This window comes from Microbacterium longlingense (assembly GCF_058349825.2).
This window is the reverse complement of sequence record NZ_JBYRJA020000010.1, coordinates 1-45,774: the sequence shown is the minus strand read 5'-3', so window position 1 is coordinate 45,774 and position 45,774 is coordinate 1. Positions and strand designations below refer to the sequence as shown.

41 protein-coding genes are annotated in these 45,774 nt (G+C 69.9%); 11 read left to right on the top strand and 30 right to left on the bottom strand.

Annotated elements, in window-relative coordinates:
* Positions 1 to 171: 171 nt before the first annotated feature.
* From AC3RXY_RS13685 to AC3RXY_RS13645, 9 genes are all read right to left on the bottom strand, one after another.
* Entirely contained in the window at positions 172 to 798 is a 627-nt protein-coding gene (locus AC3RXY_RS13685) for an alkylhydroperoxidase domain protein (protein ID WP_491511473.1), read from the bottom strand.
* Positions 795 to 1,382: a CMD domain protein gene (locus AC3RXY_RS13680; RefSeq protein ID WP_491511472.1), complete on the bottom strand. Its 588-nt coding sequence runs from the start codon at positions 1,380 to 1,382 to the stop codon at positions 795 to 797. Before AC3RXY_RS13680 ends, AC3RXY_RS13685 begins: the two co-directional genes overlap by 4 nt.
* A gap of 73 nt (positions 1,383 to 1,455) precedes the next feature.
* The gene (locus AC3RXY_RS13675; RefSeq protein ID WP_491511471.1) at positions 1,456 to 2,457 is read right to left on the bottom strand and encodes a putative FMN-dependent luciferase-like monooxygenase; all 1,002 of its coding nucleotides are present in this window, start codon (positions 2,455 to 2,457) and stop codon (positions 1,456 to 1,458) included.
* 35 nt (positions 2,458 to 2,492) lie between these two features.
* The gene (locus AC3RXY_RS13670) at positions 2,493 to 4,112 is read right to left on the bottom strand and encodes an ABC transporter ATP-binding protein (RefSeq protein WP_491511470.1); all 1,620 of its coding nucleotides are present in this window, start codon (positions 4,110 to 4,112) and stop codon (positions 2,493 to 2,495) included.
* Positions 4,109 to 5,017: an ABC transporter permease gene (locus AC3RXY_RS13665; protein ID WP_491511469.1), complete on the bottom strand. Its 909-nt coding sequence runs from the start codon at positions 5,015 to 5,017 to the stop codon at positions 4,109 to 4,111. The genes AC3RXY_RS13670 and AC3RXY_RS13665 overlap by 4 nt, the downstream gene beginning before the upstream one ends.
* Positions 5,014 to 6,090 (bottom strand): ABC transporter permease, encoded by a 1,077-nt coding sequence (locus AC3RXY_RS13660; RefSeq protein WP_491511468.1) that lies wholly within the window; start codon positions 6,088 to 6,090, stop codon positions 5,014 to 5,016. The genes AC3RXY_RS13665 and AC3RXY_RS13660 overlap by 4 nt, the downstream gene beginning before the upstream one ends.
* 89 nt (positions 6,091 to 6,179) lie before the next feature.
* Positions 6,180 to 7,835, bottom strand: a complete 1,656-nt coding sequence (locus tag AC3RXY_RS13655) for a TIGR04028 family ABC transporter substrate-binding protein (RefSeq protein ID WP_491511467.1) — start codon at positions 7,833 to 7,835, stop codon at positions 6,180 to 6,182.
* A gap of 250 nt (positions 7,836 to 8,085) precedes the next feature.
* A complete protein-coding gene (locus AC3RXY_RS13650; RefSeq protein WP_491511509.1) occupies positions 8,086 to 8,826 on the bottom strand; it encodes a sulfite exporter TauE/SafE family protein in 741 nt (246 codons plus the stop codon).
* 231 nt (positions 8,827 to 9,057) lie between these two features.
* Entirely contained in the window at positions 9,058 to 10,008 is a 951-nt protein-coding gene (locus tag AC3RXY_RS13645; RefSeq protein ID WP_491511466.1) for a 1-phosphofructokinase family hexose kinase, read from the bottom strand.
* 159 nt (positions 10,009 to 10,167) lie between these two features.
* Between AC3RXY_RS13645 and AC3RXY_RS13640 the strand changes: the two genes are divergently transcribed.
* On the top strand, positions 10,168 to 11,367 hold the full coding sequence (locus tag AC3RXY_RS13640) for a pyridoxal phosphate-dependent aminotransferase (RefSeq protein ID WP_491511465.1): 1,200 nt from the start codon (positions 10,168 to 10,170) through the stop codon (positions 11,365 to 11,367).
* 97 nt (positions 11,368 to 11,464) lie between these two features.
* Here the strand turns inward: AC3RXY_RS13640 and AC3RXY_RS13635 are convergent, their stop codons facing one another.
* The 7 genes from AC3RXY_RS13635 to AC3RXY_RS13605 all read right to left on the bottom strand — a co-directional run bounded on the left by AC3RXY_RS13635 (position 11,465) and on the right by AC3RXY_RS13605 (position 19,313).
* Complete coding sequence (locus AC3RXY_RS13635; RefSeq protein WP_491511464.1) at positions 11,465 to 12,601, bottom strand: UDP-N-acetylmuramate dehydrogenase; 1,137 nt, start codon at positions 12,599 to 12,601, stop codon at positions 11,465 to 11,467.
* A 2-nt stretch (positions 12,602 to 12,603) separates the two neighbouring features.
* Positions 12,604 to 13,029, bottom strand: a complete 426-nt coding sequence (locus tag AC3RXY_RS13630) for a MaoC/PaaZ C-terminal domain-containing protein (protein ID WP_491511463.1) — start codon at positions 13,027 to 13,029, stop codon at positions 12,604 to 12,606.
* Complete coding sequence (locus tag AC3RXY_RS13625) at positions 13,026 to 13,472, bottom strand: FAS1-like dehydratase domain-containing protein (protein WP_491511462.1); 447 nt, start codon at positions 13,470 to 13,472, stop codon at positions 13,026 to 13,028. The genes AC3RXY_RS13630 and AC3RXY_RS13625 overlap by 4 nt, the downstream gene beginning before the upstream one ends.
* A 117-nt stretch (positions 13,473 to 13,589) precedes the next feature.
* Positions 13,590 to 14,441 (bottom strand): sulfite exporter TauE/SafE family protein, encoded by an 852-nt coding sequence (locus AC3RXY_RS13620; protein WP_491511461.1) that lies wholly within the window; start codon positions 14,439 to 14,441, stop codon positions 13,590 to 13,592.
* A complete protein-coding gene (rraA, locus tag AC3RXY_RS13615) occupies positions 14,413 to 14,880 on the bottom strand; it encodes a ribonuclease E activity regulator RraA (protein ID WP_491511460.1) in 468 nt (155 codons plus the stop codon). Before rraA ends, AC3RXY_RS13620 begins: the two co-directional genes overlap by 29 nt.
* Before the next feature lie 136 nt (positions 14,881 to 15,016).
* On the bottom strand, positions 15,017 to 16,195 hold the full coding sequence (manA, locus tag AC3RXY_RS13610) for a mannose-6-phosphate isomerase, class I (RefSeq protein WP_491511459.1): 1,179 nt from the start codon (positions 16,193 to 16,195) through the stop codon (positions 15,017 to 15,019).
* 106 nt (positions 16,196 to 16,301) lie between these two features.
* On the bottom strand, positions 16,302 to 19,313 hold the full coding sequence (locus tag AC3RXY_RS13605) for an alpha-mannosidase (protein WP_491511458.1): 3,012 nt from the start codon (positions 19,311 to 19,313) through the stop codon (positions 16,302 to 16,304).
* Between the two features lie 140 nt (positions 19,314 to 19,453).
* On the opposite strand from AC3RXY_RS13605, the gene AC3RXY_RS13600 reads away from it, so the two are divergent.
* A complete protein-coding gene (locus AC3RXY_RS13600; protein ID WP_491511457.1) occupies positions 19,454 to 19,651 on the top strand; it encodes a hypothetical protein in 198 nt (65 codons plus the stop codon).
* Positions 19,652 to 19,733: 82 nt separating this feature from the next.
* On the opposite strand, the gene AC3RXY_RS13595 is transcribed toward AC3RXY_RS13600, so the two are convergent.
* The 8 genes from AC3RXY_RS13595 to AC3RXY_RS13560 all read right to left on the bottom strand — a co-directional run bounded on the left by AC3RXY_RS13595 (position 19,734) and on the right by AC3RXY_RS13560 (position 29,947).
* Positions 19,734 to 20,255, bottom strand: coding sequence for an OsmC family protein (locus AC3RXY_RS13595; protein ID WP_491511456.1), 522 nt, complete (start codon positions 20,253 to 20,255; stop codon positions 19,734 to 19,736).
* Between the two features lie 203 nt (positions 20,256 to 20,458).
* On the bottom strand, positions 20,459 to 22,279 hold the full coding sequence (locus AC3RXY_RS13590; RefSeq protein ID WP_491511455.1) for a sulfatase-like hydrolase/transferase: 1,821 nt from the start codon (positions 22,277 to 22,279) through the stop codon (positions 20,459 to 20,461).
* On the bottom strand, positions 22,276 to 24,081 hold the full coding sequence (locus AC3RXY_RS13585; RefSeq protein ID WP_491511454.1) for a sulfatase family protein: 1,806 nt from the start codon (positions 24,079 to 24,081) through the stop codon (positions 22,276 to 22,278). The genes AC3RXY_RS13590 and AC3RXY_RS13585 overlap by 4 nt, the downstream gene beginning before the upstream one ends.
* Positions 24,082 to 24,083: 2 nt before the next feature.
* Entirely contained in the window at positions 24,084 to 24,926 is an 843-nt protein-coding gene (locus AC3RXY_RS13580; RefSeq protein WP_491511453.1) for an ATP-binding cassette domain-containing protein, read from the bottom strand.
* A complete protein-coding gene (locus AC3RXY_RS13575; RefSeq protein ID WP_491511452.1) occupies positions 24,923 to 26,728 on the bottom strand; it encodes a dipeptide/oligopeptide/nickel ABC transporter permease/ATP-binding protein in 1,806 nt (601 codons plus the stop codon). The genes AC3RXY_RS13580 and AC3RXY_RS13575 overlap by 4 nt, the downstream gene beginning before the upstream one ends.
* A gap of 1 nt (position 26,729) precedes the next feature.
* On the bottom strand, positions 26,730 to 27,668 hold the full coding sequence (locus tag AC3RXY_RS13570) for an ABC transporter permease (RefSeq protein WP_491511451.1): 939 nt from the start codon (positions 27,666 to 27,668) through the stop codon (positions 26,730 to 26,732).
* A 63-nt stretch (positions 27,669 to 27,731) separates the two neighbouring features.
* On the bottom strand, positions 27,732 to 29,255 hold the full coding sequence (locus tag AC3RXY_RS13565) for an ABC transporter substrate-binding protein (RefSeq protein WP_491511450.1): 1,524 nt from the start codon (positions 29,253 to 29,255) through the stop codon (positions 27,732 to 27,734).
* 89 nt (positions 29,256 to 29,344) lie between these two features.
* Complete coding sequence (locus AC3RXY_RS13560) at positions 29,345 to 29,947, bottom strand: TetR/AcrR family transcriptional regulator (protein WP_491511449.1); 603 nt, start codon at positions 29,945 to 29,947, stop codon at positions 29,345 to 29,347.
* Between the two features lie 136 nt (positions 29,948 to 30,083).
* Between AC3RXY_RS13560 and AC3RXY_RS13555 the strand changes: the two genes are divergently transcribed.
* From AC3RXY_RS13555 to AC3RXY_RS13535, 5 genes are all read left to right on the top strand, one after another.
* Positions 30,084 to 31,076, top strand: coding sequence for a formylglycine-generating enzyme family protein (locus tag AC3RXY_RS13555; RefSeq protein ID WP_491511448.1), 993 nt, complete (start codon positions 30,084 to 30,086; stop codon positions 31,074 to 31,076).
* The gene (locus AC3RXY_RS13550) at positions 31,073 to 31,438 is read left to right on the top strand and encodes a YidH family protein (RefSeq protein WP_491511447.1); all 366 of its coding nucleotides are present in this window, start codon (positions 31,073 to 31,075) and stop codon (positions 31,436 to 31,438) included. Before AC3RXY_RS13555 ends, AC3RXY_RS13550 begins: the two co-directional genes overlap by 4 nt.
* Positions 31,435 to 31,791: a DUF202 domain-containing protein gene (locus AC3RXY_RS13545; RefSeq protein ID WP_491511446.1), complete on the top strand. Its 357-nt coding sequence runs from the start codon at positions 31,435 to 31,437 to the stop codon at positions 31,789 to 31,791. Before AC3RXY_RS13550 ends, AC3RXY_RS13545 begins: the two co-directional genes overlap by 4 nt.
* Positions 31,792 to 32,104: 313 nt before the next feature.
* Positions 32,105 to 32,758: a hypothetical protein gene (locus AC3RXY_RS13540; RefSeq protein WP_491511445.1), complete on the top strand. Its 654-nt coding sequence runs from the start codon at positions 32,105 to 32,107 to the stop codon at positions 32,756 to 32,758.
* Positions 32,759 to 33,145: 387 nt separating this feature from the next.
* Positions 33,146 to 33,988: an AraC family transcriptional regulator gene (locus AC3RXY_RS13535; RefSeq protein WP_491511444.1), complete on the top strand. Its 843-nt coding sequence runs from the start codon at positions 33,146 to 33,148 to the stop codon at positions 33,986 to 33,988.
* Positions 33,989 to 34,031: 43 nt separating this feature from the next.
* Here the strand turns inward: AC3RXY_RS13535 and AC3RXY_RS13530 are convergent, their stop codons facing one another.
* The 3 genes from AC3RXY_RS13530 to speB all read right to left on the bottom strand — a co-directional run bounded on the left by AC3RXY_RS13530 (position 34,032) and on the right by speB (position 38,179).
* Positions 34,032 to 35,516, bottom strand: coding sequence for a sodium:solute symporter family protein (locus AC3RXY_RS13530; RefSeq protein WP_491511508.1), 1,485 nt, complete (start codon positions 35,514 to 35,516; stop codon positions 34,032 to 34,034).
* Between the two features lie 86 nt (positions 35,517 to 35,602).
* Positions 35,603 to 37,219: a thiamine pyrophosphate-binding protein gene (locus AC3RXY_RS13525; RefSeq protein ID WP_491511443.1), complete on the bottom strand. Its 1,617-nt coding sequence runs from the start codon at positions 37,217 to 37,219 to the stop codon at positions 35,603 to 35,605.
* 3 nt (positions 37,220 to 37,222) lie between these two features.
* Positions 37,223 to 38,179: an agmatinase gene (gene speB, locus AC3RXY_RS13520; protein ID WP_491511442.1), complete on the bottom strand. Its 957-nt coding sequence runs from the start codon at positions 38,177 to 38,179 to the stop codon at positions 37,223 to 37,225.
* 217 nt (positions 38,180 to 38,396) lie between these two features.
* On the opposite strand from speB, the gene AC3RXY_RS13515 reads away from it, so the two are divergent.
* Positions 38,397 to 39,293 (top strand): Lrp/AsnC family transcriptional regulator, encoded by an 897-nt coding sequence (locus AC3RXY_RS13515; protein WP_491511441.1) that lies wholly within the window; start codon positions 38,397 to 38,399, stop codon positions 39,291 to 39,293.
* Positions 39,294 to 39,398: 105 nt separating this feature from the next.
* On the opposite strand, the gene AC3RXY_RS13510 is transcribed toward AC3RXY_RS13515, so the two are convergent.
* Positions 39,399 to 40,565 carry a DmpA family aminopeptidase gene (locus AC3RXY_RS13510; protein WP_491511440.1) on the bottom strand — a complete coding sequence of 389 codons (1,167 nt, stop codon included), beginning with the start codon at positions 40,563 to 40,565 and terminating at the stop codon, positions 39,399 to 39,401.
* A gap of 163 nt (positions 40,566 to 40,728) precedes the next feature.
* On the opposite strand from AC3RXY_RS13510, the gene AC3RXY_RS13505 reads away from it, so the two are divergent.
* The 3 genes from AC3RXY_RS13505 (at position 40,729) to AC3RXY_RS13495 (ending at position 43,949) form a co-directional block, all read left to right on the top strand.
* Positions 40,729 to 42,207: an APC family permease gene (locus tag AC3RXY_RS13505; protein ID WP_491511439.1), complete on the top strand. Its 1,479-nt coding sequence runs from the start codon at positions 40,729 to 40,731 to the stop codon at positions 42,205 to 42,207.
* Positions 42,208 to 42,228: 21 nt separating this feature from the next.
* Entirely contained in the window at positions 42,229 to 42,828 is a 600-nt protein-coding gene (locus AC3RXY_RS13500; RefSeq protein WP_491511438.1) for a TetR family transcriptional regulator, read from the top strand.
* 602 nt (positions 42,829 to 43,430) lie between these two features.
* Positions 43,431 to 43,949, top strand: a complete 519-nt coding sequence (locus tag AC3RXY_RS13495) for a hypothetical protein (RefSeq protein ID WP_491511437.1) — start codon at positions 43,431 to 43,433, stop codon at positions 43,947 to 43,949.
* 33 nt (positions 43,950 to 43,982) lie between these two features.
* Here AC3RXY_RS13495 and AC3RXY_RS13490 read toward each other — a convergent pair whose 3' ends face one another.
* On the bottom strand, positions 43,983 to 44,246 hold the full coding sequence (locus AC3RXY_RS13490; RefSeq protein WP_491511436.1) for a hypothetical protein: 264 nt from the start codon (positions 44,244 to 44,246) through the stop codon (positions 43,983 to 43,985).
* Between the two features lie 4 nt (positions 44,247 to 44,250).
* Positions 44,251 to 45,159 carry a hypothetical protein gene (locus AC3RXY_RS13485; RefSeq protein ID WP_491511435.1) on the bottom strand — a complete coding sequence of 303 codons (909 nt, stop codon included), beginning with the start codon at positions 45,157 to 45,159 and terminating at the stop codon, positions 44,251 to 44,253.
* Positions 45,160 to 45,774: the final 615 nt, after the last annotated feature.

Genomic DNA, 45,774 nt, shown 5'->3' with positions numbered 1-45,774 from the left:
CCTCTTCCCCCACCCCCTTTTCCCCCCCTGCCCCCCTCCTCACCCCGACACAACAGAATTCTCCGTGGGGGGGGTGTACACACTCGCGGGTGCCCCCACCCCCCACCGGAAAATCCTGGTGACTCGGCACGCGCGCAGCGCGCTCGGCGCGCTGGGGCCGATACGCAGCGGTCAGTCCAGCGGCACGCCGGGGGCTACGGCACGGCCGAGGGTCAGCATCAGGCGGTTCGCGTTGTTGAAGAACGCCGCGCCCTGAAGCACGTCGAGGATCGCGAGGTCGTCGAGGCCGGCATCCCGCAGCGCGAGCACATGATCAGCGGTCAGCGCGAGCGGCGTGCGTGTGAGCGCGGCCGCGGCATCCTTCACCGCGTTCCACCGCGCGCCGAGATCGGCGTCGAGCCCGTCCGCGAGCAGGCGCGCGACGTCGTCCTCCCGCCGCGACAGCTTCCCGGCGAAACGCGCGTGCACCGACGCGCAGAACACGCAGCCGTTGACCCGCGACGCCACCGCGGCCGCGAGCTCACGATCGGCGCGCGGCGCTCCGGCGTTCTCGTTGTAGAAGATGCCTTTGTCGGTCCTGGTCCGGTTGTGGAGCAGCTCAGGATCGCGCGCCAGGAGGCGGAAGTACGCGCTGTTCGCCCGTGCTTCGTCGATGAGGCCGTCGAGCTGGCGTTGCGTGAGATCCTCCTTCGCCGGGGGCTCGAGCCACGGCACCCAGCCGACGACCTCGGTGGTGAAGGCGTCGGGGTGGGGCAGGTCGTACCGATAGGTTCCCTGGGCAGAAGACGTGCGGGTCATGCGGCCACCTCTTTCAGGATCGTGAGCGCGGCGATGGTGCGCTGCTGGAAGGCGAGGAACGCCAGCTCCTGCGAGAGCGTGACGATCGCGTCGGCGCCCCACCCCGCTGCCAGGAGAAGGTCGTGCGATGCGCCGTCGGTCTCGCGCAGGCGCAGGGTGACGAGATGCGCGTGGGCGAGGGCCGCGGCCAGGCGCGGCTCGATGCCGGGCAGGTCTGCGGCGTCGAGCCGGGGGCCGTCGGTGCTCTCGGCCTGCAGGCCGGGTTCTGCGTACGCGCCGTAGGGGCCAGGAGCGGCGGTGTCCGCCGCCGCGGCGAGCACCGCGGCGGCGGCATCGGGGTCGGTCTCGCGCGCCGCATCGGCATAGAACGCCGCCGTGGCGTCGTCCGCGGTGAGGCGCGTCGCATAGGCGGCGACAAGCCATCGGTCGGCGACGGAGAACGCGCTGTCGTCGACCGGGGCGAAGATCGACGCGAAGTACTTCTGCGCGTACGCACGCACATCGGGCCGGCGCCGGCGCAGCGCGTCGAGCTCGGGGGTGACGGCGGCGATCCTGTCGATCACGTCGTCTGGCAGGGTGGGCATGTCGTTCCTCCGGTGGTCTGGTGTCCGGGCGGGTGCCGGACGGCGGGTGTGTTCCGGCGGGTGCCGGATCAGGTCAGGCGGGCTGCAGCGCCGGCCAGCCGAGGCGCGGCGCCACCTCGGTCGCGGCGAGTTCGAGGGAGCGCAGGATGTGCTCGTGCCCCGGATCGACCGAGTGCACCTGGATGGCGACCTCGTCGACGTGCGAGAGCGTCTCGTCTGCGCCGAGCAGCGCGGCGATGTCGTCCGGGTCGCCGACGAAGGTGTCAGCCGTCGCGGCGATCGACGCGGGCGACCGCAGGTCGAGCTCGCGGCCCTGCAGCTCGGCCTGGCCTCGCAGCCGTGCCAGCCCGGCCTCCGCGAGGCGCAGGGCATCGGCCGTCGAATCGGCGACGAACACCGCCCGCGACGCGGCGATCCGCGGCGCGGCACCGGCGGGGAGCGCCGCACGATACGCCTCGATGATCGGGATCTGAATGTCGGCGAGCGACGCCAGCCGCGTGCCAGCGTCGCGCGGCTGGGCCTTGGACAGCAGCAGCGCGTTGCCGTTCTCCCCCGCCGAGATCCCGCCAGATGCCGAGAAGGTCGCCTGCCAGATACGCCGTCGGATCTCGCCGCCGTGCGGGTAGAGCCGGTTGCCGGCCCCGATGTCCTCCCCCTCCAGCGCACGGTGGAGACGGGCGAGCTTGCCGCGGTAGTCGGCCGCCTTGTGCGCGGCATCCAACCCGAACGGCACGAACGATTCCGGCCGGGTGCCGCTGCCGACGCCCAGGTCGATGCGGCCGTCGCTGAGCAGGTCGGCGACCACCGCGTCCTCCGCCACGCGCACCGGGTCTTCCAGGGTGAGGGTGACGATGCCGGTGGCGAGGCGGATGCGCGGGATGCGCGCCGCCGCGTTGGCGAGGAACACGAAGGGCGCCGGCAGGCCGCCCTCGACGAATCGGAAGTGATGCTGTGCGACCCACGCACGCTCGTAGCCGAGCCGCTCGGCGTGCGCGATCTGGGCGAGGGCGAGACGGAGCCGCTCGGCAGGGCTGACGTCGTCGAGGAGCCGGGTGAAGAAGGACAGGGCGGTCATGGTGCTCTCAGATCTCGAATGGCGGATGTCAGGCGTCAGATGGCGTAGGTATCGAACGCGACCCGCGGGATGGCGTCCAGCAGCGCTCTGGTGTACTCGTGCTGAGGGGAGGCGAAGACGTCGCGCACCGCGCCCTGCTCGACCGCCCTGCCCTGCCGCAGCACGGTGACGGTGTCCGCCAGCCGCCGCACCACCGCGAGGTCGTGGGAGATGAACAGATAGGTCAGATCGCGTTCGCGCTGAAGATCTTCGACCAGGGCGAGGATCTGCGCCTGCACCGTGACGTCGAGGGCGGAGACCGGCTCGTCGAGCACGACCACCGCGGGCTCCGGCGCGAGGGCGCGGGCGATCGCCACCCGCTGGCGCTGGCCGCCGGACAGCTCGCGGGGACGGCGCGCGTGGAAGCGGGCGTCGAGGGCGACGCGGTCGAGCAGGGCAGCGGCGCGTGTCTTCGCCTCCCGCCGGCCGGCGAGACCGAAGCGGATGATGGGCTCCGCGACGATGTCGAGCACGCTCATCGCGGGATCGAGCGAGGCGTAGGGGCTCTGGTAGACGTACTGCACGTTGCGGCGGAACGCCCGCCGTTCGCGTTTCGCGAGCGCGGTGACCTCCTGCCCGGCGACGGTCGCGGTTCCCCGGGACGCCTGCTCGAAGCCGACCAGGATGCGGGCGATCGTCGACTTCCCCGAGCCGGACTCCCCCACGATCGCGTGGGTCGTGCCGCGCGCGACGCGGAAGGACACGTCGTCGACGGCGGTGACCGCTCCTGTCCCGCGCTGGGCGTCGAAGATCTTGCCGAGACCCGAGACGACGATTTCCGGTGTCTCGCCCTGGCCCGCGGCCGTGCCGAGCGGGGCCCGGAACGGCGGGGTGTTCAGCGCGGGGGCGTTGGCCACGAGCAGCCGGGTGTACTCCCCCGCCGACCCGCCCAGGATCGTCTCGATCGGGCCGGCGTCCTCCACCCGGCCGTTGCGGAGCACGATGATGCGGTCGGCCCGCTCCGCGGCGAGGCCCAGGTCGTGGGTGACCAGCAGCACCCCGCTGCCGTCGTCGTGACGGATCTCGTCGATGAGGTCGAGCACCCGGCGCTGCACGGTCACGTCGAGGGCGCTGGTCGACTCGTCGGCGACGATGAGCGCCGGCCGCAGCGCGATCGCCCCGGCGATCAGCGCGCGCTGGCGCTGACCGCCCGAGAGCTCGTGCGGGTAGGAGCGCGCGATGCGGTCGCCGTCCGCGAGTCCCACGCGGTCGAGCAGCTGACGCACCTCCCGATCGATCCGGTCGGCGGAGCGCTCGCCGTGGATCCGCAGCACTTCGCCGATCTGCCAGCCGATGGGTTTGAGCGGATCGAGGGACGCGGTGGGATCCTGGGGGATGAGGCCGATCTCCCTGCCGAGGATGCGCTCGAGCCGCGCGCCGCGCGCGTGGGTGATGTCGGCCCCGTTGACCGACACGGTGCCACCCAGCAGGCGGGCGCCCTGCGGCAGGAGCCCGATCGCGGCGAGGGCCGCTGTGGTCTTGCCCGATCCGGTCTCGCCGACGAGCGCGACGGTCTCGCCGGGGCGGATGTCGATGTCGACGCCGTCGACGGCGATGAGCCGTCCGCGCCGGGTCTCGTAGCCGACGACGAGACCGGTGGCCTTCAGCACGCTCATCTGCGCACCCCCCAGGACTGGCTGATGCGGTTGGTGGCGAGCACGACCAGGAGCAGCACGATGCCGGGGAAGGCGGTGACCCAGGGCGCGGCGCCGAGGAGGTTGCGGCCCTGCGCGATGATCATCCCCCATTCGGGATGCGGCGGCTGAACGCCGTAGCCGAGGAACCCGAGGGTGGACAGCGCCAGGATCGCGCCGCCGAACTGCAACGCGAACAGGGCGAGCACGGGCAGGAGCGAGTTGGGCAGGATGTGGCGGAACAGGGTCGTGACGAACCCGCATCCCGAGCCGTGAGCGGCTTCGACGTACTCGCTCGCCCGGACGGTGATCACCTCACTGCGCACCAGTCGGGCGAAGCTGGCGATCGAGCCGACGCCCACCGCGATCGCCGTGTTCACCGTGCCGGTGCCCAGGAGTGCGACCAGCGTGAGAGCCAGCAGCAGGCCGGGAACCGCGAGCAGAACGTCGACGACGCGCATGACGACGGTGTCGGCGATCCCGCCGGTGGATCCGGCGATCGCGCCGAGCACGACGCCGAACCCGAGTCCGATGGTCACCGCGATCGTGGCGCCCAGAAGCGACTCGCGGGCGCCGAACACCACCCGGGCGAGCTGATCGCGGCCCACCTGGTCCGTTCCGAAGGGGTGGGCCGCGCTCGGCGGGGCGAGCCCGGCGGCGGCCGGATCGTAGGGGCCGATCGGTGCGAACCACCCGGGGGCGAGCGCCCACGCGACGACGACCGCGATCACCGCCCAGGCGAGCACGAGCGTGATCGACGGCAGCGGGCGGCGGCGGCGTTCGATGCGATGCACGCTGCCGGACGCGCGGACGCCGGGGGCGGTCTCTGTCGCTTGCTCGGCCGCGGCCTCGGCCGCCGCCACGGTCGGCGGGGTGAGCGTGGTCATCCGACGACCTCCCTCTTCTGGTCTGGCCTCGTCTGGTCTGGCCTCGTCTGGTCCGGCCTCGTCTGGTCCGGCCTCGTCCGGTCGGCCACGGCGATGCCCTCTGGCGCGGACGCCGTCTGCGCCGCGTCCACGCGACCGCTGCTCCACTGGCGGCGCAGCCGCGGGTCGAGGATCGGATAGAGCAGGTCGATGAGCAGGTTCACCGTGACGAACAGCACCGCCGCGATGATCACCACCGCCTGGATCACCGGGAGATCCTGGGCGGCCACCGCGTCGGCCATCAGCCGCCCGATCCCCGGCCGCCCGAACACGGTCTCGACCACGACGGAGCCGGCCAGGATGTCGGCGAAGATGAGCCCGGCCATGGTGAGCGTCGGCAGGAGGGCGTTCTTCACCGTGTGGCGGGAGAAGATCCACCAGCGCGTGGCCCCCTTGGCCTGCACGACCTGCACGAACGGACGGTGCTGGGCCTGATCGAGGCTGCGCAGGAAGATCTGCGAGAGCGGCGCGGAGATCGGGATCGCGAGGGTGATGACCGGGAGCACGAGCTGCTCGACCGGACCGGGGTTGATCATCGACACCCATGCGAGCTGGAACGAGAACACCTGGATGAGGATCAGGCCGACCCAGAACGCGGGCAGCGAGACCAGCACAGACGGGATCGCCTGGATGAGCCGCCGCAGCCACGCCCCTCTGGCGAAGCCCGCCAGCAGCGCGAACACGGCGGCCAGCAGCACCGCGAGCACGAAGGCCGGCACCGCCACCGCGAGGGTCTGCGGGATCGCGGTGGCCAGGCGCTCCCGCACCGGCACGGCGTTCTGGATCGAGTAGCCGAGATCCCCTCTGGCCGTCCCGGCGATGGCGTGGATGTACTGCAGGAGCACCGGATCGTCCACGCGGTAGTACTCCCGGATCGCGCGGATCTCCTCGCTGGAGAGCCCCATCTCGGGGTTCTCGAACTTGATCATGATGCCGTCTCCCGGCAGCACGGACAGCAGCAGGAAGGTCGCCGTGTATGCGATCCACAGCACCAGCAGGGCCTGCAGCACGCGGCCGGTGAGGTACGTCGCCATCGTTGCTCTCCTCTCGTCTGTCGTGGGTCGTGCTGCCGGCCGCGTCGTGCGCGGGGTCCCCGCGGCAGCCGGCGGCGGGGACGGCGCTGTTAGCGGTCGAGCCAGACGTCGGTCAGATCGACCCGGCCGACGGCCTCCCAGCTGAGCCCCTGCACGTGCGCACGGGTGGCGTAGGTCTGGGGCAGCTCGTACAGCGGGATGACGTACGCCTTGTCGATGAGGTACTCCTGCGCCTCGGCCGACGCGGCATAGCGCTGCTCGGTGAGCGGCAGCCGGGTGATCTCGCCCAGGATCTCGTCGAGGACCGCGTCGCCTGCCTCCGGGGTGAGAGCGAGCGCATTGCGTCGCGAGTTCGACGCGAAGTTCGACCAGATCACGTCGGCGTCGGCGCGGCCGACGTGGGTGATGCTCACCGGCAGCTGCAGCGGATCGCGGTTTCCTGCGGTCTGCGTCGCCTGATCCGGGGTGACGATGTTCAGCTGCACCCCGGCGAGCTTCCACTGCTCGGCGATGAGCTCGCCCAGCTGCTGGTTGAGCGGGAACACCGCCGATGGCCAGGTGGTGAGCTCGAGCCTGGTGCCGTCCTTCTCCCGGATGCCGTCTGCTCCCGGCGTCCAACCGGCGGCCTCGAGCAGCTCGATCGCCGCGTCGAGATCGTAGCCGAGCCGATCGGAGAGGTCCACATAGCCGGCCGCCTCCTGGCTGAGCACCGATGTCGCCGGGGCGAAGCGGCCCTGGTAGATCGTCTCGATCGCCGTGGTGACGTCCGTGGCCTTCTGCAGGGCCGTGCGCACGCTCTCATCGGCGAGGATCGGGTGCCCCGGTCGCAGCGCGAGCGACGGGTTCACCCCCGCGGTCGGGGCATAGTGCACGGTGGCCCCCGCCGCCTCGACGTTCTCGACGTCGTAGACCTGCACGGCACGGATCGCGTCGGCCTGGCCGGAGGTGAGCGCGCCGATGCGCACATTGTCCTCGGGGGTGACGATGATGCTGATGCCGTCGAGATAGGCGCGGCCCTGGTGGTCGTCTTCGGCGGGAGCCCAGTCGTAGTCCTCGCGTGCGGTGAGGTCGTACTGCTGCTCCGGCACGATGTTCGCGACGGTGAACGGGCCGGAGGCGATGTAGTTCTCCAGCTGACACTGCTCCTCGTAGGGCAGGCTCGCGGTGGCCTCCGCGACGATCGCAGCACCGACGACGCTCGTGGCCTGCAGGAAGCCAGGGCTCGGTGCGCTGAAGGTGAAGCGCACGGTGTGCTCGTCGATCACCTCGCTGCCGACGTAGTTGGAGACGAACTCCTGGCTGGTCAGACCCAGCGCCTCGTCGCCCAACCCGAAGTGATCGACGTTGAGGGCGACGACCGCGGCCGTCAGCGGCGTGCCGTCTGAGAAGGTCACGTCGTCGCGGAGGGTGAAGACGTACTCGGTCGCGTCGTCGTTGATCTCCCAGCCCGTTGCGAGCCAGGGGGTGATCTCACGGGTCTCCGGGTCTTGGTAGGTGAGCTTGTCTGCGAGCTGGTTGATGAGCGTCGCGACCGGGTAGAACCCACCCCCGCCGGCGTAGAAGCAGGTGGGCACCTGCGATTCGAGGAAGGTCAGGGTGCCGCCCTGCACGGGGCCAGCGGATGCGGGGTCGCCGGACGCCCCGGGCGCGGGGCCGTCGGCCGTGCCGCACGCGGCGAGCGCGATGGTCGCAGCCGCGGCGGCGAGGCCGGCGACGAGGCGACGACGCGGAGGAGGTGTGGACATGACGGCTCCTGGTGGTGAGTGCGGCGCACAGCAGGGGACTGTGCGTCGGGAGCGCCGAGGTGCCCGGCGGATCCCGTGCACGCCAAGCTAGGGGTGCGCCACGGCTCCCCCGGGACCGCACGGTAACAAACCGCATCGAGATGTCACACAGGGTCGCGCATGACGTCATCCCGCTGCTCCCGGCCGCACGCCGCGCCGTGCTCTGAGCCCGCGCTCAGGCCCCCTGGGCAGGGCCCCTGCGGCACCGGCCTCAGAGCATCAGATGCAGCGCACCCAGGACCGTTCCGCCGATCACCACGCCCTCGAAGAGCCGCTGCGTGATGCGCGTCGCGGTCCACCGTCCGATCAGCGCGCCGACCACGACGGCCGGCACGAGCACCACGGCGAGCAGGAGCGTGTCGACGGTGAGGATGCCGAGCCCGATCGAGATCGGCACCTTGACGATGTTGATGACCGCGAAGAACCACGCGGCGGTTCCCAGGAAGGCCTTCACCGGGAACCGGGCGGCGAGGAAGTACAGCGACATCACCGGGCCGCCGGCGTTGGCGACCATCGTGGTGAACCCGCCGAGCGACCCGTACACCAGCCGCGACACCCGCCCGGGCTTCGGCTGCACCGCGCGGCGACGCTGCCACAGCGTGAACGCCATGAGCGCGAGGAGGATGGCTCCGATCAGCCGCCGCACCCACGCATCGCCGGCGAACGCGAGGAGCACCGCACCGAGCACGAGCCCCGCCACGACGGCCGGGATGAGCGCGACCAGGGCGCGCCAGTCGGCGTGACGCCGGTAGCTGAGGAGCGCGAAGACGTCGCCGACGATGAGCAGCAGGAGCACAGCGGCCGTCGACGCCCGGGCAGGGAGGATCGCGGCGAACACCGCGATCGAGATGGTGTTGATGCCCGGCAGCCCCGTCTTGGACACCCCGATGAGAACGGCCGAGCCGGCCAGGAGCACCCACGCGATCGGCGCGATGTCGGCGAAGGCCGGCATCATCCGCCGTCCGATCCGCCCACCGCCGGGCGGTGTGCGTGCCGGATTCCGACGTGCAGGTCCATGCCGCCTCCTCCGGTCCTCGCGTGGTCCTTCGGCCCATCGCCGCGAGTGCAGACTATCGCCGGCGCGCACACGCGGCCGTATCGTGCTGTCCGCCCGGCCCTGCGCAGCGCCGGAGAGTGCTCGTGCGCGATGCAGGGCACGGCGACCGGGCGAAGCGCCGGCCGGTCAGATCACGACCGGTTCGAGGCCCTCCTCCAGGCGGGCCACGGCGTCCGGGCGGCACAGATCCGTGGCCGGGAGGGCGGCACTCGCCGCACCAGCGGCCACGGCGGCGCAGAACGCCTCCGGCATCGTTGACCCCTGCGCGAGCCGCAGCAGGAACGCCGCGAGGAAGCTGTCACCGGCACCCACCGTGCTGCGCACCGCGATCTGCGGGGAGGGAAGGCGCAGCGCCTCCTCGGCGGTCACGAGCACGGCGCCGGCGCCCCCGAGGGTGAGCGCGACCACCTCGCAGGCCCGCCGCGCGACCAGCTCATGGGCTGCAGCGATCAGACTCTGCTCGTCATCCGTCGGCGCCCCCACCAGCTCACCCAGCTCGCGTGCGGAGGGCTTGACGAGGAAGACCCCCTCCTCGAGAGCCTCGCGCAACGCCTTGCCAGAGGTATCGACCACGCACCTGCTGCCGTTCAGATGCGCCCGGCGGGCGACCCTGGCGTAGAAGTCGGCCGGCGCCCCGGGCGGAAGACTGCCGCTGGCCACGGCGAAGCCGCCGGCCGGCATCTCGTCGTCCACCGCCTCCAGCAGCGCGTTCACCTCCGCCTCGCTCAGGCGGGGCCCCTGGAGCACGAAGCGGAACTGCTCACCGCTGGCGTGCTCGTCGACCGTGAAGCTCTCCCGCGTGCTCTCTGCGATGCGCACCACCCGGCCGGCGACGCCCTCGTGCTCGAGCAGCTCACGATAGGCGGCTCCCGTCGGGCCGCCGACGGTGTAGATCGCCAGCGAGCTGCCGCCGAGGTTGCGCACGACGCGCGAGACGTTGACCCCGCCGCCGCCCGGATCCAGGCGCGCCGGGCCGCAGCGCATCTTGTGCTCTGCCACCACCTCCCCCACCGAGGTCGAGACGTCGAGTGCGGGATTCGGCGTGATGGTCAGGATCGGGGCGTGGGAGATCGCCATGCAGCCATCGTAAGCAGGGATCCGGGGGCCACGACAGGCACCGGCACGCGAGTGCACCGGGCGACGCGCGCTCCGGTGACAGGCCGCGGCCCGTCCTCGGGCCACCTGCGGCCGCCCGACGGTGGATGTGGGCACCATCACCCGGCTACGCTCGAAGACGTGACAGAACGCGCACCGCTCTCCCGCAAGCTCTCCGCCATCGCCGAATCCGCCACCCTCAAGGTCGACGCCAAGGCCAAGGCCCTCAAGGCCGAGGGCAAGCCCGTCATCTCCTATGCGGCCGGCGAACCCGACTTCCCCACCCCGCCGTTCGTGGTGGATGCCGCGGCCGCCGCCCTCGCCGACCCCGCCAGCTACCGCTACACGCCCGCCGGCGGCCTGCCGGTGCTGCGCGAGGCCGTCGCCGCCAAGACGCTGCGCGATTCGGGGCTGGAGGTCTCGCCGAGCCAGGTGATCGTGACCAACGGCGGGAAGCAGGCCGTCTATCAGGCCTTCCAGACCGTGGTGAACCCGGGCGACGAGGTGCTCCTCCCCGCCCCGTACTGGACCACCTATCCCGAGGCCATCCGTCTTGCCGACGGCGTGCCGGTCGAGGTGTTCGCCGGCGCCGACCAGGAGTACAAGGTCACCGTCGAGCAGCTGGAGGCGGCGCGCACCCCGCGCACCACCGCTCTGGTGTTCGTGTCGCCCTCGAATCCCACCGGCGCCGTCTACACCGCCGACGAGACCCGCGCGATCGCCGAGTGGGCCCTCGAGCACGGCATCTGGATCATCAGCGACGAGATCTACCAGAACCTCGTCTACGACGGTGTCCGCGCGGTCTCGGTGGTCGAGGCCGTGCCGGAGGTGGCCGGTCAGACCATCCTCGTCAACGGCGTCGCCAAGACCTATGCGATGACCGGATGGCGCGTGGGCTGGATGGTGGGGCCCGCCGATGCCATCAAGATCGCCGGCAACCTGCAGTCGCACCTGTGCAGCAACGTGAACAACGTCGCGCAGCGCGCCGCGGCCGCCGCCCTCTCCGGGCCGCAGGACGCGGCGGAGGAGATGCGCCGCGCCTTCGACCGCCGCCGCCGCCTGATCGTCGACGAGCTGTCGAAGATCGACGGCGTGCACGTGCCGACGCCGCAGGGCGCCTTCTACGTGTACCCCGACGTGCGCGGGCTCCTCGGACGCACGTGGGGCGGGGTCACCCCGACCACATCGCTCGAACTCGCCGACCTCATCCTCGACCAGGCCGAGGTCGCGGTCGTCCCGGGCGAGGCCTTCGGCCCCTCCGGCTACCTGCGTCTGTCGTACGCCCTGGGCGACGACCAGCTGATCGAGGGCGTCCAGCGCCTCCAGCGCCTCTTCGCGTAAGCACGGCGCTGCGCCAAAACAGGCGAAGAGCACCAGAACAGGCCATTTCTGCAGATTTTGGCCTGTTCTGGTGCTCTTCGCCTGTTTTCGTGCCGGGCTAGAGGTCGACGCCGATCAGCACCGGTTCGGGATGCAGCAGCAGCCCGAACTCCGCATGCACGCGACTCTGGATGAAGCGCGCCAGCTCGGCCAGCTCGTCTGCCGACCCCTGGCCGCGATTGGTGAGGGCGAGGGCGTGCTTGCTCGACACCGCAGCGCGCGAGCGCGGCAGCCGGAAGCCCTTGCGGATCCCCGCCTGCTCGATGAGCCAGGCCGCGGAGACCTTGACGTCTGGCCGGGTCGTCGCGGGAGCCGGCACCTGACCGTCCCACGTCTGCAGCGGGATGACCGTCACCGCGTCGAGGTCTGGCATGACCGGCCAGCGCGGGCAGGCATCGGGGAGCGTCCGGGCGAAGGCCTCGGGGACGACGGCATTCTGGAAGAACGACCCGGCGCTGTACGTGTCGGGGTCGGCGTCGTCGAGCAGCATCCCCTTCGCGGCACGCGTGGCGAGGATGCGCTCCCGCACCCACGCGAGCGGCACCGGGTCGTACCCGTCGAGCCCGAGAGCGCGGCGCAGCTGCTCCCCCTGGATCACACGACCCTGGTCGCCGACATCGGCGAGGTCGAGGGTGATCGACAGGATCACCGCCGAGCGCTCCGGGACATCACCGTAGTGCTGCTTGAGCACCGAGGTGCGGAACCCCAGGCCCAGCTCGGACGCCGGCACCGTGGACACCTCGCCGGTGAACTCGTCGATCAGCTCGACCTCGACCAGCGTCTCCTGGATCTCCTGCCCGTACGCCCCCACATTCTGCACCGGGGCAGCTCCGGCGGTGCCGGGGATGCCGGACATCGCCTCGATGCCCGCGAGCCCCTGCGCGACCGCCGTCGCGACGACGTCGTCCCACTCGTGGCCAGCCTGGATGCGCAGGCGCGCCCGGCCGGGGTGGGGCGAGGGAAGCCGCTCGATGCCGGTGGTGAGGACCCGGATGACGGTTCCGGCGAAGGGCTCATCGCCCACGAGCAGGTTGGAGCCGCCGCCGAGCACGAACCAGTCGTCGCCGTCGGCCCAGACGGTGCGCAGTGCGTCGATGAGCTCATCGCGCGTGGACGCGTCGATCATGCGCTCCGGCGCCGCGCCGGTGCGCAGGGTGGTGAGCTGCGACAGCGGGATCGGCGTGACCTCCGTCACGCTCACGCCTCGTCGAGCGCGATGCGCAGCTGTGACTTGGCGAGCACTGTCGTGCCGCCGCAGGTGACGGTCAGGTCGATGCGCGCGGAGGTCTCGTCGACGGCGCCCACCGTGGCGACCACCGTCACCTCGGCGCCGGCCTCTGGGTCGACCACGACCGGACGGGTGAACCGCACGCCGTAGTCGAGGATGCGCGGCGCGGCGCCCCCGGATGCCGCGGCGATCGCGGAGACGACGACGGAGGAGGCCAGCCCCATCGTCAGCATCCCGTGCGCCAGGACGCCGGGCAGACCCACCGCTGCTGCGACATCGTCGCGGTAGTGGATCGGGTTGAAGTCGCCCGATGCGCCCGCGTAGCGCACGAGCGACTCACGGGTGAGCGGGATCGTCCGCTCGGCGATCTGCTCTCCGACGACGTATGCCATCATTCTCCCTCTCCGACCAGCAGCATCGCGGTGGCGGTGACGACGTGATCGCCCGCGGCATCGGTGATCTCGGCCTCGCTGGTGATCATCGCGTTGCCGCCGACGGTACGGATGCCGGTGACCCGCAGCTGTGCGACGAGCTCGTCGCCGGCGACGATCGGACGCGTGTAGGTGAAGCGCTGCTCGCCGTGAATCGTGCGGGAGAGCTCGATGCCGGAGTCCGGCTGGCCGAGGAGCTGCTGGAGGGTGAGGTCTTGCACGACCATGGCGAACGTCGGCGGTGCGACGACATCCGCGTAACCGAGCGCACGGGCCGCGTCGACGTCGGTGTGCAGGGGGGCGTCGGCGAACACGGCGCGCGCGAACTCGCGCACCTTCTCTCGCCCGACGAGATACGGCGCGGTCGGCGGGAACTCTCGGCCGACGAGATCGGGGTTCACTGGCACGGTCTCATCCTAGGCCGTGCCCCGAACTTGCCGAGTCCACAGGATATTCAGCTGCTCGCAGCTGAATATCCTGTGGACTCGGCGGATAGCGCGAAGCGCGACCCTCGCGCTTCGGGATTATGCCGCGTCGCCGCGCTGCGTCCGCTGCTCCTTGATCGCCTTCATCGCGAGCTGAGCGCCGATCACCACGAGATATGCCGCAAAGAGCATGTTGCCGGTGAGGGGGTCGATGAGGGTCGCAATCCAGGCGCCGAGCGCCGTCGTCGTGCACGCCGCGACACCGATCACCAGGCCGGCGGGGATGTCCACGTTGCGGTGGCGGATGTTGCCGATGGTTCCGGAGATCGCGGTGGGGATCATCATCAGCAGCGATGTGCCCTTGGCGATCAGGTCGCTCGTGCCGAACGCGAGCATGAGCACCGGCACCACGACGATGCCCCCGCCCACGCCGATGAGCCCGGAGATGACCCCCGTGATGATCCCGGTGACCACCAGGCCGATGATGGTGAGCGCCGTGAGGTCGAACGCCGCGTCGCGCGACGGGACGACGACGAACAGGCTCACGATGACGATCGCGAGGAATCCGACGAAGCACCAGCGGACCACCGGCTGCGAGAGCCGTTGCAGCAGGCGCACCCCGATCTGCGCCCCCACGACCGCCCCGCAGGCGAGGATCAGCGCCGGGATCCACGCCACCGCGTCGTGGGCCGCATAGGAGATGACGCCGACCGCCGCTGTCGGCACGATCGCGAGCAGGGATGTGCCAGCGGACAGCTTCTGCCCGAAGGCCAGGAGCAGCACCAGAAGCGGCACGATGACCGTGCCGCCGCCCACACCGAACAACCCGGAGAGGAGGCCGGCGGCCAGGCCGATCAGGACGAGGAAGAGCCAGTCGCGCGTGCGGCGCGCCGTCGTGGTCTCAGTCACGGTGCCCGGGCCGTCAGCGCTCGACCAGGATGCCGTCCTCATCGGCGTAGAGTCGCGCTCCCGGCCGGAACACCACCCCGCCGAACTCCACCGGGACGTCGACCTCGCCGATGCCATCCTTCGCGCTCTTGCGCGGGTTCGTGCCGAGGGCCTTGACGCCGAGCTCGAGCTGCGAGATCGCGACGCTGTCGCGCACCGGTCCGTGGATGACCACGCCGGCCCAGCCGTTGGCCACGGCGCTCTCGGCGATCATGTCGCCCATGAGCGCCGTCTCGAGCGATCCGCCGCCGTCGATGACCAGCACGGCGCCCGCACCGGGGCTGTTCAGGAGCTCCTTGACGAGAGCGTTGTCCTGGAAGCAGCGGACCGTGCGCACCGGGCCGGAGAAGGCCGGATGACCGCCGAAGGAGCGCAGCTGCAGCGACAGGGACTGCAACTCCTCACCGAACTCGTCGTACAGGTCTGCGGTGGCGGTGGCCATGGGCACTCCCCTCGTCGGCGTCCTCTCGGGTGCCGCGCGTGCCGCCGGCATCCGGAACGGCTCTACCCTACCCACCGCATGAGACACCCGGCGCCGGAGATGACCTCCGGTCGCATCCCCTCGCCGCCCGACCGCCTCAGGAGGCGAGGAAGAGCCGTCCGTCCCCGGCGACCGCGACCTCGCCCTCCCCGGCCAGGAGCACGGCCTCGCCGCGCCCGAGACGGCGAAGCTCCCCGGCGAACCGGATCTCGAAAGCACCCTCGAGCACGAAGGCGATCGCATCGCGCACGGTCAGCTGCGCGTCACCCTCGACGAGGCGCAGGACGAAGGGGACGTCCTCTCCGGAGGGGACGGATGCCGGCCGGTAGGCGCGCACGTGCGCCGCCTCCGGCTCTGCCACGAGCACGGAGGCCGGGCCGGGCGTCGTGTCGACGACGGCCAGCAGCTCCGGCACGTCGACGTGCTTGTGGGTGAGCCCGCCCCGGAGCACGTTGTCGCTGGGGCCCATGAGCTCGACGCCCAGACCACGCAGGTAGGCGTGGATGTTGCCCGCCGGCAGCCACAGGCAGTCTCCGGACGCGAGCCGCAGGTGGTGCAGCAGAAGGGCAACGGCGATCCCGGGATCACCGGGGTGGGCGGCGGCGAGGCGTCCGACGAGCTCGAAGCGCGCCGCGTCGCGCGCGGCGGCCGGCACGAGCTGCGCGATCAGTGCGTGAACGCTCTCGTCGTCCGAGAGGAGCCAGCCGAGCGCGGCGCGGATGCCGTCTGCCTCCGACGCTCCGTCGCGCAGCCGCCCGATCCAGGCGTCGAACGGCGCCGGGTCCGCGGCGAGCGCGGCCAGCGCCTCGATGTCGGCGATCGCCTGGTCCGTCGGGCGGAAGCCGCACAGTCCTTCGAAGCCGTCCGCGACGGCCACGACGAGCTCCGGCTTGGCGAAGGGATCGCGATAGTTGCGGTGCGGGGCGTCGATCGGGATGCCGGCGGCGTCTTCCGCGGCGAACCCCGACGCCGCCTCGGCGGGCGAGGGATGCGCCTGCAACGACAGAGCGGAGTCGATCGCGAGGAGCTTGAGCAGGTAGGGCAGGCGGCGCCCGGAGGCCTCCTCCCATGCGTGGAGGTCGGCGAAGCGCTCGTCACCCGGGGTCGCACTCGGGTTGGACGGATGCGCGCCGAACCACAGCTCGGCCTCCGGCCCGCCCGTGCCTTCCCGCCCGATGGCCTGCGCGATGCCGTCGCGCACCCCCCAGTCGTATGCCCGCGGTGTGCTGTCGATGGCGATGATCGCCGGTCCGGCGTCGTGTGAGATTTCCCCCATGGCTCCAGGATGCCGCATCCGCCGCCCGTCGGCGGGCGCCGCGCAGGCGGGGGCGTGCGCCGGCCTGCCACCGGTCATCGCGCGCCCCCGCCCGGGACAGCGCGGATCAGGGACGCAGCCGCACCGTCGCGATCTGGAACGGTCGCAGCGTCAGGTCGACCTCGACGCCGCCGTCGACGGGGCGCGCTGCGGCGTCCGCTGCGCCGTCGATCCGCTCCAGCAGGTCGGTGTGCCAGGCGTCGCGCCAGGTGCCGGCGATCCGCAGCGTCGCGCCGGCGCGCGCGCCGAGCGCCTCGTGCACGCGCACGACGAGGTCCCCGGAGCGGTCGTCGGCGAGCTTCACCGCGCTCACCAGCACGCCGGGCTCCGAGCACTCCACCAGCGGGGCGACGGACAGCCCGCCGACCGCGCGCAGCGGCACGTTCAGCTGCGCGGCGGTCGCGGTGGCCACCGCGACATCAGCCCCCACCGCGACACCGAACAGCATCCGGTGTTCGCCCTGGTCGGTCTCGGGGTCCGGGTAGCGGGGTGCGCGCAGCAGCGAGAAGCGCGCGTTCTGCACCACGCCGTCCGCTGTGTCGACGCGCCGCACGTCGAAACCATAGGTGGAGTCGTTGAGGAAGGCCACCCCGAATCCGGGCTCTTCGAGGAGGAACCAGCGCTGGGCGTGGGTCTCGAAGCGGGCGGCGTCCCACGAGGTGTTCTCGTGCGTCGCGCGCTCCTGATAGCCGAACTGCGTCTCGGCGAGCGCACGGTCGGTGAACACGTCGACCGGGAAGGCGAGCTTGAGCAGCTTCTCCCGTTCATGCCAGTCGATCGTGCAGTCGATGAGGAGGGCCCGCCCGTCCAGGCCGATCGACAGGCGCTGCACGATGGCGGATGCGCCGAAGGAGCGCTCGACGACCACGGTGTCCCCCTCCAGGCGCACCGACACGTCGCCCGCGGCGTCGCGTTCACTGCCGCGGTAGTGCGCGTCGATGTCCCAGGCGTCCCACGCATTGGGGAAGTCCTGGTGCAGCTGGAGCACATTGCCCCGCGCCCCGGCCGGCACCGCATCGCGGCCGGTCGCACGGTCGACGAGGTGGACCACGTGTCCCTGGTCGTCGATGCTGGCCCTCAGCTGCGGGCTCTCGAGCGTCCAGATCCCATCGGCCTCCGTCACCGTGATCTCGGGGGCTGCGGCGGGAACCCCGATGGCGCCGGGGGCGATGCCACGGTGCGGCACGTTGGCCGCGTTGGCCGCGAGCCCCGCGCCCGGGGTGGCGCCGATGGCGCCGAGCGCTTCCCCGATCAGCGTCTCGAGGGCGGCTTCGAGACGGGCGTATCGCTCCCGCGCCTCACGGTGCACCCACGCGATCGCCGATCCGGGCAGGATGTCGTGGAACTGCAGGAGCAACGCCTCCCGCCATGCCTCGTCGAGTGCGTCCGCGGGGTAGGGATGCCGCGCGCGCACAGCCGCCGTTGCCGACCAGAGCTCGGCCTCCGCCAGCAGGCGCTCGGTGCGCCGGTTGCCACGTTTCATCGCGTGCTGGGTGGTGTAGGTGCCGCGGTGCAGCTCGAGGTACAGCTCGCCGCGCCACACCGGCGGGGCGGGCTGCTCCGCCATCGCCCTGGCGAAGAAGTCGTCCGGGCTCTCCCACACCACACGCGGGCTGCCCTCGAGATCGGTGAGACGCTGCGCCCTGGCGATCATCTCGCGCGTGGTTCCGCCGCCGCCGTCGCCCCAGCCGGTGGGGGCGAGGGACACATCGGAGACCGCCTTCTCGCGGAACTGCCGTGACGCTCGCGCCAGTTCGGCACCGGAGAGCTCGGCGGCATAGGTGTCCATCGGCGGGAAGTGGGTGAAGATGCGCGTGCCGTCGATGCCCTCCCAGAGGAACGTGTGGTGCGGGAAGGTGTTCGTCGCGTTCCACGACATCTTCTGCGTCAGGAACCACTCCATGCCGGCGCCGCGCAGGATCTGCGGCAGCGCGGCGGCGTACCCGAAGCTGTCCGGCAGCCAGGCACCGCGCGACTCGACGCCGAACTCCTCCCGGAAGAACCGCTGTCCGTAGGCGATCTGGCGGATGAGCGCCTCCCCACCGGGGAGCACCGCGTCGCATTCGACCCACATCCCGCCGACCGGCAGGAACCGGCCGGACGCCACCGCTGCCTGCACCCTGGCGTAGACCTCCGGGCGGTGCTCTTTGATCCAGGCGTACTGCTGCGCGCTCGACATCGCGTAGACGAACTCGGGGTGCTCGTCGAGCAGCGCCGTCATGGAGGTCGCGGTGCGGGCGACCTTGCGCACCGTCTCGCGCAGCGGCCACAGCCATGCCGAGTCGATGTGGGAGTGCCCGATCGCGCTGACCCGGTGGGCGGTGCCGGCGGCGGGCGAGGCGAGCACGTCTCGCAGCAGCGCCCGGCCGGCAGCCGCGGTGCCGGCGACGTCCTGCAGATCGACGGCGTCGAGGGCGCGGCCCAGCGCCGCCAGGATGCGCGCGCGACGAGGGTCGTGGTCGTCCAGCTCCGCGGCCAGCTGGACGAGCACCTCCACGTCGTGCACCAGCTCGAACACCTCGTCCTCGAACACGCACAGCTCTGCCCGGCGGATCGTGTAGAGCGGCTGGGCGCTCGCGGTGAGCACGTCGCCCTGCCGGGTGGGCTGGAAGGGCGTGGTGTCCAGCTCCAGCAGCACCGGGTTCGACGCGGCCTCGACGTAGAGCTCCACGTCTTCGCCACCGACGACGGGATCACCGACGACGATCCACTGGCCCCGGGGGGTGAGGGAGCGAACCGGCGTGCCGTCCGGGAGGTACACGAGGCCCTCCGCCTGGAAGCCGGTCTGGCTGATGTCGAAGCCGAGGTCGAAGACGATCTCCGCGCGCCGGCCCGCGAAGGCCGGCGGCACGACGGCCGTCAGGCGGAACCACGTGGTGTCCCAGGCTCTCCCCCAGGCGTCCCCGACGGCTGCCGGCTGGTACTCGGCGGCGATGCCGACGGCGACCGGAATCGGCTCGCCGCCCACCGCGTGGATCGCGATGTCGACCGGCTGGGGCCGTCCGTGGATGGCGGGGCGCAGGCGCTCCTCGAGCACGCGGGAGGCCCGGGCGAGCGCGAGGTCGTTGGTCTGATGCATCCGTCCATCCTGGCCGCTCCGCGCTCTCCCGGCCAGCGGCGCGACGGACCGGTCGCCGGGACGGGGCGACCGCCGGCCGATGCGGACGGGGGGTCGGTTGTGTGGGACGATGGAGGAAGACTTACTGGGAGGTCCCTCGGATGATCGGCAGCTTCATTCTCTTCATGGTTCTGTTCGTCGGCGGCTTCGCGTGCTTCGCCCTGGCGTTCCACGTGCCGGGCCTGGAAGCGGTCGTCTTCGGCGCCGGCATCATCCTGGTCAGCCTGGCCCTCGCGTGGGTGACCCGCGCCCGGGGCGGCGCGACCCGTCGCGACACCACAGACCCCACCATCAGCTGAGCGCCACGGCGCCCGCGGGTCCGCCCGCACGACGAGACCGCCGAGGCTGTGCCTCGGCGGTCTCGTCGTGCGGGTCGACGATTCACCCCAGGCGGATGTCGACCGGCACCGCGTTGCGGAGGGTGTGACCGACCGGCGAGCTGGCCACGACCCGCGCGTGCAGGGCTTCGAGCTCGTCCCGGGATGCCGCCGAGTCGATCGAGACCGTCGCCTCGATGCCCCCGAAGCCGGCGTGGCCATCTGCGAGCCCGAGGAAGACGTGCAGGTCGACGTCGCCCTTGAGCTCGATACGGAGCGCGTCGAGCTGGACACCGGCGACGGTCGCGTTGGCGGCATAGCCGACCGCGAGGCAGTTGCCCAGCGCGCCCAGCAGCTGCTCGACCGGGTTCGGTGCGGTGTCGGATCCGCCGAGCCCGCCCGGCTCGTCAGAACGCGTCGGCTCGAATCCGCGGATGCGGGCCTCCGAGGTGAATCCCCCGGTCCAGGTCACGCGGGCACCCCAGGTGGTGTGCGCCTTCGCGGCATCGGACTGGATCGCTGCGACGAGGCCACCGACAGCGGCGATGTCGACGTCGTTGAGGCGGCTGATGGTTTCGACGGTCATGGTGCTCCCTCGGGGCGGTGCGGGGTCTGCCGGGCGGCGGTTCGGCGCAAACATAGCCGAGCAGCGCCGGGCCGGCCGCTGAGGGACGACACAGTTCGTCACGCGGGTTCTTCCCGTCCCGCCGCCGCACGGCGCGGCGCGCACGCCGAGACATCCGCGGCGCCCTTGGGGGAGTAAAGGAGCGCCGCGGAGCCTCCGGCCGGTCAGGACCGTACTGTCGAAACCGGCGCGATACGGGGCAGGAATCGCGCCATGTCGAACAGCACCAGACCGGGGTCATAGTCGCCGTCTGCGACGTGAGTGAGGTAGCGCGCCGCTCCGCGCACATACTCGTTCTCGTCCTCATACAGCTCGCGCCCCACCTGCCCGCGCACGGGGCTCTCGGTCGGGAACACGGTGAGCGCGTTGAGCGCAGCCACGCGGACGGGCATGCTCTCGGTCGCGAAGATCTCGCCCCGCAGCGCCTCGGCCGCGGTGTCCGCGTCGCCCGCCCAGGCCAGGGCGTGCAGCAGCGGAACGCGCACGTACGGGGATGTCTCCTGGCGGAGCCGGGCGACCATCACCGGGTGAGCGGGGCGCACGTCCGCGCGGAGCTTGGCGAGTCCGGTCGCGGCCCAGTAGCGGACCACCTCGTTGTCATCGTCGAGCCGGTCGGCGATCGCGGCGAGGTGCCGGGGGTCGCGCGCCGCCGCGAGCCTGGCCAGCTCCATGATCTCCCGCATCGGGTAGCGATCGTCGTCGCCCGCGGCCTGCTGGGCCTCCAGTGCCGAGCCCTCCGGGATGAATCCGTTGTCGCGGATGCGCAGCATCCGCTCGTCCATGCGTTCCGACATCTCGGCCAGCACGCCGGCGTACTCGGGGCGCCCGGCGAGGTCGTCGACGCCGTGCGGGTCTGCGACGACGTCGTAGAGCTCCTCGGCAGGCTTCGGCTTCCAGAATCGCGCCGCGGCGTCTGTGCACTGCTCCTCGAGCCAGGCGCGTTCCCAGGACTGGTAGGCCGCGGCGAGCCAGGCGAAGGTGTAGTGCTGGCCCCAGGGCAGATCGGTGTCGTAGTTGCGGATGTAGCGGTACCGGTCGGTCCGCGCAGAGCGCATCATGTCGTTGCGCTCGTCCATCCGGTTGCGCATGCTGAAGGCGATGCCCTTCGGCTCCTCGCCCAGCAGGCCACGGCCGTCCATCGTGTCCGGTCGCGGCACGCCGGCGATCTCCAGCAGCGTCGCCGTGACGTCGACCTGCTCGACCGCCGGGGTCACACGCGTGCCCCGTGGGTAGCGTGCCAGCGCAGCGGCGCCCTCCGGCAGGCGGATGACCAGCGGGATGTGCACGCCCTCGTCGTAGAGGAACCGCTTCGACCGCGGGAGGCCGGATCCGTGGTCGGAGGAGAAGATGACGACGGTCTGCTCGAGCAGCCCCGCGCTTTCCAGCTCGGCCAGATACTCGCCCATCACCGCGTCCATCTGGTCGGAGGAGGTGTAGTAGCGCGCCAGATCCGCACGGATCTCCGGTGTGTCGGGGAGGTAGGGCGGCACCTCGACGTCCTCCGGCCGAACCCGCGAAATCTCCCCGTCGAACACGGTGGACTCATGCGTTCCGAGGTGGTTGAACACCGCCAGGAACGGCTTCCCGTCCGGCCGGTTGCGCCAGTGCGCCTCGGGGCTGGACTCGTCCCACACCGGACGATCCTCGAGGTCGGAGTTGTAGTGCGTCTTCCAGTTGTTGGTGCAGTAGTAGCCCGCATCCCGCAGCAGCTCGGCGTAGGTGCGCACGTCCTCCGGCACCAGCGCGCGCGAGGACATCTGGTGTGCGGGGCCGAGGCGTTCCGGATACATGCCGGTGATCAGGGCGAAGCGCGACGGCGCACACACCGGCGCCGCGGCGAAGGCGTTCTCGAACAGCACGCCCTCCGCAGCCATCCGGTCCAGATGGGGGGTGCGCGCCAGCGCATCGCCGTAGGCGGCGAGGCGGGGAGAGTAGTCCTCCGCCATGAGCCACAGGATGTTCGGACGGCTGGGGGCGGCGGTCATCGCACGACCTCTCTGATCGGTTCGTCATCGAGCGCGGCGAGCTCACCGGCGATCACGCGCAGCGTGTCCCAGGGCAGCACGCCGATCATCATCGACGCCGCCCGGTACAGGCTCACCTCGCCGCAGACCGCCCCGAACGGCGCGATCTGGAGGTTCTTGGCGTGCCGGGAGATGATCTCCCGGGCCGGCCCGTGAGCGAGCAGGGCGTCGACCGTGCATCCCACGTTCCAGCGGGCATCGGGGAACTCGTCCTGCCTGGGCACGCTGGCGCGCGATGCGGCGACGATCTCCCCCTGGCGCTCGCACAGCAGGTGCTCGGCGGTGACCGGCCCCTCGGCCGGCAGGCCCAGTCGGAGGAACTGGCTCTCCGGGGCCTCGGTGTCGCGCATGACCTGCACCAGAGCGGCGGCCAGGCGCAGCTCGGTCTCCTCATCGACCAGGGGGTCCTGCTGGTCCGGATCGCTCTCGGTGTCGAACAGCAGCGTTCCGAAGTGGTACGGCGATGTGAAGGCGAAACCGGGCATGCGGAGCACGGGATTTCCCCGGGTGAAGCCGAACCCGGGGTGCAGCTCCGCCTGCTGCAGCTGGGCGTCGTGGAAGAACCCGCGCATGTGGGTGGGCATGAGGGTGTACTCCTCGAGCGGGCTGTTGCTCGGGTCGACGCAGGCGCGGTGGTAGACCCACCGCCCGTCGGTGATCCCGACGTGGCCGCCGAACGCGCCGAAGACCGCATACTCGCGCGGGTGCTCCGCAGCGCCGCGCACCGCGGTGCTCAGCGAGCGGCCCTGCATGTGCTCGGTGGGAGCGACGCCGAACAGGTCGAGCAGCGTCGGGCCGATATCCATCGTCTGCACGATCGCGTCGCTGCGCGCCTCGGCCGCGCCGACGCGCGGGTCCCAGAGGAACAGCGGCGTGTGCACCGTCTCGTCGAACCACGGCGGCACGCTCTTGCCCCACCAGCCCTGCTCGCCGAGCAGGAAGCCGTGGTCCGTGCACACGATGAGCATCGTGTCCGACCACATGTCGTTCTCGTCCATGAGGTCAAGCACCCGACCGAGCGAGTCGTCGCACTGCACGACGAGGTCGCGGTAGTGCTCGCGCATCCGTTCTTGCGTCTCGGCGTCTTCGAGCACCTGCATGTAGTCGGGCCAGTCGTCCTCGTCCGAGCCGCCCGCGTCGGTGCGGTCGGAGAATCGATCGGAAGCGAAGAACGGCTCGTGCGGGTCGAACGTCTCGATCTGGACGAACCAGCTGTCGTCGGCGACGTTGTCGCGGATGAACTCGAGGCCGGCGTCGAAGGTGAGCGTCTGCGGGTGATCGGCATGATCGGAGATGTACGGCCGGTTGATGCGATCCTGCCGCCAGGTGCCGATGCGCCGTACCCGCGAGCTGCCCTCCGGCATCTCGGGGTCGCGCACGCGGCCCTTCCACGGGTCGCCCTGCTGGCCACGGATCAACGAGAACGTCCCGTACCGCGTGTGGTAGGTGGCGCCGCCGTCCTCCCAGTAGTGCATGTGGTCCGTGGCGAGGTGGGTGGTCACGCCCGCGTTGCCGAGCATCGCCGGGATCGAGTCATCGAAGGGCTCGATCGGCCCCCACCCGCGGTGCAGGAAGTTCATCCGGCCGGTGTGGAGCTCGCGCCGGGCCGGCATGCACGGCAGGCTCCCCGCGAAGCAGTTGTCGAACGTGACCGCGTGGCGGGCCAGGCGCTCGAAGTTGGGGGCGTAGACGTCGGCCTCCCCGCCGTAGGGCGGCAGGTACTTCCTGTTGAGGCTGTCGAACATCACGACGATCGCGCGCATGGTTACTCCCCGTCCTTGTCATGGGCAGCTGCCCTGGCTTGTTCCCGCTCCTGCCGCCGCTGACGCTGGCGGACCGGATCGGAGACCGGAGCCGCCTCGAGCAGACGCCGGGTGTAGGGGTGCTCCGGAGCCCCGGTGACCTGAGCGCAATCGCCGGTCTCGACCAGCTCGCCGTGATACATCACCGCGACGCGGTGACTGATGTGCCGGACCACCGAGAGGTCGTGCGACACGAAAAGGTAGGCGACGCCGGTCTGCTCCTGGATCTCGATGAAGAGGTCGAGCACGCGCGCCTGCGTGGACAGGTCCAGCGCGGACACCGGCTCGTCGCACACGATCAGGCGCGGCCGCAGGGCGAGGGCCCGAGCGATCGCGATGCGCTGACGCTGCCCGCCGGAGAACTCCCGCGGATAACGTCGCGCGGAGTCCGCCGGCAGACCCACCTGGTCGAGCAGCTCGCTGACGCGGCGTCTGGCCACCGCGCCCTGCTCGCCCTGGGCGCTCAGCGGCTCGGCGAGGATGTCCTCGATCACCAGCGACGGGTTCAGCGACGAGTAGGGGTCCTGGAAGACCACCTGGATGTCGCGGGCGAGAGCCCGCCGCTGCTGCCGTCCGGCGTTGTCGATCCTCTTGCCGTCGAACACGATCGATCCGCCGGTGACGGGCGCGAGGCCGAGCACCGCTCGCCCGAGGGTCGTCTTGCCGGACCCTGACTCGCCCACGAGACCGACGGTCTCGCCCTCCGTCACGTCGAGGCTGACCCCGTGCAGGGCACGGAACGGCTTGGCCCGAAGCCCTCGGGCCGGGTATTCCACGACGACGTCGTCGATCTTCAGCAGGCTCATCGCTCCGACTCCCTCGTCTGCGCCAGGCGCCGGCTCTGCACGCCCTTGGGTGGTCTCGGATCCGAGTTGTCCAGCGTCGAGGACAACAGCATCCGGGTATAGGGGTGCTGCGGGTCGCGGTACAGCTGCTCATAGTCCGCAGCCTCGACTATGCGTCCCTGCTGCATGACGGCGACGTGGTCACACAGGTCGGCGACGACGCCGAAGTTGTGGGTCACCAGCAGGATCGCCATGTTCCGCTGCCGCTGCAGGCGGCGGAGGACATTGAGCACCTCGGCCTGGACGGTCACGTCCAGAGCGGTGGTCGCCTCGTCCGCGATGAGCAGCTCAGGGTCGCTCGCGATCGCTCCCGCGATCAGGACGCGCTGCGCCATGCCGCCGGAGACCTGATGCGGGTAGGAGGAGAAGGTGCGCGCAGGGTCGGGGATGCCGACCTCGGCCAGCAGGTCGAGCGCCTTCTGCTTCGCCGCCTTGTGGCTCATCCCGCTGTGCGTGAGCGGCCAGACCAGCTGGTGGCCGATCGTGAAGGCCGGGTCGAGGTTGGACATGGGCTCCTGCGGCACGTATCCGATCGCGGAGCCGAGCAGCGCGCGGCGCTTCTTGCGCGGCAGGGAGAGGACATCGATGCCGTTGAGCAGGATCTCGCCGTCGAGCACTTCCCCGCCCTCCGGGAGCAGGCCGAGGATCGAGAACGCGGTCTGGCTCTTGCCGGAGCCCGACTCGCCGACCAGACCGAGCACCTCGCCGCGCTCGATCGAGAACGACACGTCGTGCACGACCACCCGGTACTCGCCGTCCGGCTGGATGTAGCCGACCTTGAGCCCGCGGACCTCGAGGATGGCGTCGGAACTCTCCGTGCCGGCGACGGGGACCGACGCGGCCCGCTGGGCGGCGCGTCGGGCGGGCCGGCGCTTCTTCGGAACGACGCTCGAGGTGCCCTGCACCGCATCGCGCACGCCGTTGCCGAGCAGCACGAGGCTCATCACCGTGAGGGCGATCGCAGCGCCGGGCCAGATCATCGCGGTGGGCGCCAGGTACAGCACCGAGAAGGCGTTGCCGAGCATCGCTCCCCAGGTCGCGCTGCCCGGGTCGCCGACGCCGATGAACTCGAGGCCGGACTGGATGATGATCGCCACGCCCGCCAGGATCGAGCCCTGGATGATGATGGGGGCGCGCACCACGTACAGCACGTGCCGGGCGATGATGCGGGTGTTGGACAGGCCGGAGACGCGCGCTGCATCGATGTAGAGCTCGTTGCGCACCCCGATCACCTGTGCACGGACCAGCCGGAAGATGCCGGGCGAGAGCATGATGCCGAAGGCGATCATGGTGATCCACACCGACGGGCCGAAGGCCGCGATGACCGCCAGCAGCACCACCATGTTCGGCAGCGACAGCAGGATGTCGGCGATGTAGCTCGCCACGGCGTCGATGGTCTTGCCGTAGTACCCGGCCAGCAGGCCCGCGGGGATGCCGATCAGCAGCGCGGTGCCGAGCGCGAGCGCTCCGGCCAGCAGCGTCTGGCGGCTGCCGTAGATCAGTCTGGACAGGATGTCGCGGCCGGCGCTGTCGCCGCCGAGCAGGTACCCCGGCGTTCCGGGAGGGGCGTTGACGGCGTTCGCGTTGGGCAGCATCGGGTCGACCGGGGTGATCCACGGTGCGAGCACCGCGATGAGGATCACCAGGACGATGACGATGAGGCCGGTCAGGGCGAGGCCGTTGGAGCGGATCGCGCGCCAGAGGCTCTGTCGGCCAGGGGCGGCGGTCGCGTTCAGCGGGGTCGAGGATACGATGTTGGCCACTTCACAACCTCACTTTGGGGTTCACCCAGCCGTTGATGAGGTCGATCGCGAGATTCACGATGACGACCAGGATGACGGTCACGACGACGATGCCGAGGACGACGGGGATGTCGCCCTGGATCGTGGAGGTGATCGCGAGGGTGCCGACGCCGGGCATGGCGAAGACCTTCTCGATCACGATGGCGCCGCCGAGGAGACCGATGAACTGCAGCGAGAGCACGGTCAGGGCGGGCGGTGCGGCGTTCTTGAGCGCGTGGCGCAGCAGCACGGCCGTCTCGGAGGTGCCGCGCGAGCGGGTCGTGCGGATGTGGTCGGAGCGCAGGATGTCGATCATCGCGCCGCGGACCTGCTGCGTCGCGGCGGAGATCCCGCCCAGGGCCAGCGCGGCGACCGGGAGGGTGATGCTCGCCAGCCAGCCGGAGAACGACACCTCCAACGGGACGTAGCCGGTGGCGGGCAGCAGGCGCAGGCCCACCGAGAGCCACAGCACGAGCATGAGGCCGACCCAGAAGTTCGGCAGGGCGAGGCCGACGACCGACAGCACCTGCACCACCCGGTCGATCCAGCCGCCGCGAACAGCGGCCAGCACGCCGAGGATGACGCTGATGAGACCGATCAGCAGCACGCCGATGACGACGACCGACATCGTGACCGGAAGTCGCAGGGCCAGGATCTCTGTGACAGAGCCGGCCAGGAAGTAGGACTGTCCGAGGTCACCGGTCACCGCGTGGGAGAGCCAGTCGCCGTACTGCACGAGCATCGGCCGGTCCAGGCCGAGCTCCGCCACCTTGGCAGCGACCTGCTCCGTGGTGGCCGATTCGCCCAGGATGTTCCTGGCGATCGATGTTCCGTCACCGAAGATCAGGAAGAAGGTGATCGTCGCGACGACGAACACGAGGCTCACGCCGAAGACGAGTCTCCTGATGATGAAGCCGACCATGGCATCCTCTCTCCTTGCCTGCCGTGGCCGGCCGGCGACGGCCGGCCACGGTCAAGCGATCAGTCACTCAGGGCGGTAGGAGCTCAGGAAGGGGATGGGGTTCTGCGCCTGCAGCTGCACTGTGACGCCCTCCACCGTTCCGTACAGGCTGTCCGGACGCAGCACCGGCGCGAACCAGGCGTTCTCCACGAGCCAGTTGTTCACGGCCTGGAAGGCCGCGGGCTGCTCCTCGAGGGGAGCCATCTGCGCCGCCTCGGCGAGCGCGAGAAGCTCCGGGTCCTCGGCGTGGAACATGTTCCACGGCGCCGACGGCAGGACAGAGGTCTGCAGGTCCTTCCACGGCGAGCCGGAGCTGAGGGCGAAGTAGAACACCGGGAACTTCGCCGAGAGCACCTCGGAGATGGACTGGTCGTCCGCGACCTGCACCCATTCGACGGTGATGCCGACGTCCGCCAGCTGCTGACCGACGAGCGGGGCGATCGAGGTGAGCGTCGAGTTCAACGGCATGCGCAGGTTCAGCGACGTGACACCGGCCTCGGCCAGGAGCTCACGCGCCTTCTCCGGGTTGTAGGTGTACCGGTCCTCGAGGCTCTTGTCGAACCCCTCGCTGGCGGTGTTGAAGACCTGGCTGGTCACCTCGCCGTAGCCGAGGTAGCCGGCCTTGAGGATGGCCTCCTTGTCGAGCGCGTAGTTCAGCGCCTGACGGACGCGCACATCGGCGAGCTCCGGCACGACGGTGCCCTCGCGGTCGGCGATGAACAGGCCGGCCCAGTTGACCGGACGCGACTGCACGGTGATGCCGGATGCCTCCGCCTCCGCGGCGCTCGCGGCGGTGAGGAACGCAGCGTCGACCTGGCCGGTCTTGAGCGCGTTCAGTCGCGGGGTGATGTCGTTCATCGGGCGGACAACGACGCTGTCGAAGGGGTAGGCCTCCGGGTTCCAGTACTCGGGGTTGCGGTGGTACACGTACGAGGTGCCCGCGGTGGAGTCCTGGGCGGAGTAGATGTACGGGCCGCTTCCGACCGGGTCCTTGGCGAGGTCGCCCGTGGCGATCGCCGCGGGAGAGGCCATCGCGCCGCCCACGACGCCGAGGAAGTTCAGCAGCGCGGGGTTCGGCTGGGACAGGTGCAGCTCCACCTCGGTCGGGGAGAGCACGACCACCTCGGCGACGTCTGCGACCATGAACGCGTTCTGGCCGCCACCGTTCTTGAGGTGCTCGATGTTGACCTTCACGGCCTCACCGTTGAAGGCCTCGCCGTCGGTGAAGGTCACGTCATCGCGCAGGGTCAGGGAGAGGACCGTGTTGTCCTCGTTGTACTCCCAGGCGGTGGCGAGGTTGGGCTGCGGCTGCGCCTCGGGGTCGAGGACCAGCAGCGTGTCGTAGATGGGCTGCCAGTACGGCACCCGCTGCCCGATCTCCAGGGCTGCGGTGTCGAAACTGTTGTTGTCTGACTGCGCGGCGATGACCAGTTCGGTCTTGCCGTCTTCCGCACCGGGGGTGCCTCCGCCGCCGCCCGTGCAGGCCGACAGCGCAAGCGCCATCGCCACAACCACGCTTGCAACGCCGAGACTACGTCGTCTGTGCATGCTTCCTCCTCGAATCATGGCAGCTATCAGGGGCCGCGATGAAGAAAGTACCTTACGTACGGTAGGTTTTTCAAGCAAAAAGAAATACATCATCGCCCGCGGGTCGCGGAAGACGATCGGATCAGCTCGACGAAGGCCGAGAACGGCACCGTCATGTCGAAGTCGTCCTCCAGCAGCATCTGCGTCTGCAGGCCGTCCATGACCGCGATCGTCACCTGTGCGAGCCGCTCCGCGGTGTCGGCGTCGAAGCCGTCGGCGATCAGGCGGCCCGCGAACTTGCTGCGCGTGCTGCGGTAGCGCTCCTGGATCACCGAGAACCCGGGATGCTCCGCCGTGATGCACTCCCCCGCCATCACGGCGAAGAACTGCGCCCACCGGCGATCCTTGGTGTTCGCCTGGACGATCGCGCGCTGCTCGTCGATCAGGCTCAGGTTGTCCACGTCCTGCAGCTCCGGCAGGTTCCTCATGTGCTGCTGCGAGCGTTCCGCGAAGACCGCCGCGAGGAGGTCCTCCTTGGTGGGGAAGTAGTAGACGAAGCCGCCCTTCGTCAGCCCCACCCGGTTCGCGATCGCGCTGATCGAGGCGTTCCGGTAACCCTGCTCCGCGAACTCCGCCACCGCCGCGTCCAGGATCTCCTCGCGCCGCGCCCGCCCCTTCCGAGTCGGCGGTTTGCCCTCATCCATCATGCTCATCCCTTCTTTGCGGAGCACGTCGCGGGCCGTCGCCTTCGATGCCTCCGCGCATGCTTATCGTAGGGGCGGGCGGAGCAAACCGGGGCTCATCGCCCCCAACCGCGGGCCGCGGACCTGTCTGAGTATGGTGGTCGAGATGGACGAAAGACATGAGCAGACCCCCCACTGCTGCGCCCCGACGGGACGCGGAGCCTTCGTGCCGCTCGGATCCGTGCGCGCTCCGGATGCGGTCTCCCCCGCCGCGCCGGAACCGTCCCGGCACCGGATCCCCCAGGCCGCGATCCCCGCCCAGACCTTCCGGATGGGAGACGCCAGGGGCGATGAGAACCGCGGTGACGGCGAGACGCCGGTGCACGCGGTCTCGCTCGACGCGTTCGAGATCGACACGACCACCGTCACCAACGACGACTTCGCCCGCTTCGTCGACGAGACCGGGTACCGCACCGAGGCGGAGGCCTTCGGCTTCTCCGCCGTCTTCCACCTCGGCCTCACGGCCCCGCGCGACGACATCGTCGGACAGCCCAGGGCAACGCCGTGGTGGTACGGCGTCCAGGGCGCGGACTGGCGGCATCCCGGCGGCGCCGGGTCTGATCTCGACGGCCTCGGCGACCATCCCGTCGTCCACGTGTCCTGGAACGACGCGAACGCCTACTGCGACTGGGCGGGCCGTGCCCTGCCCACGGAGGCGCAGTGGGAAGCGGCATCCCGCGGCGGCGTCGACGGCGCCCGCTTCCCCTGGGGCGACGATCTCGGCGGTGAGGACGGCCCGCACCACATGAACGTCTGGCAGGGGACGTTCCCGACCGTCAACACCCTCGATGACGGCTACCTCACGACCGCTCCGGTGCACTCCTACGAGCCGAACGCCTACGGCCTCTGGCAGACGGTGGGCAACGTGTGGGAGTGGTGCGCCGACTGGTGGGATCCCCGCTATTACGCGGAGTCCCCGGAGCACGAGCCACGCGGGCCCCAGACGGGAACCGTCCGGATCCTGCGGGGCGGGTCGTTCCTGTGCCATGACTCCTACTGCAACCGCTACCGCAACGCGGCGCGTTCCTCGAACACGCCAGACTCGACGATGTCCAACGCCGGCTTCCGCACGGTCTCCCTGCCCGGGGAGGCCCGATGACCGCACGGCCCCGCCGGCCGCAGTCCGTGTACTCTCGGGGGGCAGAGCCCGACGCCCGGTTCAGCCTCGCGAACGAACGCACCTTCCTCGCCTGGATCCGCACCTCGCTGGCTCTCCTCGCGGGCGGGGTCGCCCTCGAGGCCCTCGGCCTGCCGCTGCACCCCGGCCTGCGACTGGCGGCGTCGCTGCTGCTCATCGTCGCCGGCATCCTCACGCCCCTGCAGGCGTGGATCGGATGGATGCGCACAGAACGTGCGCTCCGTCTCGACCTCCCGCTGCCGTCGGCGACGCTCGCCGCCCCCACGGGCGCCGTCGTGGTCGTCGTGGGCGTCCTCATCCTCCTCGGCGTGCTGCTCGCGTGAACGAGGAGCGCTCGCGCCGCCCGTTCGACCCCGGTCTGCAGCCGGAGCGGACCGCCCTCGCCTGGCGACGGACGGGGCTGGCGCTGGCCGTGTGCGCGGCCCTGGCCGTCCGAATCCTTCCCGAGCGCCTCGGCGCCTGGGCGCTGCTGCCCGCCGGGTGCGGTCTGGCGCTGTCGGTGCTGGTGATCGTGCTCGCCCATACCCGGTACGCGACGGTGCACCGCCGGCTCACCTCGGCCCCCAGCGACCGGGTTCCGTTCGTCGACGGCGCTCTGCCGTTCCTGCTCACCATCACCGTGCTGTGCGGCGGCATCCTCTGCCTGGTCGCCACGGTGATGCTCGCGCTGCGCTGATCCGCCGGTCCGCGACACCGCCGCCATCGCGCCGGCGCGGGCCCGGCGCGCGGGCCTCCCCACCCCGAGAACGTCCTCCGGGGCATGCCGGCGTGCACGAATGCGCAGCAATAGCGTAATTTCGCGCAGCCGCTCCTCCCGAGGATGACGGTCGAGCACGGCTGCCGGAAGATGTGATCTGCGTGGCGCTCCGGCGCCCGACATCGCTGGGGGAGGCGGTGGGCAGGCGACAGCGTGCTGACCGGATCAACGCCCTGGTTAGGCACCTGCGGCATTGATTCATGCTGCAGCACACCTCACAAAGGAGATCATCATGTCGTCGAACGAACAGCCGGACGTCACCGCTCGAGAAGCCGGCGGGATCGACCGCCGGACCGTCGTGAAGGGCACCGCCTGGTCGGTGCCAATCTTCGTGGCGTCCGTCGCCGTACCCACCGCCGCGGCCACGGGACCATCCAATTATACGATCCTGTCCAACTTCGGTTCCGGCTGGTACCCGAACACGGCCTACAACCGGACCAACGGTCGGTACCAGTACGACACCGACCCCGCCACCGCGAAGTACTTCAACATCTCGGGCACCACGGCGGGCGATGTCATCTCCAACGTCGCCGTGGAGTTCACGATCACCGGCTGGCCGACGATGACCTTCACCCCGATGTCCGGCAGCAACCGGGACTGGACCACACCCCAGGTCATCGACGAGTCCGTCGTGGACGGACAGCTGACGCGGACCTACCGTTTCGAGTACACCAAGACCGTGACCGCGACGGGCAACCCGACGGTGATCCCCATCGGGTTCTTCTTCCGGAGCCAGAACATCTCCTTCCCGACGGCGAACGAGGCCTACGGAACGGTGCAGACCACCCGCTACGCGTCGGTCAACGGTCAGCCGGTCTTCGTGCGCAACGCTCCCGGCAACATCAGGAACACCAACATCCCTCTCGCGAGCGCTCCCCGCCCCTGAGCGACGGCAGGACAGGAACCTGCGCCGGCTCGGCTGTCCTTTCCGACCCCCGAACCACGTAGGACCCGGATCAACCCCGGGGCGGGTCGCCGTATGGCGGCGGCTCGTCCCGGCCACCGCAGGAGCCGGCGCGCGCAACAGCATCCGCGCCGGGCTCCTGCCCCTCCACTCAGACGCCAGAACGTCTCGAGGCGGCCGGCAGCGACGCCGACACCGTGCATGCGCTGACGCATGGCAGCGCCACAGCGCCTCGCGCGGCGTCCACGCGCCCTCGGCACGACCGACGCGTGCGGTGCTCATACAGGGAAACATGTGCAGGCAATCGGAGCAGTAGAGAACGACTTTGGCCTCTCGAGAGTCGCCATCTCGTACCCCCCGTCCCAGCGGGTGATCCCGCGAGAACTGGTGCAGTTCGGCGCCCTGACGGGATGGGAGTTCGACTGGTCGGCCGAGACTCCGCCCTACCGCGCCAATCACATCGGGTCCAGCCGCTTCACCACCCACCTCCTCGAGAGCGGGCCGGGCCGCTCGGTCCGGGTGTCGCCGGAGCAGGACGCCGCCCGGCGCATCTCGTTCGCCATCCTCAACCGCGGCCACGCGCGGATCACGGCCGACCAGGATCAGACCGAGCTCCGCTCCGGCCAGGGCGTGCGGATCGATCCGCGCGCCGATCACCTCGCCTTCGAGCTGCTCGACCACCGCAACGAGATGCTCTTCCTCCAGCTGATGTGCCGCACCAGCCCCGTCGGAGGCCCCGCCGCGAGCATGATCCGGCACTGCGAGAGCACCACGCTGCTCCGGCTCGCGTTCGTCACGCTCGCGGGCATCGCACGCGCCCCTCTCCCCGATACAGAAGAGGGCGCAGACGCCACCAGAACCCTCGCCCTCACCGCCCTGGAGATGCTGGAGGGTGCCCGGCACCTCCCGCGCAAGAACACCGAGCTGACCCTCTACGAGCGCGCGATCTGGATCATTCGCGTGCGCTGCGTCGATCCCGAGTTCAACGTGCAGGAGCTCGCCCAGCTCCTCGGCGTCTCGCCACGCACGCTCCAGGCCGTCTGCCAGAAGCACCATGTCACCCCCCTCCGACTCATTCAGAGCGCCCGGTCACGCAGGGCGGAGGAGATGCTCATCGCCCACCCGCACCTGAGCCCCGCCGAGCTCGCGCAGCGCTCCGGCTTCCGATCGGTGCGCCAGATGCAGCGCGCCGCGCGGATGGCGAGCGCCTGACGGCGGCCTCCGCGGACCGGGCGGCCCGGTCCGCGGACCGGCCTCATCGCGAGCGCGGCGGGGTCACCGTCTTGATCGCCTGCGACACGGTGGCGTTCAGCGGGTCATCGGACTGCGCAACCTCCGTGCCGTTGAGGCGCCCCTGCCAGGTGCGGAGCACCGCGGCATCGGTCGGCTTGGTGAACAGGCTGACCGCGACGTACACCACGAGGCTCAGCGCGAGGCCCACGTAGATCGGCTCATTCGCGAGCACATCGGTGAACGCCATCGTCACGAGCGTCGCCACCGTTCCCGTGCCCATCGCGGCGATCGCCCCGGCCCCCGTCGCCCGCTTCCACACGAAGCCGCCGAGGATCGGAACCAGCAGGCCGCCCACCAGAATGTCGTAGGCGATCGTGAGCGCGGCCACCACGTCGCTGAGCAGCATCGCGATCACCATGGTGATGACACCGATGACGACGACGTACAGACGGTTGGCGCGCATGTCGTGCTCTGGGTCGCCCGCTGCCGCCGTACCCCGACGGCCGAACACCCCGGCGAGAAACGGCATCACATCGGCGCGAGCGACGGTCGCGCTGGCGATCAGGGCGCCGGACGCCGTCGACATCATCGCCGCGACCGCCGCCGCCAGCACGATCCCGCTCAACCCCATCGGGAGGACGTGCTCGGCGATCGCCGCATACGCGTCGTCCGAGGCATCGAGATTGCCGATCAGCGCAGCCCCCGCTGTCCCGATGAGAGCGCCGGCGACGCCGTAGAGCACGCAGTAGATGCCGGCGGCGGTCCCGCCCCACTTGGCGACCCGCGGCGAGCGCGCGGTGAAGACGCGCTGCCAGATGTCCTGGCCGATGAGCATACCGAAGGAGTAGATCACGAAGAACGTGATGATCGTGTCGATGCCGATCCCGCCGATGTCGAAGTGCGCTGCCCCCACGGTCTCCCCGAGCCGGCTCATGATGCCCTCGTATCCCCCGGCGCTGGTCCAGGCGAACGGCAGCAGGAGGAAGAAGATCCCGACGGTCTTGATGATGAACTGCACCATGTCGGTGAGGGTGATCGACCACATGCCGCCGATCGTGGAGTACAGGATGACGATCGCGGCGCCGATCGCGATCGACACCGGCCGCGGCGTCCCGAACAGGACGTTGAAGATGGTCGCGTAGGCGATCGTCGACGTCACGGTGAGCATCAGCGTGTACATGACCATGACGATGCCGGAGGCACTGGTGGCGTTGATGCCGTAGCGCAGCTGCAGCATCTGGGCGACCGTGTACACCTTGAGGCGCTGGATCGCCCCGGCGAACAGCAGGCTGAGCAGGATGATGCCGACCGCGATGGCGACCACGAGCCACATGCCGGAGATGCCGTAGGTGAAGCCCAGCCCCACCCCGCCGACGGTCGAGGCGCCGCCGAGGACGACGGCAGCCATGGTCCCGGTGTAGAAGACCGGGCCGAGACGCCGCCCGGCGACGAGGAAGTCGCTGGAGTTCTTGGTCCTGGTCTTGCCCCAGAACCCGAACGCCAGCATGGCGACGAGATAGACGATGATGATGACGACATCGATGTTCACGATGAGCTCCTTTGCCTTCGTGGGGGTGTTCTGGGGGTCTGTGGTCAGGTCGCGGCGAACATGCGCAGCACGGCAGGGAGGACGACGACAGCCGGCCCCCGCGTGCGGAACGTCTGCGCGATCACGTCGCCGAGCGTGTCGACCGTGGCGGCGGTGGCCGGCACGCCGCACGCCTCGGCGAGCGCCACGAAGTCCGGACGGACGAGCTCCGTGGCTGTGGCCTGCCCGAAGGCCTCTGCCATGTACTCGCGCAGGATGCCGTAGCCTCCGTCGTCGACGATGAGCCAGGTCACATCGGCATCGTGCTGCCGTGCGGTGGCGAGTTCGGCGATCGAGTACATGCTCCCGCCGTCTCCGGAGACGGCGAGGGTGCGAGCGCCGGTGCCGAGCGCGGCGGCGATCGCCGCGGGGAAGGCGAATCCCAGGCCCCCTGCCCCCTGGGCGGAGTGGAAGCCTCCGTCCTGCGGATCCCACCATGACCACGCCCAGTATCCGGCGATCGTCATGTCCCAGAAGGTGTCTGTGCCGGCGGGGACCGCGTCGCGGAGCTGACGCAGCACGCTCAGCTCGGTCTGCAGATCTGCGGCACCGATGCGGGCCTCGACGCGGGAGCGGAGATCGGCGGCGATGGCCGCACCATGCTCGCGGACCCCCGGAGCAGGAGACGGCAGAGCGTCGGCGATGGCGGCCAGCGCGAGTCCTGCATCGGCGTGGATACCCCGTGACGGGTAGTTCGATCCCAGCGCGCGGGGCTCCGCGTCGATCTGGATCACCTCGCCGCGCGGGGCGAGCGTGAAGTAGTTGCTCGTGACCTCACCGAGCGTGCTGCCCACCACGAGGAGAACGTCGGCGTCCTCGAGCAGGTCTGTGGTGAAGCGGTCCTCGATCCAGCTCGCCGCAGACAGCGGATGCGTGAACGGGATGGCTCCCTTGCCGCCGACGGTGGAGACCACCGGTGCCCCGATCGCCTCGGCGACCCGCACCAGCTCCCGCTGCCCTGTGGCGGATCGACGAACGCCGCCGCCCGCGAGGATCACCGGCCGCGCGGCGCCGGCCAGCAGCCGGGCGGCCTCCGCGACGAGCTCTGCGCGCGGCGCCCGTGGCGTGATCGTCACGGCGATATCGCGCACCGGGGGAACGGTGACGGGGTCCAGCAGCACGTCCTGCGGGATCTCCACCCAGACCGGGCCGGCCGGGACCGTCTGGGCGAGCGCCCACGCGTCCGCGATCGCACTCGGGATGTGTGCGGCGTCGCGGACGACGGCGGTGCTCTTGGTGACGTTCTGCGCGCTGCGCTGCTGATCGTCGAGCTGGTGCAGCAGCCCGTTCTTGCGTGCGCCCAGACCACGCTGGGGCACCTGCGCGCTGATCACGATGATCGGCACGCACGTGGCGTATGGCTCCTGGAGCGCGCCCAGCGCGGTGAGCGCCCCCGGCCCCGTCGAGACGAACAGCACGGCCGGGCGGCCGGTGGCCCGCGCGTATCCATCGGCTTCGAAGGCGGAGTTGTTCTCCACCCGCGAGCTGACGAAGGTGAGATCACTGCGCCGGATCGCGTCGAACAGGCCCAGCGCATGCTGTCCGGGGATGCCGAAGATATGGGTGACGCCGAGCGCGGCCAGCGTCTCGACCACGACGTCGCCGCCGTTGCGGGAGGGCATGACTCAGGCCCTCGCGGTGTCGATCTGGGCGGCGAGGAGGCTCACCAGCTCGTAGACGACATGGCTGGCCGCGATGCCGGTCATCTGCGCGTGATCGTATGCCGGGGAGACCTCCACGACGTCGGCGCCGACGATGTTCCGCCCGGCGAGCGCGCGCAGGATGCGCAGCAGCTCACGGCTCGTGAGGCCGCCGGCCTCCGGCGTCCCCGTTCCGGGAGCGTGCGCCGGGTCGAGCACGTCGATGTCGATCGACACGTAGAGCGGCTTGTCGCCGACCCGCTGCAGGATCCGCTGGATGCCCGCATCGACGCCGTGCTCCTCGATGTACTCGCTCGAGACGATCGAGAACCCGAGGCGCGCATCGTCCTCGAGGTCCTGCTTGGCGTACAACGGCCCGCGAGTGCCGACGTGGCAGCTCGCGGTGAGGTCGATCAGACCCTCTTCGCTGGCACGTCGGAACGGGGTGCCGTGCGTGATCGGAGCGCCGAAATAGGTGTCCCAGGTGTCGAGGTGCGCGTCGAAGTGCAGCACGGCGACCGGCCCGTGCGCTGCGGCGGCGACGCGCAGCAGCGGCAGCGCGATGGTGTGGTCTCCGCCGATGGTGACGATCCGCTGCGCCTGCTCGCCCAGTGCGGTGACGGCACGCTCGACCTCATCGACGGCGGCGGAGATGTCGAAGGGGTTGACCGGGATGTCGCCGGCGTCCACGACCTGCGCGATCGCGAACGGCGAGACATCCTGCGCCGGGTTGTAGGGGCGCAGCAGTCGCGACGACTCCCGCACGTGCGACGGCCCGAACCGGGTGCCCGGCCGGTAGCTCACCCCGGAGTCGAACGGGATCCCGACGACGGCGATGTCGGCGCGGGGCACGTCCTCGATGCGAGGCAGGCGGGCGAAGGTCGCGAGCCCGGAGTAGCGCGGGTTCACCGAGGCGTCAATGGGGCCGACGTTCTCACTCATCAGGATGCTCCAGTTCTTCGTCGAATCTCGATGGAGATTAGGGCTCGGCCGACCAGAGCGTCAAGAGCAGAACTCCAGCAGCATGACGTGCTGACGCGGGTATTGTTCGCTTGTGTGCGCAGGATGCGCCGGAGTCGCCCCCGCATGGCGCCTGTGCCATGATTTCTGCAGGATCGGGATGTCACTTCCCGGTATCTCGGTTTTCTCGGGAGGCACCATGGATTTCGACGCCGAGCTCATCCGCGCCCTGCAGGAGGACGGGCGGATCAGCGTGCGGGCCCTCGCCGAACGCCTCGGGCACTCCCGCGCGGTCGTCGCCGACCGGCTGCGTACGATGCTCGCCGAGCGCAGCGTTCGCGTCGTCGCGGCGGTCGACCCCGCCTTCCTCGGTCAACACGTGCTCGCCCACGTCTCGATCCGCGCCGCGGGACCTGTCGAGCCGATCGCCGGCTACCTGCGCGATCGGGGCGAGACCGTGTTCGTCTCGGCCGTCGGCGGCGCGCACCAGCTGGTCACCGAGGTGCGACTGGGCTCGACGACCGAGTTGCACGATGTGCTCGAGCACATCCGGGCGGTCGATGGCGTCTCCGGCATCAGCACGGTGATCTACGCGAGCATCCTCAAGGGCCTCTACATCTCGGACTATCACGGCGACGTCACCCTCGACGAGCTGGACGAGGCCCTCATCGAGCATCTGCAGCGCGACGGGCGCGCGAGCTTCCGCGCTCTCGGCGACGCGGTGCGGCTCTCCCCCTCCGCCGTGACTGCGCGGGTGCAGAAGCTCCGCGACGCCGGTGTGATCAAGATCAGCGCGGTCGAGGGGCGCGGCCTCACCCACCGACAGCTGTCGATGGGCATCGGGCTCACCCTGGCCTCCGACGACGCGGTGATCGAGGCGCTGCGCGCCGATCGCGGCGTGGACTTCGCGGCGCGCACCCTCGGACGCTTCGACGTCGTCGCCACCCTCGTCGAGCCATCGGCGGGCGCTCTCTACGCCAGCCTGGAGCGCCTGCGGAGCATTCCCGGCGTCTCGGCGGTTGAGGGATGGCTGCACCTCGCCGTCTTCAAGGAGGACTACGCGCGCACCCTGCACCCGTCCCGTCTCAGCGTCTGAGGGCGGGCAGGGCACCGCGCGGCGGAGCCTGCCCGCCCATCCGCAGACACCCAGATACCCAGATACCCAGACGCCCAGAAGAGATCCGGCGAGGCGGAGGCGGGCTCAGCGCGCTCCGGCTTCTGCGATGACCCGCCGGATCTCGTCGTGCGGCAGGGCTGGGCTGTGGTGGCCGTCCCGTCCGGTCATGTCCTGCGCCGCGACGAGGGCGTTCCAGACGGCTTCGTCGACCGCCTCCACGACGGCGGTGAGCAAGGGATCGATCCGCCCCCAGGGGATGAAGCGCAGGCTCTCGTACCCGGCATGCTCGTCGTCAGGGAACACCGACGTCAGCGCGCCACGGTTGGCCGTGGAGAAGGCGAGCATGATGTCTCCCGAGAAGTGGCTGCCCGCGGTTCCGGTCCGGCCCAGGCCCAGCGCGCCGCGCCGCGCGAGGGCCGCGCACTGCCCGGGCAGCAGCGGTGCGTCGGTCGCGATGACCACGATCGCCGACCCGGCCCCGGCGGGCGCCGCGCGCCGCTCCTGCCCGATCCAGTCGCTCTCCCCCATCGGGTTCGGCGCTGCCGACAGCGCCCCGATCGGCACGCCCAGCAGCCGCAGCTCCTCGCGGGATCCGAAGTTCGCCTGAATCAGCACGCCCACCGTGTAGGCGTCTGCGCCGTAGCGGACGACCCGCGACGACGTGCCGGTGCCGCCCTTGAAGCCGTAGCAGTTCATCCCCGCGCCGCCCCCGACGTTGCCCTCCGCGAGCGCACCGTCGGTCGCGGCGTCCAGCGCCTGCTGGGCGTGCACGGGTGTGATGTGCCCGCCGTTGATGTCGTGCAGGTATCCGTCCCAGGTCTCGCCGACCACCGGGAGCATCCACTGCGTGGCGACCCGCGGCGCAGTCCGCGCCACCCATGCGTCGATGCCGCTGTGCACGGCCCCGACGGCATGGGAACTGGTGATGCCGATCGGCATCGACACGGAGCCAGACTCATCGATCCACGCCCGCCCCGTCAGCTCTCCGTTGCCGTTGAACGAGTGCACGGCCGCAGCGCAGGGCTCCCCCACCCCGGATCTCCCCCGGGGGAGGATCACGGTCACCCCGCTGCGCACGGCCTCGCGACCGTCCGCCTCGATCAACGTGCGATAGCCCACCGCGACGCCGGGCACATCGGTGATCGCGCCGAACCGGCCGGGCTCCCCCGCGAACGGAATCCCCAGATCCCGCGCCCGCTGCACGGCCGCTGGGCGTTGCGGTCGCGCGGCATTCCGCGTGGATGACCCCATGATGCTCCCTCCGTTATTTCATGAACGCCTGTTCAGCTTTCTAGCACTGATTCCTCAAAATAGCTTGACTTTGGCGCAAACTCGTCCTTGACTCCCTGTTCAAGTACAGCTCATCCGGCTGCATGCACCGTCGCACAAGACACCCTCGATTCCGGAGCCACAGATGTCTCAGTCGAATCCATCGCCCGCCCGTCCGCAGACAGCGCCCACCACGACCACGACGACCCTCGCCCAGCGGCGCCTCGGCGTGTGGGCGATCGTGTTCTTCGTCGTCTCCGCCGCCGCACCGCTGACCGTCGTCGCCAGCGCCGCGGCGACCGACTTCCGTCTCGCGGGAATCGGCGGCCCGGGTGCGATGCTCGCCAGCGGCATCGTGCTCATGCTGTTCGCATGCGGGTTCACCGCGATGACCCGATACGTCCGCAACACCGGCGCGTTCTACGTCTACGGCGCCCGCGGTCTCGGCAAGCCGGTGGGCATCGGGATCGTCTTCGTGACGATCTTCTCCTACGTCGCCCTGTGCATCTGCTTCTACGGGTTCGTCGGCTTCTTCGGCGAGATGACCTTCGCCGCACTGTTCGACATCCACCTGCCGTGGACGCTGTACGCCTTCCTCGCCTTTCTGATCACGAGCTTCCTCGGCTACCGCAAGATCGATGTGGGGGCGCGGGTGCTCGCCGTGCTGCTCACCGCCGAGGTCGGGATCCTGCTGATCCTGGCGATCGCGGTGCTGGTGCAGGGCGGGCCGGAGCCGATCTCCTTCGCGTCGTTCGCGCCGGAGAACGTGTTCTTCGCCGCCGGCAGCGGCGCGCTGTTCGTGTTCGGGTTCGGGGCGTATCTCGGGTTCGAGAGCACCGCCATCTACACCGAGGAGGCGAAGGACCCGCAGCGCACCGTGCCGGCGGCCACCTATATCTCCATCGGCTTCCTCGGCGCCTTCTACGCGTTCACCTTCTGGGTGCTCACCGTCGCGTTCGGCGTGGAGGGCGTGCTGCAGCTCGCGATGCAGGACGACTTCCAGGACATGGTGTTCCACGCCGGCGACGCCTATCTGGGCGCATGGGCCTCGATCACGATGCGGGTGCTCATCGTCACGAGCTTCTTCGCCTGTCTTCTGGCCTTCCACAACGCCGCGTCGCGCTATCTGTTCGCGCTCGGCCGTGAACGCCTGCTGCCTTCCTGGCTGGCGCAGACCCATCCGCAGACCCAGGCGCCGCACCACGCCAGCCTGGGGGTCTCCACCATCTCCCTCATCGCGATCATCGTCACCCTCGCCAGCGGGGCCGACCCGTTCCTCGGCTTCGCGCTGCCGGTGTACGCGATCGGGGTCGCGGGGCTAGTCTTCGCCCAGGCGGTGGCGGCTATCGCGGTGGTGGGCTTCTTCCTCCGGGATCGTCGCGGTCACAGCCCGTGGCGGGTGCTCGTCGCACCCGGCCTCGGCGCGCTCGGGCTCCTCACCGGCTTCGTCCTGATCGCCATGAACTTCGACCTGGTCACCGGGCTCACCGGGCCGGTGAACCTCGCGCTGCTCGCCCCGACACCCGTGCTCTTCCTCGCCGGCATCGTCGTCGGATTCGCCCTGAGAGCGCGTCGTCCGCAGCATTATGCTGAACTGACCACTCTCGCCCCTGCGGGCGAGTAGCGCCCGTCACGAGGAGGTCATGTGGTCGCGCAGCGCAAGCACGCCGCCCGTCGTGCGGAACTGATCTCCGCCACCCGTCGGGTCGCGGACCGCAGCGGGCTGGGCGGCACCAATGTGCGCGCGGTCGCCGCAGAGGCATCGGTGAGCGCGGGAAGCGTGCTGTACTACTTCCCGTCGTTCGACGACCTGATGTACGCCACCGTCGAGGGCGTGCTGGAGGAGATGTACGAACAACGCAGAGCCATCGCAGAGCAGGAGCCGGACCCTGCTCGGCGCCTGGTCGCGCTCGTCGCGGCCGGCGTACCCGAGGAGATCAGCGGCCACCTGCGCATGGCCTACGAGAGCATCCCCCTGCTGCGCGAGCAGCCGCAGTACCGGCCGTTGCACCGTTCGATCGTCGAGCGGCAGGTCGGCCTCTACCGGTCGACCATCGAACTCGGCGCCGCACTGGGCATGTTCCAGCCCACGGCGGAGCTCACCGTGATCGCACGCAATATCGTCGCCCTCGAAGACGCCTACGACCTGTACCCCCTCATCGGGGTGGAACTGGGCGCGCACGCCTCCCGGGCGAACATCCTCTCCTACGCACAGACCGTGCTCGGCTGCACGCTCCCGGCCTGAGGCCGGCCTGCAACGAGGTAGCCCTCGCCTGCGGGGAGGCTCCGCCGCCGGGCCGCGCTGTTCTGTTCGTGCGCCCGCTCATCTGCCGAGACGCGCCGTCCATCACGAACTCGACCTCGATTGCGCCGAGCCCGTTTCATCTGCTCGGCTGTGGGTCTTCACCCTCGACTGCGAGACGGAGAACGACGGACGGGACGAGTCCCGCGAGAGCACCGATCGCAGGCTCGTCGCGGACACCGTCCGCCGCGGTGGATCAACGGGGAGACAGGACCGACATGTCGCTCCGCATGAGCGTCCGCTGCTCTCGGTCAGTGATGCCGTCGCCCGGTGCTCCTCGACCGCCGGAGACGGGGTCCGTCGCGTCGAAGCGATCGCCGAACTTCGGATCACCCGGCCGCAGAAACACATGAGCCTGGCTCGTCATACCGTCGGGAAGACCCCGAGGCTGCGAGGGCGCCTGCCCGCGATGCTTCAGGTATCCCCGGCACGGCTCTCACGTCATCGCGTGTCGTTGTCGCGGCGCAGTGGGCTGAGCCCGTCCAGAAACATCGCACGGGCACCGCAGTCGGACCCGCAGTCCGTCGTGACTCACGGCTTCACCGGTGGCGCAGATTGAGCCGAGAGGCCTCGGCCGACCTGACAAGATCGAATGCATGACTCGATTCGGGCCTTTGCAGTCCCTCGCTCAAGCACTCATCGTCGGCGACCCAACGAGAAGCCACCTTCGACTCGAGGCAGAATGCGTCAGATACATCGTCGAAGGCCAGACCGCGGATTCGTATCAGTGGGATGAACTGAATCAGATTGACATGAGTCTTCCCTGCACATGGTTTCGCTACCCCGGAGCCATCGCCGGCCTAGCAGTGTCGCTCGTTACCCTCCTGACGCACGACACACCAGATTTCCGGTCGAAGCATGGCACAGCGAAGATGGCGCACGACGGCAGGGAAACAGTTTTGCGGATCGACACCCACCATCTCATCGGATACTGGCAAGGCGCGGTGACAGCGACGCAGCGACTGCTTGACCTCCTTGTCATCGATGTCCAGAGTCGCGCCCTGTTGAACAATCCCGAAGCGCTGGTCAAGAAAGTGGCTGCGTCCCGCAGGCGGTATCGCTGAATTACCCCAGCTTATGGCTGAGCAGCCTGCGGGTTAATCAAGCATCTTCTCGAGCGCACGCCTCTGGCGATTGACGAGCCACCAGCTGAACATGTGCCGAATCTGCAACCTTCCCAATTTGTCGAGGCTTGGCAGTCCTCGCTCGGATAGTTCTTTCGATATTTCGTCCGAATTTTCCTTGCCCAGCCGGTTGATAACGTCAAAAGCATCCTTCACCGGCGGGGAAGAAAGCGGATGAGCGTCGATCTTCTTCCTCACCCGCTCCAGCTTTCGCCTGAGAGCCGTCGAGTCTGCCATGCTGCTACCTTCCTGTGACACAAGCCAGTGCAGCGCGACCAAGACCACCCCAGATCATCCCGGAGGCGAAAGCAGCCGTGATCTGGGGGCCGCTGAGCCCCAACCCCAGCAAGCACTTGAACACCCACGGCGCGATCCACACAGGATCAGCGACAACGGGATAAGAAGTATCAGCACCAACATGGTTCACAACTTGCGTGAGCGTGCTGCCGTCGATCTCATACGCCGTTGAGATAGCACTGCCGTTGGCATCGACTGCCCATGCTGGCGCGATAGAGAGCTCCACCGAGCCATCGGAGTTCAAAATCACAACATCATCACCGAGGAAGGCGAGCCTCTGCCCCGCCTCCAAACCGACGTCGTAGGAGTACTCAGTCGGCGCGTTCCGATTCTCGATTGTCGTAAGCAACTGCACGCCGGCATCGCTCACGATCGCGACATTCGAGCTGTCCCCTCCGGGGAACGCAATAGCTCCGCCATCAAGAGCAACAGCCCCGTCGGCCTGTTCGTCAAATGGAAGGGAAACACGAATAGTCGCGCCATCTGCACCAATGATCTGGATGCCTTCTGAGGGATCCGAGGGGACCCGCACGGATCCCTCACCGATTTGAGCGCTCACACCGATCACGTTCTCTGCTTCCGTGTCGTGTGACTCCAGGAGCAGCGCAGAGCCGAGCGACTCCACCCGATTCAGTGAATATTCAATAGAATCTGCCGTCGCATCGTTCGAGGCGGCGAGAGCCGATACGGGAGTGGAGGATGCCACGGCGATGGCTACCACTCCGAGCACGGCAATGGCGGAGTATCGGAGTTGACGACCTCGGCGGATATTTGCTGATCTCATGGCAAGAATATAGCCGTCATCGCGCGAGGGATGACGAAATTCCGGAAACTCCGGGTAGATATACCCCATAGTCGAGGCACATAGATCCAATAGTCGCCGCCGGTATATCCAATAGTCGACGACAAAAGCGTTCGCGCTGCGTGCGCCCCCGAACGGTTGCTCTCGGCGCGCGGGGTGCCGTACCGTCTGAAGTCGGTTCCGACGAAGCGGGATGGCCACGCCCAGGAGGGTCGGAGGCCGCACGCGCAGCCGTGCCCATCGGGCTCGGCAGCCCCGAAAGTGGTCGCTCTCTCGAGCCGGTGAAGAGCATCTCGTGCGGGCACGCGAGTGAAGGTTTCAGAGTCCGGTGGGAACGTCATGGAACGCGTAAGCGCGAACGTCGGTGCGGTTTGAGCGGCACGTCAACCTGCTCGTCTGTCAGAACCGGGACACCAGTGCTGCGCGCCCGGATGAATCGGAGTCAAGGGCGGCACATTCGCTTCCGGCGACCTGGCGCGTGCCGTGCGGTGGCGCGCGATCAGATCGTCCTCTGTCCCGGGCGGGGACCTGGTGCGCTCCCGCGACGCGACCGTGCCACTGCTCGACATCATGTGGTCGTTCCTGCCGCGGGTTATAGGCAAGAAAGAGTGGATGGGATCTGGCTCTGGCCGCGGAATGACGCGGTGATTCGGGGATCGGTATGGT

Bases quoted from the DNA above. Each gene is read 5' to 3' on its own strand.
- AC3RXY_RS13685 (WP_491511473.1), bottom strand. From the start codon at position 798: ATGACCCGCACGTCTTCTGCCCAGGGAACCTATCGGTACGACCTGCCC.
- AC3RXY_RS13680 (WP_491511472.1), bottom strand. From the start codon at position 1,382: ATGCCCACCCTGCCAGACGACGTGATCGACAGGATCGCCGCCGTCACC.
- AC3RXY_RS13675 (WP_491511471.1), bottom strand. From the start codon at position 2,457: ATGACCGCCCTGTCCTTCTTCACCCGGCTCCTCGACGACGTCAGCCCT.
- AC3RXY_RS13670 (WP_491511470.1), bottom strand. From the start codon at position 4,112: ATGAGCGTGCTGAAGGCCACCGGTCTCGTCGTCGGCTACGAGACCCGG.
- AC3RXY_RS13665 (WP_491511469.1), bottom strand. From the start codon at position 5,017: ATGACCACGCTCACCCCGCCGACCGTGGCGGCGGCCGAGGCCGCGGCC.
- AC3RXY_RS13660 (WP_491511468.1), bottom strand. From the start codon at position 6,090: ATGGCGACGTACCTCACCGGCCGCGTGCTGCAGGCCCTGCTGGTGCTG.
- AC3RXY_RS13655 (WP_491511467.1), bottom strand. From the start codon at position 7,835: ATGTCCACACCTCCTCCGCGTCGTCGCCTCGTCGCCGGCCTCGCCGCC.
- AC3RXY_RS13650 (WP_491511509.1), bottom strand. From the start codon at position 8,826: ATGCCGGCCTTCGCCGACATCGCGCCGATCGCGTGGGTGCTCCTGGCC.
- AC3RXY_RS13645 (WP_491511466.1), bottom strand. From the start codon at position 10,008: ATGGCGATCTCCCACGCCCCGATCCTGACCATCACGCCGAATCCCGCA.
- AC3RXY_RS13630 (WP_491511463.1), bottom strand. From the start codon at position 13,029: ATGATGGCATACGTCGTCGGAGAGCAGATCGCCGAGCGGACGATCCCG.
- AC3RXY_RS13620 (WP_491511461.1), bottom strand. From the start codon at position 14,441: ATGAGGACGGCATCCTGGTCGAGCGCTGACGGCCCGGGCACCGTGACT.
- rraA (WP_491511460.1), bottom strand. From the start codon at position 14,880: ATGGCCACCGCCACCGCAGACCTGTACGACGAGTTCGGTGAGGAGTTG.
- manA (WP_491511459.1), bottom strand. From the start codon at position 16,195: ATGGGGGAAATCTCACACGACGCCGGACCGGCGATCATCGCCATCGAC.
- AC3RXY_RS13605 (WP_491511458.1), bottom strand. From the start codon at position 19,313: ATGCATCAGACCAACGACCTCGCGCTCGCCCGGGCCTCCCGCGTGCTC.
- AC3RXY_RS13600 (WP_491511457.1), top strand. From the start codon at position 19,454: ATGATCGGCAGCTTCATTCTCTTCATGGTTCTGTTCGTCGGCGGCTTC.
- AC3RXY_RS13595 (WP_491511456.1), bottom strand. From the start codon at position 20,255: ATGACCGTCGAAACCATCAGCCGCCTCAACGACGTCGACATCGCCGCT.
- AC3RXY_RS13590 (WP_491511455.1), bottom strand. From the start codon at position 22,279: ATGACCGCCGCCCCCAGCCGTCCGAACATCCTGTGGCTCATGGCGGAG.
- AC3RXY_RS13585 (WP_491511454.1), bottom strand. From the start codon at position 24,081: ATGCGCGCGATCGTCGTGATGTTCGACAGCCTCAACAGGAAGTACCTG.
- AC3RXY_RS13580 (WP_491511453.1), bottom strand. From the start codon at position 24,926: ATGAGCCTGCTGAAGATCGACGACGTCGTCGTGGAATACCCGGCCCGA.
- AC3RXY_RS13570 (WP_491511451.1), bottom strand. From the start codon at position 27,668: ATGGTCGGCTTCATCATCAGGAGACTCGTCTTCGGCGTGAGCCTCGTG.
- AC3RXY_RS13565 (WP_491511450.1), bottom strand. From the start codon at position 29,255: ATGCACAGACGACGTAGTCTCGGCGTTGCAAGCGTGGTTGTGGCGATG.
- AC3RXY_RS13560 (WP_491511449.1), bottom strand. From the start codon at position 29,947: ATGAGCATGATGGATGAGGGCAAACCGCCGACTCGGAAGGGGCGGGCG.
- AC3RXY_RS13555 (WP_491511448.1), top strand. From the start codon at position 30,084: ATGGACGAAAGACATGAGCAGACCCCCCACTGCTGCGCCCCGACGGGA.
- AC3RXY_RS13550 (WP_491511447.1), top strand. From the start codon at position 31,073: ATGACCGCACGGCCCCGCCGGCCGCAGTCCGTGTACTCTCGGGGGGCA.
- AC3RXY_RS13540 (WP_491511445.1), top strand. From the start codon at position 32,105: ATGTCGTCGAACGAACAGCCGGACGTCACCGCTCGAGAAGCCGGCGGG.
- AC3RXY_RS13530 (WP_491511508.1), bottom strand. From the start codon at position 35,516: ATGCTGGCGTTCGGGTTCTGGGGCAAGACCAGGACCAAGAACTCCAGC.
- AC3RXY_RS13525 (WP_491511443.1), bottom strand. From the start codon at position 37,219: ATGCCCTCCCGCAACGGCGGCGACGTCGTGGTCGAGACGCTGGCCGCG.
- speB (WP_491511442.1), bottom strand. From the start codon at position 38,179: ATGAGTGAGAACGTCGGCCCCATTGACGCCTCGGTGAACCCGCGCTAC.
- AC3RXY_RS13515 (WP_491511441.1), top strand. From the start codon at position 38,397: ATGGATTTCGACGCCGAGCTCATCCGCGCCCTGCAGGAGGACGGGCGG.
- AC3RXY_RS13510 (WP_491511440.1), bottom strand. From the start codon at position 40,565: ATGGGGTCATCCACGCGGAATGCCGCGCGACCGCAACGCCCAGCGGCC.
- AC3RXY_RS13505 (WP_491511439.1), top strand. From the start codon at position 40,729: ATGTCTCAGTCGAATCCATCGCCCGCCCGTCCGCAGACAGCGCCCACC.
- AC3RXY_RS13490 (WP_491511436.1), bottom strand. From the start codon at position 44,246: ATGGCAGACTCGACGGCTCTCAGGCGAAAGCTGGAGCGGGTGAGGAAG.
- AC3RXY_RS13485 (WP_491511435.1), bottom strand. From the start codon at position 45,159: ATGGGGTATATCTACCCGGAGTTTCCGGAATTTCGTCATCCCTCGCGC.